Source organism: Bradyrhizobium denitrificans (genome assembly GCF_013179005.1).
Lineage (GTDB): Bacteria > Pseudomonadota > Alphaproteobacteria > Rhizobiales > Xanthobacteraceae > Bradyrhizobium > Bradyrhizobium denitrificans.
In genome coordinates, this window is sequence record NZ_JABFDP010000020.1 from 114,239 (window position 1) to 170,051 (window position 55,813).

Genomic DNA, 55,813 nt, shown 5'->3' on the forward strand with positions numbered 1-55,813 from the left:
GACATTGCCGCATCGCGAAGGCGGCAATCGCTGCATTCGACTGCGACAGTCCGCGCACGCCGGAGGCGGCGGAATGCCACCATTGCTCGGCGAGCAGGAAGGCCTGCGCCATCATGTTGAAGGGCGGCAACTCCCAATCGGATGCCGAGAAGCGGCGTTCGGCGGGCGCCGGCTCGACCAGCGACCAGGGCGCGAACTTCGCATTCGGAAGGATCATCGCTTCAGCGAAGCGATAGGCGCTGCGCGCGGCCTCGCCCGCGAGCGCCAGCTGCTTGCCGGGCGATGCGGCCAGATGCAGCTCCCAGTCGGCAAAGGCCAGCGCCAGCGCGGCCGGCGAAACGCCGCCGGTGAAACGCGCGAGGTTGGCGTGCACCGAGCGGTCGATCGCCTCCGCAATCGACGGCGACTCGAGCGGCGTACACGGACATGGCCCTTCTGGCACAACGGAAGCCTGCGCGGGAAATGGTACGATCTGATGGATGGCGGGCCTCGGGTTCATCGTCGTCACCCCTCAGTCGAGGCCAAAGCGGCGCCGTCCGAACGCGATGATCTCGCGGTCCGTCGGATGGTCGCTGGCCTCGCCGTGCAGCTGGGTCGCAGTCAGGTCTTTGCGATTCTCCTGTAGATACTGCAGCAATGCTCCCTTTTCCGTTCCGGGCCCAATGATCAGGATCTCGCGGCAGAACCGCAGGGACTCGGCAACGGTCGGCAAAAAGCTCTTGTCTTCCCGGACGCGGCCGGAGCCGATGACATTGGCCTTGTGATGCAGATGAGTCGAGGAAGGATGGGCATGCACGACCACCTCGCCCATTCCGGTCCGACCCATCGGAAAAATCTTCGCGGTGAGGTGATCGATCCAAACCACGGCATAGGCGTGTTCGACGTCGGTCAGTTTGGCGATGGCTTTGCTCATTGTTGTTTTCCGTCCTTGAATTGGCGTCGCAAGAAGCGACCGCATCCATGGAGCAAAATTTAGGCTTTTGGCATCGCTGGTGTTTGATTTGGCTCAATTCTCCGCATGCCGACAGAGCTAGAAGAAAACCGACGTGCAAACTTCCCGGATGGAGAGGCACATGTATAAAAATCTTCTGGTCAACATTCCCACGGAGTGTTCGCCTCGGCCCGTGAGCGATGGCGCAATCTCGCTGGCGGCACGCTGTAAGGCCCAGCTCGATGCCGTAGCGGTAGGACATGAAGTCCCCAATATGCCGTTTCTCGCGGAGGGAGGCGCCGCGGTCGCCACGATCTCAAAGGTCGAACACGAGATGGCGCTGGAACGCGCCCACGCCGCGCTCAGCATATTCGAGGCGGAAGCCAAGGGCGCCGGCGTCGTCTACAGCTGCCGCGCCATCACTGAGCTACAGGCCGAAGCAGCGGCGATCCTCGGCGCTACCGCGCGGCTCTATGATCTCTCGGTCGTTGCGCAGCCGGATTTTGGGCGCGACAGCTTTGACAGCACCCTCGCCCAAGAGATTCTATTTCAATCGGGCGGCCCAGTGCTGTTCATGCCCCACATCTTCAGAGGCTCATTTAGCGCAGGACGCATCGGTATCTGCTGGGACGGCAGCCGTCTTGCCGCCCGTGCGGTGCGCGACTCCATGCCCTTCCTGGCAGGAGCCGAGACGATCACGGTCATCACCATCAATGCAGAGAGTAGCGTTCCAGCGGACGCCTCCGCCCCGCACTTGGAGCGCTATCTTTCCCGGCTCGGCGTGCCTACGAAGATCGACGGCGTGAACACGGAAAAGGCCAACATCCAGTCCAGCATCCTGTCGCTGGCGGCGGACGAAAGCATAGACCTGCTTGTCATGGGTAGCTACGGCCATTCCCGCCTGAAGGAAACCGTGTTCGGCGGCGTCACCCGCGACATGCTGGAGTCGATGACTGTGCCGACGCTGATGTCGCACTGAGGGACTGCGAACTGGGTAAAAGGGGACACATTTCCTCGCAGCGCCGATCGCCGCGCTCTTCATTGCGCGAAGCGCTCAATTTTGTCCGCTTTCCCGCCAAAATAGACTACTGTGTCGTGGAAGTGTATACCTCGGGCCAGAAGCAGAAGTCTGAGGCATCCGCTTGTGAGTTTGACTTTCAGCGCTCGAAAATAATTTTGTCGCGTGAACGGAGGCCCCCCACTGGGGGGCAAGAATCTGATGCTCGGTTGCTACTTTTGCTGAATACGACTCAGATAATCGATAACAGCGAGGACGCGTGTTCGCACGACGACTTCCGGGCTTTGCTCCGGCCCGGCCTTCTTCCAATAAGACGGATCAACATGGTGAGGCAAGTTGACAATGGGGTTGAATCGTTCCCCCCAAATTGGCATTTCACGAGTGCCGTGAGCGGGAATTGTTTTCGATCCGTATATGGTTTCATAAACAGCGTTCGTGGGAAAGACCCCGTTGTTGTTCTTGGCCAACATCGTCAAATCGGAAGGCGGCGCCTTGAGTTGCTCGCTGACAGGTCCTTTGCCCTTTCCATCCGTACCATGACAGCTCGCGCACGACGACTGAAATTCTGACTTACCGATGTCGGAGTCTTCAGCCTGAGCCGCACCAGCACACCCAGCAGTAAGGCCGGCGATCGTCAACCACTTCAGGCAACTGGTGATCATATGCTGCCCCGCCCGCAGTATCTCGGATAAATCTTACTAGCAGTCTTGGCTTTGGTTCACTTTGACGTAGGTCAATACAACCTTCATGCCCCGGATCACGACGGCGCGTCCGAGAAGGGCTTTAAAAAAGTCAATCGGAGCAGCCGATGCCGCAGAGCAACGGAATGGGGCAGGAACAGTTTCGCTGCCCATTCGCAATCCCTATCGTTCGATAGACATGATCGTACGCTTGGATTTGCTTTAGCCGACTTATGACCAACGAATTTACAACTAAGAATCGTCCTATTTTTCTGTACAACCGACGCCTTCATTTGGAAGGTGCGGATATGATGGAGCGCCGAAGCTTGCCCGGGCAGTTCAAGGGAGCACGACCTCTCGGTGTGGACTTTGATCAACTTCGACACGCGATCACAGCGGCAGATTACGGTAGCTTCCGACAGGCTGCCGAAGTCCTATCCACTAAGCAATCAACCCTTAGCCGTTCAATTCAACTACTTGAATGTAGCCTCGGAACCAGCATTTTCGATCGATCAAGTGGTGGGGTGCGCGCAACGCCGGCCGGCCGCTACTTCTTGAGGATAGCGCGCTCGATAATCGAACAGCTATGCGACACATGAACGACGTTGGCAGCTAGCGCTGCCAAAAAACGATTGCTCGGCATCTTGACGACCGGCCGACTAATGGGTGTCACCGTAATCCTGCGCGCACCACCGTAATCCCCGTAATCCCTTCATGGCATCGATTCCCCTGCGCGCACGGACTTTTCGGCAAATTCCTTGAATCTTTGCATAAAGGTCATCGTCTTCTTCTTGAACATACCCGGCGAGAGCAAAGCCATCAGCTTCATAACTAGGCTTGAGAATTTGCAGTGCGAATTGAGAACCCACCGGGTGGTGCCGTGGGTGGTTTCCGTCAAGCGGTTGCTAACGAGGTTCCAGACGCCTTCCGCTTCGTAAGTGGCGGCAAATTCTTCGGGAGGCCTGTGGACCGTGATGGTCTCTATCATTTCGAACTCGCGCTTGCCCATTCGGTGGACCTGTTTCGACTTCGCCCCGACTTCGCGTGGCGCGCCGGAGGAAATTTGTTCGAAGCTGACGAGATCGGGCTGCCAGTGCTGCAAATTGTCGGGGTCGAGAAACAGTTCTACGACTCGTTCGCGCGGCGCGTTGATTTCAAGTTCAAGCTGATAATGCATGGCTTCCTCGTTACTTGTTTGTCGCGCGTATCCGAAGCAGCTTATCCAGCTCGCCGAACATCATTCCCCAGCCGCTTTCATACGGCTCCTTGAAATCGCGATAGCAGACATGTTCGAGTGTCATCCTGCTGCCATCGCCGTCGGATTCGATGGTGATGGTTACCTCATCCACCGCGTCTGACATTTCGGGCATTGCGAAGGTGAAAGCGAGCCGGCTTGGACGCTCGAATTCGATGAAGGTGCCAATCGCGCGGTATGTAATGCCGTCGCGACGATCGACAATCTCGTATTCGCCGCCGAGGCGTCCGTCGATCCGTGTTGTGTTCATCTCACTAGTCGGGCTGGTAAACCACCATTTGCCGGCAAAATCGGGATCGAGCCAGGCGTCGAATACGTCCTGTGGCGGCGCATCGAAGCGATAAACGACGGTGGCAACCGTTTTTGGTTCCAGTCTCCGCGTCAAAGCAGCACCCCGACGAATTGGTATTTCGAGATCGATTGCAGCACTACAATTCGCCCCGCTTTCTTTTGAGTAAGAGAGCGTTCAGCGTATCAAATCGCGCGAGCCACAACGATTTCGTTTCTTCGATCCAAGCCGAAGCTTCGTCGAGCCCACTCGGATTTAGCGACAGTATATGTTCGCGTCCGATCTTCTCTCGTTTCACGAGAGCTGCGCGCTCAAGGAGGCGAATGTGCTTCGAAACGGAGTTCAACGAGATCGGAAATGGTTCTGCAATCTCTGTTACCCGCGCTTTTCCCAGGTTGAGACGCGCTAGAATTGCCCGCCTGATGGGATCGGCGAGAGCGATGAATGTTTGGTCCAATGATCCTTCTTTGAGATTCATAGCTTCCGTTTGGAGGTAAGCGGTTGCGCTAGCTAGCTCGGTAGGACGGGGTGCGTCCGACAACCCTTGACCGTCCATAAATTCCCTAATACATAAGGGTGAATGTTGCAAGCTTATGCCGAACGCTAACGGCCCGTTTGAGAAGTCGGGCCGACAGCGGAGGATGGCCTCCTAATCAGCTTGAGATGGTGGCCGCTTGCCTTGAATGTCACGCCAGCGGAAGCCTGCTCTGACCATGTTTGCTGATCACGACGCCTACATAGCTGAGGCTCCCGAAAACCTCCGACCTCTGCTGGTGCGATTGCGCGCTCAACTTGCGCGCGCGCTGCCCGACGCCGAAGAAGTCATCGCTTATAAGATGCCTGGGTTCAGGATCGGAAAGTCCATCATCGCGGGCTATGCTGCGTTCAGCAAACAGTGCGGCCTCTATCTGTTTCCTTCCGCCATCACGTCGCATGCCGACGACATTGCGGCCGCCGGGCTCAAGTCCACCAAGACTGGCGTCACCTTCTCCCCGAGCCAGCCTATCCCTGACGCGCTCGTCAGGAAACTCGCCCTGGCGTCCAGAAAAGATCAAAATCTCTGAGAGTGTCGATTGCGGGGAACCTGTCACGTGCTTCCACGGGTCATACGCTGTTGCGGCGGATGATTTTGGAGCGTTCAGAAGGCTGCAGACGTGTTGGGGGTTCGTCAGTCGATGGCTAGCCGATCCATCAGACAACTTGAGCATTTGATCGGAGTTATAACCTCTAAGAGCAAAGTCGACTCGTGGCAGAATCGTCCTCACGATGCCAAGAACGATTCTAGCAGATCGGAGTCGCTTTCCTGAGCTGAGCCAGACTGTGACTGATGGCACGTCCTTGTTGGTGCCGTCGCGCGTGTTCGTTCCGTTGTTGACTGGGTAGATCTCGATCTTTTTGTAGATCTCAATCCGTTCAAGATCGTGGGACACGAAGCGAGAACCGGCGACCGCCGGCCCCGCCAGCACCCAATAAGCTCAACCGAACTCGCATGAAACCAAATGTGCGGCGGAAGACTTTCTTTACGCGTTAAACACGAACGTGCTCAGCAGAGGGGGAAACTTCGTCGGAGGGTCACTGCACCTGTACTCCTACGTTTGGTTTTGGATGCCGTCCCGGCCTCTGCGGCAAAACCAGGACAAACACGATTATTACGGCGAAAATCACTCCCGACGCCAAAGGACGGCTCAGCGCTAGCCCGCCATGGCTCATCGGCTTGTCCAGAAAATCTCCGACCGTCGCGCCGAGCGGTCGCGTCAATATGAAAGCCGCCCAAAACAGGAACACGGAAGATATTGTGGTCCAGCGGTACAAAGCTGCCAGCAAAAGTAGCCCCGCACAGAACAAAAGGGCGCCTCCGTCATATCCCAACCCGGTGCCGTCCGCTATCCAGTCTCCGAGCGCGGTACCCAAGGTCTGTGAGAAGGTGATCGTCACCCAGTAAAATATTTCCGCTTTCGGCGTTGCGACCGTCTGAACATTTATCGAGCCAAGATTGAAATACCAAGCCGCGAGCGAGCACAATACGCAAGCGAACAAAATCGACGACCCTCCCGCGTAGCCGATACCTAATGAGCGGTCGAAAAAATCGGCCATGGCCGTACCGACTGTTGTAGAAGCTACTATGGCCGCCCAGTAGGCCCAAGCGTTGAACCTTCTCGTCGAGATTTGGACGATCACGGCTGCAACGAATACGGCGAGAAATATGCCGGTGCCGATTAAATACCCCCCATTGTGAGCATTTTTGTCGGCGTGGAGCCACGTCATCGTCACCGTATCGCCGCCCGTCTCCCCAAGCGTGGTGGCAAGTATCTTGATCACCCAGAAGCCGAGCGTCACCTCGGGAACCTTGCTTAAGATCTCGTGATTGGTTCGCATTGTGCCTCTCGCAATAGTTTGTGCGACTTGAGTTTTACCAGTTCCAAGCGGCAACTTTTGGAACACAACGCATAAGAGCACGAGAAGGTCGCTTCTCAGATTATACATTTTCGTAACATCGCTATGGGTCAGTCGCGCCATGCCGTGCGCTGAGAGATTGTGTCGTTGCGTGATGCATGCAACTTTCAACCGAAGATGCTGAAGTGGTTTCCCGCGTCGTGCTCGCTCGAAAATTTTCGATCGCGTCCACAGAAATTTGGTGATTGCCTGCTCGCATTTGGTTGCATTGGGGTCGTGCGCGCAGAGGCTCATGCGCGCGATTAATGGCCTCATCGCCGATGTGCCAGTCTGCGACGCCGCGCGCGGTTCGCTATCATCTCATCCTGCCCTCGAGGTGCTGGATCCGGCGCTTGGCGCCCGCGACTCCCAGCCTGCACTTAGGCGCGGAACTAGCCTTATCACAGCTCTGCCTCGACAGCGGGCATTAACCAACGATCAACCATATCGTTTTAAGCTTCACTTAAAATTGCCGAAGGACAGCGGCTGCTCAGTCTTTGCAACTAGCGCGAGACTGCCGACAAGGCGATCTGAGCAAGGAAGTTCACGGACGGGAGCGGCCTTAGGCAACACTTGCCACCAACAACACAACTTCAACGGAGGATTTCGTGAGCACTTCTGCAATAGGCCCGAGGCCTTCTCCCGCCGCAAATCTTATAGAGGCTTTGAAAAAATTAAAGGCAAACGACGGGGATGCGGACGATACCAAAGCAGCACAACCGCCTACCAAGACCTTCCAAAATCAGGGTGTGGGGCAGATCGTCAATCGGTTAGTATAAGCGACTGAGTATCGACACCGTCTTGCTACGTCGATCACGTGCATGCATATTTCTTGAAGTGTGAACTCGGCGGCGGCATTTCTAACCTCCAGCGCGCAATTCGCGTACAGCCCATTCTTTTGACCATACGCCCTGTACGAAGACAGCACCAACCGTCGACACGATGGCGCCGGTCAGGACGAGCACGAGATAGCTCCAAGGAATGGAGAGAATTTCAGGCGGTGGATCGAAAATCCCGCTCAGAAGTCGGACCAGCATCCAGGCTACGACCGTCCCGATCAAAGCGCCAAGGGGTAGTCCTATGCCCAGCATCACGAGTCCTTCGCTCCAGGTGAACGAACGGATTTCGGTCTGAGACGCGCCGAGCGACATCAGGACTGCTTGGGTCCTGGCGCGCTCCGATTGTCCGAGCCACAACGTCAAGCCCGTCGCCATGGCGACGAAGAAGACGGCAAATGCGAGTTCGACGGCACCGAGGGCACGCAAATCGATGGCGGTCAAGCTCGATCCGATCAGATGCGCCGCCTGAGCAAGGTCGGTTGTTTTGAGACCTGTAATCGTTCCAAGCCCATCCCGAATCGATCGCGCCAGTGCCGCAGGATCATCCTTTGCACGGACCAGCACGATTTCAGCCGCGGGATCGCCGGTTTGCGCAGCGACATAGGCTGCGTTGGCCACCAGAAAACTATCGCGCGGGGCGGTCGGAAATTCCTTCACGATTCCAACAAAGTGAAACGGAACTGTCTTATATTGTCGGTCTGCTGCACTTTGAAGACGAAGGTTGACGAGGTCGCCAAGCGAAAGCTGGAAATCGTTCACGGTTTCCTGCGACACTAGCAAGCCATCCGGCGTTTTCGCTAAACGTTTAAGCGTGGCTCTGGCGTTATGATTGCCGAAATAGACGTTGGCGATTGTCGTCGCCATGGCGATGCGCCGCGGATCGATCCCGTAGATGTCCTGCAGATCCTTGCCGACATAGGCGAAGCGATGCTGCATGGGCTCAGCCGCAGCGACACCCCGCGTTGCGCGAATTTGGTCCAGCACTGCGCCGGCTGGGGTCGCAGTGGATCCGGTCACGGTGACGTCCGCGCCGTTGGTGAGTTGTGCATCAACCAAAAGCTGCGCATTGTAGGTGGCATTGAAAATCGCCGTCGCAGCCGCGAAGGCGAAAGCGAGAGCGACGAGCGCAGTGCCAGTCGCAATTCGACCCCGTTGCCGCGAAACGGCTGCCGCGGCAGGCACTGCGAGCCGACCTGCGAGAGGGGCGAGCATCCCTGCAAGGGTCGAACGGCCAACCCGAAGCGCATAGTTGCTCACGCGCACCACAATAAGCCCGCTGCCGATCCAGAGCAACAACGGCGCGAGAAAGGCCGTGTAGTCGATTGCCGTCGCCGCCACGCCTTCTGGCGCCAGCACCACCTGATATCCCGCGCTAGCCGAGTGCCAAAAGACTGCGCCTGAAATGATGATGAGACCGACATCGAGATACGCGCGTTGCCACACGGGCTCGACTGTGGACGCGAGCCAGGCGCGGCGCGACGCAACGCTGCGTTCCCTGATATCGGCGATCGCCGGCGCGACAATGGCGGCAACGGCCAGCAGGAACCCGACGGCGCCAGCCAGGGCGAAGGATTCACGCACGGAGGCTAATCGAAGATCGATGCCGAGTGCGGTACTGGAAACTGCGCCCGCGATCGCGACGCCGAGGAAAACTCCCATGCCAGCGGTGAGGCCGGCCTCAACAAACGCAAGGCTGGAGATGTGCGCTACGCCGGCGCCCCGCAGGCTAAGCAAGGCCTGCTCGCGCCGTCGCCGACCGGCATCGGCACGGGCAACAGCGATTGTGATGAGCAACGCGAGGGCGATCCCGGGCACGCCCAAAAAGAGCAAAAGTATCCGTGCGAACAGGGCATCCTGACGCACCGCATCGAGACGCGCGGAAAGGTTATCGCCGACGATGGCTGCACCGGCGGCGCGAACCTCGAAATTTCGAGATTTGCCAGCGCTATCGAGCGAGGCGGCATCGGGCGCCGACGGCAGGCCCGATCGGTCGAGGGCAACGTGAACCTGCCATCGCGCACCACCGCTTGGCAATTGCACTGATTTTGAGAAATGCTCGCGCCATTGGTCGATGGGCAGGATCACGACATTATCAGGCGGCGCGGTAGCCGTCGGCCCCTTTGCCGGACCAATTGCCTGAAAGAGCGCGTCAGCGTTCGGTAAATCGACGATGCCATCGACTTTGACGTCGAACGCGGATCCGGCCTCGGGCCGGACCGTAACGGTATCGCCAACCGTCGCGTGCAAATTCGCCGCGGTCTGCTGGGCCAAAAGAACGCCGTCAGTTCGGCCAAGTAGTGGCCGGATTTGCCCCGGGAATGTCACTGAGTAGTCAACAGGCAGGCCGAGCACCTGTCCCGCACCGGTCGTTTGCGTCGTGTCGCCGGTCACCGCAAGGAAAGACGCGGAATCTGCGTAACCCACGCTTCGCTCAGCTCGGATGGGTGCGGACGCCGGGAGTTTGTCGATTAGTGCGGAGATATCGGCGCCGGCTGCGACCGCGACCTGCCAATCCACCGGAATGGCAGCGACTGCCCGCTGTGTCATGCTTCGCGCGCTCGATACGCCAAAGGCGCCAATCGTCCCTGTCAGCGCTGTCGCCGCAACAATGCCGATCGCGGCCAAGCCAAGGTGGCGCCACCGCGCCTTCACGATTCCTTTGGTCCAGGTCGCTACAACGGTCAAGATCATGCGACCGCCTCTTGTGGACCCCCGGTCGTCAAATGCCCGGCATCGATATTCCACCGCTCGTCCATGCGCTCGGCTATCGCAGCGTCGTGAGTCGCAATGATGAGCGCGGTGTCGGTGCCCTCGATCGCAGCCAGAAGGGCGTTCAGCACTTCCTGGCCCGTGGCATGGTCGAGTTGCCCTGTCGGTTCATCGGCCAGAACCACTTTTGGCCGGGTCACCAGCGCCCTCGCCAGAGCAACACGTTGCATTTGACCGCCGGACAATTGATCAGGAAGTTTTTCGCGCAAGTCGGACAGCGATAGGCGTGCCAGCGCCTCTTCCGAATGCATCGCGTCCGGAAACCTGAGGCCGGTGATGTCGAGCGGGACGCGAACGTTTTCGATCACAGAGAGCGCGGGTATCAACGATGGCGTCTGAAAGATGAAGCCGATCTGGGGAGGACGCAATGATGGGCCGGGATCGAGATCCGGCCAATGCACGGTACCGGCAGTCGGCTCCTCAAGACCCGCCAGAAGATTAAGAAGGGTCGACTTGCCGCTGCCGGAGGGGCCAACCAGGGCGATGCGATCGCGCGGCAACAATCGGCATGACGCAGTGACGACCGCATTGACGGGCTGTGTGGAAGTCTTGAACACGCAGCTCACGCGTCGCAGCTCGATGAATGTCTTATGCGTCCTGACCGGGCGATCGGAAATCATAATCTTTTGATTGGGTGGTGGGACCCGACTGACAACTCTGGTGTCCTGTGACACATCTGCCGTCACAATGCGACCATCCGCGATCATGACTGTGCGCGAAGCCCGCAGGCGGACGGCATTGCTGTGTGTGGCGATCAGTGTCGCGCCGCCGCTTGTGCGGCGCCGTTCTAGCGCGTCCAGAATGTGGTTTTCCGTCTCGCGATCGACCTCGGCGGTGGGCTCGTCGGCGATCAGCAGGGGCGGGTCTGCGGCAAGAGCGACGGCAAGACCAGCGCGCGCGGCTTCGCCTCCGGAAAGCGTTTGCGGCATCGCGTTAGCGCGCCCCTCAAGGCCAACCGACCGCAGTAGCCCGGATATTGTTTGGAAGTTCCGACGAGTGCCGCGCAGCTCCATCTGCAAACCCACATTGTCGGCAACACTGAGATGCGCAAAGAGATTGTCCGACTGAGCGAGAAAACCGACTGATTTTGCCCGCAACGCCGCGCGCTCGGCTTCCGGCCGCCGCGTCATCCTTTGCCCGTCGATGGTGACCATTCCGCCGTCCGGTTCGTCGAGGCCGGCGATACAGGCAAGCAGCGTCGACTTTCCGCTCCCGGAAGGACCGACAAGCGCAACCGTTTCGCCGCGACTTACCGAGAGACTCGCGCCGCGCAGCGCCCGCACCTCCGTATCGCCCGGGTGATAGAACCGGAATAGATCATCGGCTTGAAGAAGCGGCATGTCACTTCCAGTGAAACGAATCGCCCATCAGTTTCCACTGATCGACATTGTCGGCGCCAGCTGGCGCCGAAAAGGTCAGGGTTGCGAGTTTGCCCGCACCGCTGATGAGATAGCGCTCGTTTTCGAGACGCGCTTGCTTGCCGGTGACAGAATTCGGCTCTGAATTCGACGTGTAGACGAGCTTCACTGCCGGACCGGCCAGCACCTTAACGTCCTTAATCGAACTAATCTTGACCGCGCGGCCGTTTTTTTCGAGGGCTGCAGCTTCGCTGGTCTTCACCGTCGCGGCCGTCGGCGGCGTTGCCGTCTCCGACACCGTGATCTCGATCCGACCGTATTTGTCAGCGAATGATACGCCGTTCGTATCGTCTTTGCGAGACCAACCCTCCGGCACCCTCATGGAGAAGCCTAACGGCGACGTGTAGGTAATGAAGACCTGATTGTCTGGGATGTCGCCGGGCGGATTCTTTTCCGTTATGACGGGCTTTTCCTGCGCCACGGCCGGGAGACTTGGATTCACGAAGAACATCGCAATGACCAGCGGTAGTGCCCTCACCAGCCGGAGCGAGTCTTTTCCTGCCATATTTTGCATTGCAATTGCCTTTGACCAAACAGGTATTGCCCCCGGGGTGCATTCGGTTGGAGACGATACGCTCGCCGACTTAGCGCGAAATTAGCGCCACACTTCCTCAATTCGGCACGACCTCATTCCCTCCTAAGTCTACGCTGTTATCCGTAGTTTGGCCTAGGTCAGATCGTCCTCCCACACGCCCAACACCGCCCGCATTCGGACTGTTCGCCCGGACATGCCTGCAGGTGCGGAACGCGCTCAAGGATTTAGGGTTTCGGTGCCGTTCGATTTTGCACTGTCCGCCATGGCTGCACGCTCCGATACCGCTCCAGCGCGGTGGCGAAAGCCTTTTCTGATCTGGCTTGACGGGGCAGACGCAGGTTGGACGATTCCGGTTATTTTGCTTGGCTTCGTCGGGATTTGGATGGTGTATTTGCAGGTTGCCTATCTCAGCGGCGACTTGCACCCCGACGTACTCGAAACCTGGTCATTGGGTCGTACTTTTGCCTGGGGCAGCTCGAAGCATCCGCCACTCATGGGGTGGGTAGCCCGCGCGTGGACATCCGTATTTCCCCTTAGCGACTGGTCCTTCCATCTGATGGCGATGACCAATTCAGCCGCGGCATTATGGGCGGTTGACCTTATTTCTTGCCGATTTGTGCGCGGCGACAAAAGAATAGTGGTGTTACTGCTCCTCATGCTATTGCCGACATATCAATTTCAGGCACAGCGGTTCAACGCCAACGCGGTTCTGTTGGCCGTCTGGCCGCTCGCAACATATTGCTTTTTGCGCTCGTTCGAAACGCGGCGATGGCCGTGGGCGGCAGCTGCAGGCGCGAGCGCCGCGCTTGCGATGCTCGGCAAGTACTACTCCGTCTTCCTGCTAGGCAGCTTCGCCTTCTCCGCACTTTGTCATCCGCAGCGTCGCTTGTATTTTACCTCGTTGGCGCCCTGGGTTTCGATCGCCGTCGGGCTGATAGTCCTTTTGCCTCACTTGCACTGGCTTGCAACGACAGGGGCGATGCCGTTCTCGTACGCCATCGCCGCACATGCAGGTCGGACCTTCGACAGCTCATTGAGTGAAGCACTTTTTTTCATACTCGGTCTTGCTGCAAATATGGCGATTCCGGCTGCGACGTGGGTTATGATCGCAGGCTATCGATTGAGAAGATTCTTGCACGACGCCCGCTCCATGAGCTCGGGCCTACGACTGCTTTTTCTAATTGCAATCGGAACAATCGTCTTTCCTGTTCTCACCGGCATTGTGCTGGGAACCGACGTTACGCCACTCTGGGCCGTGCAAGGCTTGTTTTTGTTTGTCATTCTGGTGGTTGGCGGCGCAAGGTATCCGATCGAGCGCTTCTATTCGGTCAATCTGACAGTCATGGTTATTGGCATCGCCGTGATCGCGACTGTGATCGCAGCACCAATTCATGCAGCCTATCGCAACAACTATCCATTTGAGGAAGGACGTAACTTCTATCGCGCGGCTTCCCTGGAACTAACAAGGTTGTGGCACGAACACTCCAGCGAACCGTTGCCAGCAATCGACGGTGATGAGAATTTGGTCCTGGCCGTGGCATTCTACAGTCCAGATCACCCGGTTCCCACGACTGCGAGCTTTCACAAATGTCTTGGCACGACATGCCAAGCGACACCTGAGAAGGGTTGGGCGGCGATGTGCTTTTACGGAGATGTTGCTTGTAATGAGGCAATGAGTAGAACTGCATCAGTTGTGACCGGAGCCATCCAAACGGAGTTTGTCGCCCAATCAATGCTGCTCGGCTGGCCCGGAGCCACAAGGCGCATCAACGCATTCGTCGTTCTACCGTGTCGGCCGGAGCAGCACTAGCGAATGTCTGCCCCATTATTGCGACAGCCTGCGTCATGCCATGCATCGGTATTAGGGCTATGTAAGTTGTGTGAACGAAGATGCAGCCAAAGTGGCACGCTGGCAACGATCAACAGCGATCACTCACAAGACGCGCTCGCCGTAACTCGTTAGTATCGAACTCATCTTGCGGGCAGAAGTGCGGGAGAAAAGAAAGGCCGACGCCAACGCGATGAGCGCCGCCCCTACGATGTCCATGGGATAGTGCGCTCCAAGAAAGACCCGCGACCAGCCAACCGCAACAGCCAAGCTCATGGGTATTATCCATGCCAATCGCATCGAAGGCGGAGGGACGAACAACAACGACCATCCCAGAGCAAAGAGCAGCGTTGAGTGATCGCTCGGAAACGAGCTATCGGCCGCGTGATGCAGATAGTTGCGGGAGACTCCATCCATGAAAGGACGCGAATGAAAATACAGGCCGGATACCGCGCTAGCGACGCTCAGAGCAAGCAACGCGCTCAAACATGCGCCAACTGCTGAACAGCGATCAGAGTTATCGCCGAGCATCCAAATGGAGACAAGCAGTGCGGGAGCGATAAACACGGCTCCTTGCGCAAGGAGCGAGGCGGCGAGCAATGCCCCGCCGGTCATCTCCGGCGGGGCCGACAGTAGTTCGAATAGTCTGTGGTTTAGAGTTTCGAACATTTCAGACTCGTCCAGTTATCCGCATCGGGGCTTCACTGCCTGAGCATTCTAGGCCAGGATGCCTGCGAGTTTCCTGAAAGTGTCGCAGTGATCGCTCGACTTCACACTGCCCATTGACTGCGCTGACGGACTGGCCCGCGCGGATTATTTCAACGTCAAGCCGGCCTTGGTCATTCCCTCCGCAATCGCCGTGTGGCAGGTTTTGTCGTCGTCCTTCTTCAGCGCTGGGACTGCCTTTGCTTTAGCTTCGTCCAGAGCGGCTTTCGCTTCCGGTTTCAGACTTGGCGTTTTGAAAGCTTGCTCAAGCTGCTTCAGGTCGCTCTCGCAGTCGGCGCGTGCGACGCTGGCGGTCGCCACCCCGAGGACGGAGGAAAGAACAATGATCTTCAAGAGAGGATTCGTCATGACTGCATCTTTCTTGCTTGCGATGGGGCCAGAAAACCAAACGCCAGCGGAGGCGACTGGGGCTGAAGCGGCTCCGGACAACAGCCCCGGTGTCGCGATCAGCCTTCAGGAACGGCCTCCAGCCGGTCGGATTTTGTGATCGTCAGATAAGCGACGAGTGCCAGAATGATGACCAGGAAAAAGAGGCTGGTCGTGACCGTCCCCCAACCTAGTCCGCCAGCGATAACCGGCTTGGCGAGATAGTCACCCGTCGAAGCGCCAAGCGGCCGCGTCAGAATGTAGGCGATCCAGAACGAGAAGATCGCATCGATCTTGAATACGTAATACAGAAGCGCAATGACGCCAATCATTGAGCCAAAGACGATTGCAGCAAGCCCATATCCGAGTTCCAGTTTTTCCGCCATCAAATCGCCGGCTGATGTGCCCAATGCGAACGTGAACAGGATCGCCGCCCAGTAAAACATCTCACGCCGCGTGGTGAAGATCGTGTGGATAGAAAGGGTCCCTTCGATTCTATACCAAAGCGCGAAGATGGCCGCGAGAAACACTCCGAACACGACGGAGGTCGTCACGAGGCTGATCCCCATCCCGTCGACCAAATTGTCTGATATGAGCGTTCCGACGATGCTGATCAGAACGACGGTTACCCAATATAGCGGGGCAACATAGCTTCTTGCCCTGATCTGAAAGATCAGTGCCGCGACGAAGACAGCCGTCATCACATAGGACGTGATGGTCAGGCCTAACCCTAGTCTGGTCGCCAGCAAGTCCGCGGCCGTCTCTCCAACTGTGGTCGCCATGACCTTGATGATCCAAAAATAGATCGTGACTTCCGGAACCTTGTTCAGCAGACCAGAGAAATTGCGATGGGCGGTTTGGGTCATTGGACTCTCCGACGGCGCGGCCGAGACATCTGGAGGACTTGGAGTCGGCATGCATGCCGAATTCGGCGTATTGTGAAAGGTTTATCGCGCGAAAATTAGCCGCGGATTAGGACCGCTGTAGCAACTGCGGTGCTTGGTGACGGGGCTCACCATGACGGGCTTCGTTGCACTCGCGCGAGGTGGGGCGCTCGGACGGATCGCGGCCGAGCTTGGACTGCAATTCCACGAGGTCGGTGAAAACATCGGCCTGGCGGCGCAATTCATCGGCGATCATCGGCGGCTGGCTGGCGATGGTCGAGACCACGGTGACGCGCACGCCGCGGCGCTGAACGGCCTCCACCAGCGAGCGGAAATCGCCGTTGCCGGAGAACAACACCATCTGGTCGATTCGCTCGCCGAGTTCCATGGCGTCGACGGCGAGCTCGATATCCATGTTGCCCTTGACCTTGCGGCGACCCGAGGCATCGATGAATTCCTTGGTCGGCTTGGTGACCACCGTATAGCCGTTGTAGTCGAGCCAGTCGATCAGCGGGCGGATCGAGGAATATTCCTGATCCTCGATGATGGCCGTGTAATAGAACGCCCGCAGCAGCGTCCCGCGGCCCTGGAATTCCTTGAGCAGGCGCTTGTAGTCGATATCAAAGCCGAGCGTCTTCGCCGTGGCGTAGAGGTTGGCGCCATCGATGAAGAGCGCGATCTTGCTGGAAACGGGTGTCGACATCAAAGCAAAGCCTTCTCGCGTAGCAGTTGGTATAGCGTTTTTGGGCAGCGGCAACGGGGTTGCGTGCCTTCACGCCATGCATCCTAATCCGCTGCAGCTTGTCGCCAACGTACGGTTGAAGTGGACGAGGCGAGCCTGCGAGTTCCACCCCAGCACTTTGGATCTCGATCTTTTCACTCGTCATCAAAACTTGTTATCTTGGTTTCGCAACCCCGCTGTTTGGGGTGAGCACGCAGTCGCTCAAACCGCCGAGCGCGCAAAAAAGCTTGAGCAATGACCGACCAAACGCCGCCTGCCGATAGAAGCGCGCTGCGCGGCCGCACCGAAACCTGGACGCGCGACGCCAGCTAGTCTTCAGATTCGCTATCATCGTCGTCATCCGCGGCGGCGACGATTTTCACGACCTGACCCGTCTGAGTATCGACCAGTACTTTCTTTCGCGCCTTGTCCTTCAGGATAGTCACCTCGAAGTGAACGATGCCATTTTGGTCTTCGATGCCTGTGCCGGCGGCTCTTCCACCAGTCGCCTGCTCTGCAGCCGTGACCGCCTGGCCCAATGAGACTTTCGCCGCCGACAAAATTCGCGATTCATCCGTCGGCTCATCCCGGCGCTCCCTGGCGTTTGCATTTGCACCGGTAAAAAGTGTTACTCCCAAGAGAGCGCCAAAGGCCATGATGCCGAGGCTTTTCGATGTCATGACGTGGCTCCTTTGTGAGGGTCTGCCGCCGTGGGACGGCCAAAGCCGGCCCCCGCAGTCATCGGCGCGGACCAATCCCACACGAGTGGGCGCTTGCTCGGGGCTTGCAGGCAGGCGCCATGGAATTGGTCCGCAAGTTGAGCAGTATCAGCACAGACTTAGGAGTGAATGAGGTCGGCTGAACTTCGAGCCCGTTGCGCGCTTTGCAAACCCAGCAACTCTCCATGATCGATCCGAAAGCTGCGGCCCCCTCATCGACGATCGACCGCGCGGAACCTATCTTCGCGCTCTCCACGGCCACGATAGGGTCGGACCATCGAAGTGGCCAGAGACTACAGCGCCCGCTTCATGGAAGCGGTCCGGGAAATGCACGTTCGGCCCTCTCCTGCAAACGGCTTTCCTGATGTCGAATCACCACGCCCAGAGCGAGCAATACCAGTGCAGCGCCTGCGATAGCGATCGGACCGAGCGTGCTGTGCACGTCGAACACGGCCTTACCAAGGTGATAGCCGCCAAACGCTAATATCGCGGCCCAAAGCACGCCACCCGCGGCATTGGCAGCCAAGAATAGCGGCCAATTCATACGGTTTACTCCGGCGAGGAACGCGGCCAATATCCGCAGCAGGGCGACAAATCGTCCCAGGAACACCACCCATGGACCGAATTGCGCGAAGAGATACTGGCCAAGTTTGACGCGTCGGTCAGATAGACCGAGACGATAGCCAAATCGCCGAAGCAGCGGATAGCCGAACCGGTTGCCGATCCAGTATCCGCAGTTATCGCCAATGATGGCGCCGACGGCGCCCACAGCACCGACCACCCAAATGTTCAAGCCTGGGTTCTTGGATGCATATGCCGCTGCAAGGATCAGCATCGTTTCTCCTGGCAGCGGAAGTCCCATGCTCTCGAGCCCGATGACTATTCCAATTGCGAGATACCCATAGTTGGCGATCAGCTGATCCAGTGCTTCAGTTGTAATCCACGTCATCTACTCGCCTTCTTGTTCGACCGCTGCCAGCATTGCGCAAAATTGTGTCCTTGCCTCACCAAGCGATCGCGTCTCGTTATTGTGTCGGGAGTACAACATAGTCGAAAGGACGCTGCTCAGGGGCACCCGTGACAGCTCCAAAAATTAAGGGAAGCGGCGGGCATTACGAGCTGCCTCACGCATGGTTTGGCGCTGTGAGTTAAGCTGAATCGCGCTTCGCGACATACCCGCCTGTGCTAAACGTTCAGGCAGCTCGATCGCGCAGAGGCGAAACGCACAGTCCCGATCATCGCCAACCTGAATGATAGCAGCGTAGACTTAGGAGCAAATGAGGTCAGCGTGATCCGCCTCCATTGTCGAGACGCGTACTCGCACGCCGCTGCTATCAGCACGGTTTTCAAGCGCGATCCGCAGATCGTGGCGTTTTGCCACGGCGCCGGCTATCGCCAAGCCGAGGCCGCTGCCCTCAATATTCGGAGGCGCCGCGCGGAAAAAACGATCGAACAATCTCGGAAAGTGCTCGGCGGCAATACCGCAGCCGGTGTCCGCGATCTCGACCACCGTCGATCGATCGACCCGCAGCACAGAAACATCGACAACGCCGCCCGCTGGAGTGTAACGGATCGCATTGTCGATCAAGTTGCCGAACAGCATCCTCAGCTGACTCGACGAGCCCGAAATTGACGCAGAATCGCGCCTCGACATGCCCAAATCGACACCCTTCGAAGATGCAAGATAGACAAAGTTGGCGACACACTGAGTGACCAGTTCGGTGAGATCGATCGCCTCGGTCGCCGCGTCATCTGTCGGCTCCTCGAGACGAGCCATCCGAAGTAACTGATCGAGCAGCATCGAGGCGCGCCGGATTCCAGCACGAATTTCCAGCATTGGCTCGGCTTGCTCAGCCTTCGCTGTAGCTTGCAAATTGTCAATCTGGACCTGAAGAGCAGCCAGCGGCGTTCGCAATTCATGCGCCGCGTCCGAGACGAAACGTTGCTGTTGCACGACTGCCTCTTGCAGACGGACTGCCAAGCTATTCATCGCCTCAACAAGCGGTAACACCTCCATTGGCACACCTGACACTGAGATTGGATCCCGGCAATCAGTCGCACGCGCAGCGATATTTTGTGCAAGTCCGCTCAGCCCTCCCAATACTCGATTGAGCGCCCAGCCTATAACCAACCAGGCCAACGGAATGGCCCCTAGAACTGGAACCCCGGCTTGGATCGCCGCAGACTCAGCCATTTCGTCGCGCACACTCATGCGCTGAGCAGCCTGCACCGTGCGACGCCCATCGCTTGCCAAGTAGACCCGCCACTCCTCTCCATCAGCGACGATCGATGAGAAACCCAAGTTCACCTGACGTGGCAGTTCGATGCCATTCGCCGGCTTGCGCACAGATTCACCTGCCGCGTTCCAGATATTGATGACAAATTCGTCTTCCGGATCGAGTTTGGCGGTTGGTACGGCGATCTCCGCGAGACCTTCGCCAGCGTTGAGCGCGACCTGGCGCAATTGTCCGTCCAGAAAATCCGCAGCTTCGCGGCGCGCCATTTCGTAGGCAATGGCAAAGGCAAGAGCGCCAACGACCGCAAGCAGAGCGGTCATCCAGAGAAGCGCAGACCGCCGCAGTGACGTCATGGTCTGTCCTTGAGCACCATCCAGCCTGCACCTCGCACGTTTCGAACGACCTCTTTGTCAAACCTCTTGCGGATTGAATGGATCAATACGTCGACGGCATTGCTTTCGACCTCTTCGCCCCATCCGTAAAGGCGCTCCTCAAGCTGTCCTCGTGATAAAATGGCCCCCGGCCTTTGCAGAAGTGCTTGCATTAGCGCGAATTCACGTGCCGGGAGCGTTGCTGCGACGCGTCGATACGTCATAATGTGGCTCGCCAGATCGAGCGAGATTTCGCCGACATCAATGAGCGCCTGCGCAATGCCCGCTTGACGGCGCTGGACTGCACGCATGCGAGCGATCAACTCACGTGTTTCGAACGGCTTCACAAGATAGTCGTCCGCTCCGATATCCAGGCCGGCGATGCGATCATCAACGCCATCTCGCGCGGTAATGACGAGCAAAGGAATCCGATTTCCCGCTTTTCGAGCGGCTTTCAATAGGTCAAGGCCGTCCACGTCGGGAAGTCCGAGATCAAGCAGAACCAGTGCGTGGCCGCCGGTCGCAACGGCTTCTGCTCCCTCCGTTCCATCCCGGACCCAATCGACCGCCATCCCCTCGCGGCCCAGAGCTTCAACAAGGCCACGCCCGATCATGGGGTCGTCTTCAATCAGAAGAACTCGCATATCGGAACTTCCGCTCGTGAGGAGAACCCGCCGCGAAATCGTGGGCGCAAGCAGGACATTGACCAGATTATCGCCATTCCTACCGATACGATACCCAAATATTTTCCAATCATTACACTACACTATTACAGCGCTCCTGCGTTTCCGTGCACCGTTACGTCCGGGCCGATTGGAAGCCATTTGGTCTCCATCGGAAAGGCTGTGGTTTTGCACGCCGGCGCTTTTTCACTGAGGCAAAATCTCTCAATGCTTTTCGAGACGGGCGTCCAACATGATTGCATGACCTGCAACTTCGAAACGGCTGTCAGCTCACGATGGCTGGCGTAACATGGCCAAGGTGAGTGGAATGAGCTTGGTCGGCACCCCACGGAGTAGTCTACGACTACGTGACCCATCATCTTCAGCGAGCATTGAAACCCAAACACTCACACGATATCCTGCTCATGAAGAACTGATTGTCCGAAATGCCTACCATCGCGGCAACCTTGATGTTGCCGGTGGGATGGTGAGCAGCCCGCGTCCAGCCGTCCGAAATTCCAATTGGCCGACGCTCCTCCGCGGTCCACAGCTAATAGATTGCGTTCAATGAAAAACGTGACACCCAAATGTCCGGGTTTTCTTTCGTTGAGCGTGGCGCGCCAATGGTCGATCTCGGACTCGTCGTCGCGCGGTTGTTGCATTACGCCGCAGTGACCCTCCTCGCCGGTGTGGCGGTATTTCCCCTGTACGCCTACGCCGTGGCCGAACCCAAGGAACTGTCCCACCGACGTCACGCGGTGCTTCTCGCCGCCGCCATCGGTACGGTACTCAGCGGCCTGCTTTGGTTCGTTTTCGCAGTCGCAAACATGAGCGGCACCTTAGCCGATGTTGCCGACAAAGAGGTTCTGTGGACGGTGTTGAGCGAAACGACTTTTGGCGGCGTGTGGATGGCCCGAATGTTACTTGCTGTGGTGATTGCCAGCGTGATGGCCAACCGTCCGCTCGGGGCGGGAACCGCGGGCCGGGACGTGGCCGCGGCATGTCTGGCGGCGGCGCTAATGGCGTCGTTGGCCGGAACGGGTCATGCCCAGATCGAGGAAGGCTGGTTGAGCGTCGCACACGTTGCGTTGGATGCCATGCACCTTCTTGCCGCCGGCGGATGGCTCGGAGGGCTGTTCCCGCTCGGCTTTATACTTCTCGACTATTCGACACGCGCGGATGCGCCGATTGTTGACGTAGATCGGATCCTGCTGCGGTTTTCAAGCATGGGATACGTCGCCGTGGTCACGCTCATCGTCTCGGGTCTCGTCAACAGCTGGTTCATGGTCGGCTCGGTGTCCAGTTTGCTGAACACTTCTTACGGGCAGATTCTTCTCGCGAAGCTGGCGCTTTTTGCAGCAATGCTCGCGCTCGCTGTCGCAAACAGGTTCTGGCTCGTTCCCCGGATGATCGAGGCTCGAAATTCCGCACAGCCCTCTTTCTGGCTCGGCAGATTGCGCTACCACGTGCTCGGCGAGCAGTTCTTGGGTCTGATGATTCTTCTGGCCGTGCCCGTTTTGGGCACGATGCGGCCGGCAGTGGGCCAATGATGCGATGCAATGCACCGGACGCGCCCCCGGCCGCTGACGCCGATCTTCCTTCCGGCGCAACGGTCGTGATTTGCAATCAGCGCGCTACCTCGAACGAGTACTCGCCTTTCACACGATGGGTATCTTCGGAAACGGCATGCCACGACACCTTATAGCGTCCCGCCGTCAGCGGTGCCGCCAGCGGAACGATGAGTAGCTTCCGATTCCTGGGATCATTCAACGGCGTGCCGGTCGCGATAGTATTTCCGGCTTCCTCCTTGAGTTCTAGGCCGGAAAGCTTCGCTATCACGCCCTCGCTGAAGTTCAGCTTGATCTCCCTGGGGGCGACCTTGCTGGAGACATCGGCTACGGGGCTGACTGACGTCAACTTCGGATGAGCGCCGGCCGAAGTAGCAAGCGCGCCCATCGTCAGGACCGCGAGAACAGCCATCGCTATCATATTTCGCGACATTTCATCTCCTTCCCTTGTCCCTGGGATCGCAACGTTGTTCGCGCTCTGCCGAGGCCTACCAACCCCGATAGCCATAGCTGTAACCGTAGTAGTGAGGCCGCGAATAATATTGGTATCTCGGGTACCCATGGGCGTCGTCATGAAAATCCCGAAGGGCACGATGATCAGATCGGTGCTCGCCGCGACTGTAAAAGCCTTCCTCATGCGCACGATGGTGCGAGTCGGACAGTCGGTCGTGGAAGCGATCGTGAGAGTTATAGCCGTAGTTTTCGTCATCATGAGCCAGAGCCGGCATAACGGGCAGGCTGAATATCACGGCGGCCGCCAAAAGTGCTTTTCCTAGGATCATGTTTTCCTCCGTCGCTGTGTAAGTCCACCAACCTTGGTGCGGCTTACCAAGTTTCCTCGTCGGAGATCATAAGCAGTTAATGTGAACGGCAGCCGAACGGTCGGTTACTGAACACTTATTTCCAGCCTGCTGGAGCGGCGCTTTTGTAAGGTCGCCACATTTCAACCACGATGACGAATTGGCGCTCAAGCTATCGAAGCTCTGGACCCGGGCTTCAAAACTTGTTGCGAGGATGCGACACACGCTCAAACGTTTGCTGCTAACGCGCAGAACCACTGATCTCTAATCACTACACTCGCGTCCGTGAAGCCCGCCGCGGTGAGTAGTTCCGTCAGTCCGTTGTTGGGCTGGCCCGAATAAATCGTAAAGCCGAGCGCGAGCTTGGCAGACGGTTTCATGACCCGCCGTATTTCTCGCAATCCACGCGCCACATCCGGCCACACTTGCATGGAATTAATCGCCAGCACCTTGTCAAAGCTATTGTTATCGAATGGCAGGCGGTCCACGGACGCGCGTCGCAGGTCGACGGAGCCATCCTTAATAACGGCAGCATTCCGGGCGCGAGCTTGCTCCACCATTTCCCGCGACGGGTCAATGCCCGCAACATGTCCCTCCGATACGAGCCTCGACAAACGTTGGACAATCACTCCGGGGCCGAAGCCGACTTCAAGCACGGTATCATTCGGTTCAACTTCAAGAAGTTCAGTGACCCATGCGCCGCAGCCCTCGTTCGTGCGCGCCATTATCATCCCACCCGCTCGTCCCAAGAGTCCCTTGGGCCGACCAAACATGCGCATGAAGGTGTTTCGAACGGCGCTCATCAGATGCCAAAATTATGTTCCGCCCTAATCTGACAGCGTTGCGCTAAAGGTTCCAGCGAAGCAGGTTCGGACCCTTCACTCGCTTATCGGTCTTTGAGTGCTGGGCTTGAATATCGCGGGGTTGCGAACCGCGATATTCATTCTCGTCACGATATGGTAGAGATTGTTTCAATGGAATGCTCGGTGCCCCGGGTTGACGAAGGACCACTGCGGAGAACCGCGCGATCAGTTGCAGACGTGGACTCTACGGTACACCCAGCCATATCCATCCCAATAGCGCTCTCGAACAACCCGGCAGACCGGCTCTTCGACATAGACCGGCTCCGGCGCATAGTACACCGGCGGCGGAGCAGGCCGCGACGCCAGTGCGCCGCCGAGCAAAGCTCCCCCAATGAGTCCGCCTACGACACCCGCGGCGATTTGTCCGTTTTCAGCTCTTGCAGACACCGGCAACAGAAGCGGACCCGCGGCCAATGCAACAGCCGCGATCGTTGATACGATTTTGCCCATATCGCTTTCTCCAAATTTCGCCCGCAAATCGCTGGCAAACCCCGATCATCATACATCTCGCGGTTAATGCCTTCTTAAGCCTGCACTAAGGCTGAAAATTGTTTTTCGCAGGAACCACAGAGGCCAAGTAATTTCGAGCCAGATCGATCTCGAACAGGGCGTCGATCCGGCGGACTGTTTCCAGCGCCAGCGGCGAGATCACGGCCGGCTTCTTGCCCTGGGCTCTGCGACGCGCGTTCTCGGCCAGATCCGCCATCACGAAGAACGGCCGTCAGGCGTGGACCAACAGGCCGCTTCCAGGATCGGTCCAGGCGCGCGGCCGAGTTCGTGGAGCTTGCCATAGCCGCCGTAGGCGTCAGTCTGGAGGGATCATCGGCTCGGAACCGAACGCGCGCCGCCATGTCATCAGCAACGAACGTGATATGCCATGGCGCCTTGCTGTCGACGATATTGCGCGTGGCGCTTGAAAGCTCTCGGTCACATCCGCAATTTCTCGTCAACCGACCAGCGCCGCCGGCGACCAGTCTCGACCACCTCAAGCCGTTCAAGCTGAGTACTGCGCTTATGGCTGTCCATAAGGACTATTGCGCACCAATAGGACTAATCCAACAAGGCGGCCCTCCCGGAGGGGAGACTTTGCTCTTGGCCAAAAGTAACTTGCTCGTAGAGCCGAGACGAGCTGCCATACGACCGGATAGACGTCGACGAAGGGCTCAGCATGCAGCAGATGTCGACGTTGATTTCGCGCGTGGCGTATCGTATCCGCCCATCTAACGCTTGAAGGCAGGCGACTCGTACGCGGCGCGCAATGATAAATATGCGGCGCGGGATGCGCCTTGAGCCGCTCGGTCACAAAGTTCATAAAGCGCTCGAAGGCCGCTCGCTCCTTTTTGCGCGTTGATGCCTAGTCACCGAAGTAGCAGAGGGCATCATCGTCTCCGCGTCAAGGTATCCGAGCAGAAACTCAAGCCGCCCTCGCCAACGAGGGGATCTCCCTCGAAATCGAAGATATCGCCTGCCGAATACTCCGATAGTCGCGAAAATGCAAACCCCGCATTTCGGGTAGGCAGAGCTTCGTAGATGACCGCGGTTTGTGCCCGACGATCGACTTGGCCTCGTATCTTTTTCGTAGCGTTGTAGCTCGCCGCGGTCCGGCCGCTGCGGCCGATTACAAGTGTACGGCGACCAGCCCGGCCGTCGTGAGAAACGCGCCTTTGGCTCGCCGGCTTGTGATCGCAACCAATGCTTCCGAAGAAGAGGCCTCACAAAAATAAGAGCGTATTCGGACTCTAAGTGACGGATAAAACAATCTTCGGGGAAAATTTATCGGCTAGCCTGTTTACCACAATTGCTGCATTTGGGCGTCTGCTCTCAGAAACCTCGCGGTGTTCAGGTCTCACTGAACAATTTCTTGCGATTTGCTCGGCATCCATATACCGCGTTTTCCAGAGCGAACACAGGACGCCGATCGCCAGCAGACCGATAAAATACAACCAAAAATTGTCGCAATCTCCTGTACAAGAACTTGAGGCTGATTTCTAAAATGGGTACACGGTCATGGACAATGTGCATTTTGCGCTCAATTCTGCGCTTACCCGCGCCCGGAACGTACCGCCAAATCAGCTTCAGCATGCGATAGCAGCCGCAGACTACGGCAGCTTCCGACGGGCAGCCGAAGTCCTGTCAATCAAGCAATCGACACTTAGCCGTTCAATTCAACTGCTTGAACATCGGTTTGGAGCGGCCATTTTTGAGCGGTCAAGAGGTGGCGTGCGAGCAACGTCGATCGGGCGGCAGTTTTTGCGGATAGCACGCTCAATACTTGACCAGCTAGATGCGCTTGCAACCATTACACATGCTGCCGGCCAAGGCGAAGCGGGCCGGCTCACTCTCGGGTTCTGTACATCGCTTACAGCCGGCAATCTTAGAGCTTCGCTGCTGGATTTTCGTCGACAATTTCCTGAGGTTGAACTCTCAGCGGTCGAACGACGACGCACGCATTTGGCAACCACGTTTCGCAATGGTTTGATCGATGTTCTTATCTTGACGGGAAGTATGCCGGCGCCAAACAGCAATACAAGACCTCTTTGGAATGAACGTGTCTTGGTTGTTTTGCCCGCTGACCATGCTCTAGCAACACGAGAGATCGTTTATTGGACTGACTTGCGTGGCCAGACTGTCATTTTGAGCGAATATGACCCCGGACGCGAGATAGAAGATTTGCTCGTCTCGAAGCTTGTTTCACCCGAAGATCGACCGAAGATCGAACGTCATGATATCAGTCGCGGTGTTGTAAAAAGCTTCGTTACAATGAATTTTGGTATCAGCCTTGTGCTCGAGTCAGACATTGGCGCGAATTTCTCCGGTTTGGTATTCCGGGAATTGCGAGATGGCACCGGGCCAAGCGTCCTGGCCTACTCGGCGTATTGGCAGTCGGACAATGAAAACCCGGCTCTTAAGGCTTTTCTGAAGATTCTGTCTGAGCGTTACGCGTCGCCTCGCTTGGAAACCTGACGCGTGCGGCGCGCCTTGGTAAAACTTCGATCTGTAGCCATGAACCGTGTCAACATCGGTGCAATCAGTCTGGTTGGATCCTTGATCTCTTGGCCGCTTTCTCGTTCGAGAATCTCGGCATAAGCAACGAGATCGCGATGTACGCTCGCGGGCAGCTCGAGACTAACCTTTACAGGTTTGTCATCCAGAAAAGTTTGAAGCTTGAGCCTTGCCACTCTCCTCATCCTCTATAAGGTTCCAGAATTATGTCGCGGTTGACAATCACTCTTACCGGGAATCCCGGACGGATCGTCAACGTGGGCTGGATATTGAGGTTGCGCCGAACAAGCTGTTGTCCGGTTTGGTTGAGCGAATCCCCTGCTCCCCGACGTAGCGCCTGAACAATGGCGCCGTTGGTGTTGTTGACGTCGGCCCCCGAGTTCACTTCGGTGCCAACGGCAAGCAGTGTCGCTAGCGCAGCCGCCCCGAGCAACTCTTTCCAGTGGTGGTCGACCTCATCCTCGAGGCCCGCATAGCCAGCCACATCTGCGCCGGGCTGCCGCTCCAGCACGATCGAGCGCCCATTCGGCATGATCAGGCGGGTCCAGACCAGGAGCACGCGCGACTGCCCGAAAGCGATCTGACTGTCGTAAGTGCCGATTAACCGTGCGCCCTGCGGCACAAGTTTTACTCTGCCTGTAGGAGAATCGAACACCGATTCGGTCACTTGCGCGACGATCTGGCCGGGAAGATCGGAGCGAATGCCTGAGATGAGAGCTGCCGGAATGATCGTTCCGGCCTGCACGACAAATGGTGACGCTGGGCGGGCAACCCTGTCAGGAGCTGTCGTCCGCCGGTCGACGGGTGCGTTGACGAACAGTAGTTTGCGATCCTGCCCGTTCTGAACGAGGAATTCGTCAGAAGACGACGCGGCGTTAGCGGTCGTGTCCTGGGATGGGGTTCGCGGCGGCGTGACAGGCGCTGTGGTCGGTACAAACACTTTGCTGGTCCGAGCCGCCTCGGTCTCCTGGTTGGCACGCTGTTGTTCGGCATCGAGACCTGTCGGACCTGATGGGGCTTCCGCTGTAAGCATTGGCCGCCCCAAGTCTCCTGGCAATGGCGGCCCGAGCCGCGGAACATCGCGGGGTATCCCGGCATAGTCCTGCGGCAATGCCCTCAGGCCATCCGCAACGTTGTGGTGATCCGTGCTGTAGAGTTCGCCGGGAGCTGGATTGTGCGGACGGTTGTTTTTAAGCGCCCAGAGCACAGCGGCAGAGATGAGCAGCAAAGCTAGCCCAGTCCCGCCGGCAAGTGCTTTTCGGGAAAGCCGTGTGATTTTTGGACGCTCCGCACCCAGACGCAAGGCCTGCGTGCTATTATCAGATGATGGTCCTGGTCCAGATACAGGGCCAATACTCTCGCCTCGGCTATGGTCCGTCACGAACGGCTCCCGTCGCTTCTGATGATTCGGACTTTTTGCTGCTTTTCTCCACCAAGTCGCAGCTCGGCGGCGGCGAACAGGCGGTCGGCAATCAGGACATTTTTGTAGACACGATAATTGACGAGTTCCGGCTTGCCGTCCTGGCCGATGACGAAAAGCGGCGGCATCTCGCCCTGTACGATGCCCGGCGAGAATTCGATATAGACTTTGCGGCCGTCATCGTACGCGTTCAGCGGTCGCCACGGCGGGTTGTCGCCCTCGATCCCGTAGCGATATCGACGCTGATCAACTTCCGGAATGAAGGGCGTCAACGGCAAGGGTTTTGAATGTCCGCTCCGATTTTCTGGATAGAACCAGGCGACCGATGGCATGTACGGCTTTTCGCGGGAGCGGAGTTCAATCAGGTAGGTGCGCCGATCGGTGTTGACGACAAGGTTCGTCTCGATTGCGGGACGCGTCGGTTTGACCATGATGTGGACGCGCCTGGTCTCGCCATTGCCGCTCTCGGTGTCCCCGACGATCCAGCGCACGGTATCGCCGGCAGCAAGAGGCCCCGAACCGGTTAGCTGCTCGCCCGGTTCGAGCGCTATATCCGTGATTTGCCCTGGCGAGGCGTAGATTTGATAGAGCGCGCCGGGGCTATAGGGAAAGATCTGGGCAGCGTTGAAATACCCTGCGCGCCGGGGCTGGACCCGCGCTACATCGTTGGCAATTTCGATCCGATCCGCAGGGTTCTTTGCCTCTGCTTCACTCTTGTTGCCGCCGCGTGCCGGAGTCCAGGCTGGAGGGACATGCAACGGCCGCGGATGATCGTCTGCCGGCGCCGGTAGGTCGGGGGGCGGTGGTACGTCGCCATCGTAACTGATCTGCGGCGGCTTGAACGTCGTGCAGCCGGAGAGAGCGAGGACGAGAAGCAACGCAAGACATGCGGGAGCTTGATTGCGAGCTGATATCGATCGAGCCAATCTCATTAGCCGAGCTCCTTCGACCAATTGATAGCGTTGACGTAAACGCCTAACGGGTTCTTGCGCAGGCGGTCGGCGTCGCGTGGGGTTTCGATGACGACGGAAAGGATCGCGGTCCAGCGCTCGGTCGCGGCGAGCTGGCCGCTGTCGTAGCGGCGTTCAGTCCATGCGACCCGAAAGCTTTGCGGTGAGGCGCGGATGACACTGGAGATCTCGACTGCGACCTGGGTATTTCCCAGCTTGGTGAAGGGATCGTTGGTCCTCGCGTAGTCGTTCAGCGCCGCAGCTCCGCGATCTGTCGTGAAGTCGTAGGCCCGAAGCCAGTTTTGCCTGAGTATGATGGCGTCGGCCGGCAGGCCTCGCACATCTTCGATGAAACGCGCGAGGTGAAACGCGATTTGCGGATCGCTCGGCTGATAGAAGGGACTTGCTGGTGCTGCTGCCTTGGTCTGACCGAGACGGTCAACCTCTACCACCCACGGCGTGACGGTGCCTTGCAGGGATTGCCAGACGAGCGCTGCCGCAAGCCCTGCGGAGAGGAACAGGCAGCCGAACGCCATCAATCGCCAGTTCTTGGCCTGGACCCGCGCCGAGCCGATCCGCTCATCCCAGACCTGGGCTGCTCTCTGATAGGGGGTGACTGGCACCGGTTTTCGACCGTAATGCACGGAGGTTCGCCTAAACATCAGCGCCCTCCCTCGGACAGATCGACCGAGGACCCGCCACCTGCACTATCGCCGCTTCGGACGGCGTGGGTTGCAGCAGACACGCCCTGGTTCACGGTCTGCGCGCGCTTCATGCGGCGCGCCCAGGCCGGAGGCGCGTCCGCCGCTGGCGAACTCCCTGTCAATCCGGCGGCCATCCTGCGGAGCGGACTTGTTATCGCCGAACCGCCTGCACTGGCGACACCACTTAAGCCGCCGGCCCGATAAGCACTTGCCGTTCCCGTGGCCACCGTGGCTGCGCTGCGGGCGCCGCCCAGAAGCGCGCCACCTGCCAGTCCCGCACCGCCGGCGGCAAGACCCGCGCCTGCCACGATGGCGCCTCCCGCTGCGAGGCCCGTCCCAACGGCCGCGCCGGCACCGAGTTGTGGTCCGCCGGACACGATGCCATTGGCGATGCCGGGCCCAAAAATGCCGAGGCCAAGAAGAGAAAGTGCGCCCAGCACCAGCGCCATGGCGTTGTCGATGGTCGGCTGATTGCCGCCAAAGCCTGCGGTAAACTGCGCAAACAGCGTCGACCCGACGCCGACGATGACGGCCAGCACCAGAACCTTCACGCCCGACGAAATCACGTTGCCGAGCACGCGCTCGGCGGCAAACGCGGTTTTGCCAAACAGGCCGAACGGGATCAGCACGAAGCCCGCAAGCGTCGTCAACTTGAACTCGATGAGGGTGATGAAGAGCTGGATGGCCAGAATGAAGAAGGCCAGCAGCACGGCAATCCAGGCAAACAGCAGAACCGCAATCTGGATGAAATTCTCGAAGAAGCTGACATACCCCATCAGGCCGGAGATCGACGCCAGAATAGGCTTGCCGGCATCAAGGCCCACTTGCGCGATCTTTCCGGGCCTCAGGAAATCGGCCGCGGAAAGCCCGGTGCCGGAGGCTTTCAGACCCAAGCCCGCGAAGCTTTCGAAGATGACGCGGGCGAGGCTGTTCCAATTGCCGATCAAAAAGGCGAAGACACCAACAAAAAGGGTTTTCTTGACGAGCCGGGCCAGGATGTCCTCGTCCGCGCCCCATGCCCAGAACAGGCCGGCCAGCGTGATGTCGATGGCGGCCAACGTGGTGGCGAGATATCCGACTTCGCTGCCGAGCAGTCCGAATCCGGAATCGATGTAGCGGGTAAAGGTCTCCAGGAACTGATCGATAATGCCAGTGCCGCGCATGTATCACTCCTGTTCGGATTGCGGAATGGAGGGAGAAGCGGGCGACAGGCGGCTCCTGTCCTTAGGCAAGACAAAGATTGAGGATCCTTTTTCAGAGGTCTTCTTGTCGGACGATGCACGTGGCGGATTCTGCCCCAAGAACTGACGGCGTTGTTCGGTCCAAGCTTTTCGGCACTCGGACAGAGCGTCCTTTTGCTCTGATGTCACCGAGCGGCACTCCCCGAGCTTTGCTGCGAGAGGGTCCACCGCTTGATCGAGAGACGACCTCGCGGACATGTTTTGGTTTTCGTCATCACGCAGCCGAATTGCGCAGGCGGCGACGATCAGGACGATGAGAACCATGGCGGCCATCGTCGGCAGCCGATCAAGCATTGTCTTTTTCATCAGTGAAACATCTGTACTGTTGTGGGTTGATAAACTTGGCTTGGAGCCAGGAAGCGACGCAGTTGCTCCCTGCCCTGGTCCTGCGCGGCGGCATGCTGAGCAGACTGCAAGTTTTGCGCGCGCCCGTGAGCGGCAACGACCGCGGTGAGATCGGCTAGCTGCTGGGCCTGCAAGGCCAGGAGCTGATTGCCGGCCTGGCTCGCCTGCAGAGCGCCGGCCGCGCCTTGGCTCGCGGTGACGAGCGCAGATAGTTGGATACGGTTCGTATTGAGATTGCCGACAACGGTTGCCTGCGTCCGCATGGCGTCTTGAAAACTGGCAAGCGCGTTCTGCCAACGGGCTTGCGCGTTTGCGATCAACGCCTGGTCCGAAGCACCGGATGTTGCCGGCGCGTAGGTGGTCGAGAAAGCACTGTCTATCTGTCCCATGTCATAGGCGATGCGCTGGGCCTGGCTAAGAAGCTGCTGGGTCCGCTGGATTGACTGTTCCAGTTGCAACAGCGACGAAAACGGCAAACTTGCCAGGTTCTTGGCCTGATTGATCAGCATCTGCGCCTGATTCTGCAGGGACACGACCTGATTGTTGATCTGCTGCAGGGACCGCGCAGCCGTCAGCACGTTCTGCGCATAGTTATTGGGATCGAAGACGACCAACTGCGCTGATACCGGTTTCAAGCTGACGGCAACCGCGATCGCAATGATGCTGGCTGTAGCGATACGATGAAGGCGGTTCATTTGGATGCCTCCAATTCGGGAAGATGTGGGATCAGGTTGGTCGCCCAGGAGATGTCGCGTGCGCTGAGCCAGCCGCGCACAAAATCGTCACGGCCATGCTCGGCAATGACCTCCGCGATGAGGATCTGGTCGGCTTTGGAGGAAGCGGCCGTGAAGGCGAGCGCAACTTCGCCGAGACCAAGCTCGAACAGGCGGTTTCCCCGGCGGGACTGGCAGTAGTAATCGCGCTTCGGCGTCGCCCGAGCCAGGATCTCGATCTGGCGGTCATTCAGCCCAAAACGCCGGTAGATTTCCATGATCTGCGGTTCGATGGCGCGGTCGTTCGGAAGCAGGATCCGCGTTGGACAGCTCTCGATGATAACAGGCGCAATCGCTGAGCCGTCGATATCGGACAACGATTGGGTCGCGAACACGACCGATGCATTTTTCTTTCGAAGCGTCTTCAACCACTCCCGCAATTGTCCGGCAAAATCGGCATCATCAAGCGCGAGCCAGCCCTCATCGATGATGAGAAGGGTTGGCCGGCCATCAAAACGATCTTCAATCCGGTGAAAGAGATAGGAAAGTACAGCCGGCGCAATCGCCGTGCTCATCAACCCATCGGTTTCAAAGGCCTGCACGGAAGCTTCGCCAAGGGCTTCGTACTCCGCATCGAGGATGCGACCATAGGGTCCGCCAAGACAGTAGGGCTCGAGAGCGCGTTTCAACACGTTTGACTGAAGGAGAACGGAAAGCCCTGTCAGCGTCCTTTCCTGAACCGGCGCCGAAGCCAGCGAGGTCAGCGCCGACCACAGCAGAGCTTTTGTGTCCGGCGTGACCTCTACCCGTTCCCGGCCAAGGATTGCGGCAATCCATGCCGCTGCCCAGGCCCGCTCCGAGGGATCGTCAATTCGCGCAAGTGGCTGAAGCGCAACGAACTCGGAGGACTCGCCGGAGAGGACACCACCGATGTCATGCCAATCACCGCCCATGGCAAGCGCAGCCGCTCGGATGGAGCAACCAAAATCGAAGGCAAAAATCTGCGCTTGCGGATAACGTCGGAACTGCAGGGCCAAGAAAGCCAACAAGACGGACTTGCCGGCGCCTGTCGGCCCCACCACCATCGTATGTCCGACATCGCCGACATGGAGTGAAAACCGGAACGGGGTCGAACCCTCTGTCTTGGCCAGGAACAGAGGCGGAGCCTTCAGATGATGGTCCCTCGCCTCCCCGGCCCACACGGCGGATAGTGGAATCATGTGTGCCAGATTCAGCGTCGAGATCGGCGGCTGACGAACGTTGGCGTAGACGTGTCCCGGCAGGCTGCCGAGCCAGGCCTCGACGGCATTGACCGTCTCGATCATGCAGGTGAAGTCACGGCCCTGGATTACCTTTTCGACGAGGCGAAGCTTCTCGTCGGCAGTAGCGGGATCGGCATCCCAGACTGAGATCGTTGCGGTTACGAGAGCTTCTCCGATCTGATCGGAACCCAATTCCTGCAGCGCCTCGTCGGCGTCCACGGCTTTGTTTTGGGCATCGCTGTCGAGCAACGCCGACGTCTCGTTGGTCATGACTTCCTTCAGGATCGCAGCAACTGACTTCCGTTTGGCGAACCACTGCCGCCTGATCCTCGTCAGAAGTTTTATGGCATCCGCCTTGTCGAGCATGATCGCACGGGTCGACCAGCGATAGGCGAACGCGAGACGATTTAGCTCGTCCAGAATCCCCGGCGTCGTCGCCGTCGGAAACCCGACGATGGTCAGGACGCGCAGATGCGCACACCCTAGCATCGGCTCAAGCCCACCGGTGAGGGGCCGATCGGCAAGCAGCGCATCGAGATACATGGGAATTTCGGGGACCCTGACCCGATGCCGTTTGGTCGAAATCGTCGAGTGCAGGTAAGTGAGGGTCTCTTCGTCATCGAGCCAGGCGCTTTCAGGCATAAAACCTTCGACGAGCTGCAATACGCGGTTGGTACGGTCGACAAACCCGCGCAGGATCTCGCGCGCATCGGCATCGACGGTGCGGTTGCTGCCCTCGAAGAGCAAGCGTTCTGCTTTCGCCGTCCCTTCCGCAGGCGGCAGATAGAGAAAGGTCAGGAAATAGCTCGACTCATAATGGGCGCCGGCTTCCTCGAATTGCGCGCTTCGCTCGGCATCGACCAGGGCAGATGCCACGTCCGGAAACGTGTTGGGCGGATAGACCCCTGCCGAGTGACGCTGCGCCTCGACAAAGATCGCCCATCCGGATTCAAGCCGGCGCAGCGCGTTGTTGATGCGCCCGGCAACAGCAACTAGTTCAGCCGGCACGGCGCTGTCGAGATCCGGTCCTCGAAATTTGGCCGTGCGCTGGAACGACCCATCCTTGTTCAGGATGATCCCCTGGTCGACCAGAGCCGCCCACGGTAAAAAGTCGGCTAGCCAGGTGTTGGTGCGGCGGTATTCGGCAAGATTCATCATGGGGGCACTCACGTGTTGAGATGACCGGGGATGCGAAGGTGCCGGCGGACGACTTCGACAAAGTCAGCGTCGCGCTTGGCTGCCCAGACGGCAGCCAAGTGGCCGACGAACCAAAGCAGGAGGCCCGCGATCCAGAGGCGCAGACCGATTCCGATCGCGGCCGCGAGCGTCCCGTTGAGGATGGCGATCGCTCGTGGGGCACCGCCCATGAGGATAGGTTCGGTAAGCGCACGATGGACCGGGGCGATGTAGCCTGGAATTTGCGCATCCATCAGATCACCACGCCGCCGCCGAATGAGAAGAACGACAGGAAGAAGCTCGAAGCTGCGAAAGCGATCGATAGGCCGAACACGATCTGGATCAGTCTGCGGAATCCCCCCGATGTATCGCCGAATGCGAGCGATAGACCGGTAACGATGATGATGATGACAGCGATGATCTTGGCGACGGGGCCTTCGACCGATTGCAGGATCTGGTTGAGCGGCTGCTCCCAGGGCATGTTAGACCCGGCAGCCAAAGCCGAACTAGCGGCTAGGCAAATGGTCAGCAGCACGCTTGTCCAACAGGCCCTTCGTGAATTTCTCATGACTTGTCCTCTATCGCTGTGATCCTGTAGTCACCGGAAGGACCGAGCCCGGTGACGCTGGCGAGTTCGGCCAGGCGGCGATCGGCACCGCGGCCGGAGAGGAAGGCGATCACGTTGATGGTTTCCGCAATCAGGGCCCGCGGGACCGTGACGACGGCTTCCTGGATGAGTTGCTCAAGCCGGCGTAGTGCTCCGATCGCGGAGCCCGCATGGATCGTGCCGATTCCACCGGGATGGCCTGTGCCCCACGCCTTCAGCAAATCAAGCGCCTCTGCCCCGCGCACCTCTCCGATCGGGATGCGGTCGGGCCGAAGGCGGAGCGATGACCGGACCAGGTCCGACAACGAGGTCACCCCGTCTTTCGTCCGCAACGCCACCAGATTAGGCGCCTTGCACTGAAGCTCTCTGGTGTCTTCGATGAGGACAACCCGATCCGAGGTCTTGGCGACTTCGGCGAGCAGTGCATTGCTCAATGTCGTCTTGCCGCTGGAGGTGCCGCCAGCGACAAGAATGTTCTTGCGTGTTTCGACTGCGCGTTTCAAAGCTGTGGCCTGCCCGGAAGTCATGACGCCCGTGGCGACGTAATCGTCGAGCGTGAACACGGCGACTGCAGGCTTGCGGATGGCGAAGGCCGGAGCCGCGACGACCGGCGGCAGTAGTCCCTCGAAGCGCTCCCCCGTCTCTGGTAACTCAGCCGAAATACGCGGGTTGGCTGCATGGACTTCGGCACCGACGTGGTGGGCAACCAATCGAATGATGCGCTCCCCGTCCGAGGCGGGCATCGTCTCTCCGGTATCTGCCAAACCACTCGACAGCCGGTCGATCCACAATCGCCCATCGGGATTGAGCATGACTTCAACGATGGCGGGATCTTCGAGGAAGCGTGCGATCGCAGGACCGAATGCCGTGCGTAGCATGCGCGCACCGCGCGAGATTGCTTCCGTTCGTATGGAATGAATTGCCACTATCTTCCCCAAAGACCGAGGCCGTCCGAGCGGCCTCAGATGGGGATGATTAGAAAAGGCAGGAGATGATCAAACGCAACAAGTCAGATGTTCGGTTCGTGGCCTGGCGTACGAAAAGAAAGGCCGGAATGTTCGGATTCGAATGCCGAGATGAAAGCCACATCACATGCAACGGCAGAGACTCAGCGAGCCCAAGTGGACGCCATCTGACGGGGAAGGAACATTCCGTTTTGTCCACATCCGCCATGAAGTGTGATATCCATGAATATGGCAAGAGTTTCGCTCAATGTCGCCTCGGTTCGAGCGGGAAAACCTAAATTGCTCGTGTGGCTTGTTGTGGTCGTCGGAGTAGTTGCCGCTGCGGGGATCGCCGCGGGCCCAATCATGAGTCGTGTCGAGCAACCAAAATACGAGCTCGTCGAGCGCGCAGGTTCGATTGAGATCCGCAACTATTCGGAGATGATTTTGGCCGAAGCCAAGGTTTCAGGTGAGCGCGAACCGGCCATTCAGGAAGGCTTTCGACTTATTGCCGCCTATATTTTTGGAGCCAACAAGCCGAATAAGACCATTGCGATGACGGCTCCGGTTCAGCAGGAAGGAAAGCAGAAGATCGCGATGACCGCACCTGTTAGCCAGCAGGCCGACGAAAACGATCTGTGGATCATCCGCTTCGTCATGCCCGCAAACCGGACCCTCGATACATTACCTCAGCCGAATGATCCACGCGTCACGCTCCATCCTCAACCGGCAAGGCGTATGCTCGTCGTGCGTTTTTCAGGCCTGGCTACCGGCGCCATCATTGAGACAAAGACCGCCGAACTTCGCAATTATGCTAGCGGTCACAACCTCAAAACGACGGGCGAAGCGCTGGCAGCCTTCTACAATCCTCCCTGGACTTTGCCGATTTTCCGTCGCAACGAGATTATGCTGCAAATAAACTAATTTCTCGTGCCGGCGATTCGGTTCTGCTTCTGCCCGCGTCTTCGAGCACGCGACCAGGATCAATGCTTCTTCAATAGGATATAATCCATGTCGTCGTGTCGCGACGGCCAACAGCGAACTACTTGCATTCGTCGAACTTAAATCATCGAGCTATGGCTGGGTACTGATGAATTCGAGCGCTTAGTTTGGCGCAACTGAGCTTCGACATCGCTTTTGCAAGAACAGCCACGAGCCGGCGGCCTTTTTACTCTTCAGATCATCGGCCACCAGCGCGATCTTATGTCGTGAGCTAGAACCTTCCTTTCCTTAAGCGCTGGCAATTTCAAGGCTACGGCTTCAGTCGCAAATGAAACGTAGCAACCTCACCAATCCTCTCGAGACGCCTCTAAGACAACTCCTTCGGCCACCGGCACGAGCGCCATCGGCCTATCCAAACCGACGAGTGGCGACGCAATTGAAGCAGAGAGATATCTGACAAAGTTCCTCAACCAGGGTACTGCAAACCAGATCAACGCTGCAGCCTGGAGCGCAATGCCGCAACTGAATGCAATTTGATAGGCAACCTCTGGATACTGCCCATTCTGGGGCGCCCATTGGTTGACGATCACGCCGATCCCGTATTGGATCGCGAATGCCCCACCGAAATGCAGCAGATTCAAAGCGCCATTCGCACGCGCCGCGATCTCGACGGGAAAGTAATCGGCTATCATCGCAAAGCTCAGCACAGTGGCGGCGCCTACAACTGATACAACGGACCATAGCATGACGGATGGCAGCGGGGCGCGCAGAACCAGGGCGATTTCGGCCAACATGAACAGCGCGCCGACGACTGCCAAAAGAACTTCGGTCGGTACGCCACGTTTGCGCAGACGATCCGCGATTATCCCCAGCAGTAACGCGCCCAGGCTGATTCCAATGGCCATCGTGAAGAGCTGATTCACCACGGCTTGATGGTCAAACCCTTCAACATCAGCGAGCCAGGATGCAGCCCACAGCGAGTGCATTGCCCAAGACGACCCGATGCAGGTTGCCGAGAGAGGGGCAATCCGTAGGAAGCGTGCATCCGAAAAGACGGAGCGCAATGTAAGCGGCTTCCCAAAAGACGAAGCGTGTTTTGAGCTTCCCTCCGGCTCAGGCACGGCAAAATAGATGAGCCCGGCGGTAGCCAGCGTCGCGACCGTCAAGACTTCGAACAGGCTCCGCCAGCCAATCCAGTTCAGGAGAACATCGATCGGCACAGTAGCCGTAACGGCCCCCAGCGAGCCAAGCATGATCATTCCGCCATTGACGAATGCTACTCGGTCTTTCGGAAACCAGGTGACAATTGCCTTGAGGCCGGCCATCAACGAGGCGGCAACGCCGAGTCCTATGAGGGCGCGGCCAATGAGAAGCTCAGCAAAGCTGTCGGCGTTGCCAAACAAGGTCACACCCCCGACCGCAATCACCAGCAACACGCTCTGGACCCGCCGCGGACCGTATCGATCAAGGAGCACGCCGAGCGGGATCTGAGCCCCGGCAAAGACCAGGAAATAAACCGATGCGAGCAACCCCGTCTCGGCCGCGCCGAGCCCAAAATCGGCCGCCAGTGCCGGCGAAATCGACGCATTAATCGTGCGAAAAAGGAAAGAGAGATAATAGCCGGCAACAAAGGGAAGGAACACGGATAGGATGAGCCGCCACTTTGGCAGCGGCTTCTCGCACGAAGTCTCCAGCTTTCCCGTTGATGATTCTGGACCGAAATTCCGTGCGGCTCGAAGGTTGGGCTCTCCATCCGAGACAGTTTTGGCCCGGTCGGCACCAGGTTGTTCGGAAAAGCTTGGTTTGCCGTGCACCGCTTCGGCTGGGGCCGGCGGTGTCTGTTCGAGGTCAACGCGCTCCGAGGTGGTATTCGGATGCTTTTGGGCAAGCTCCAGTTCGTCCATCGGTCCGCCGCCTCTTGCCGGTTCGGAATCTCCGTACTCAGCCGAACTCAGACGGTCGATTGTCTCCTGCATGAGAGGTCGCCCCTGGCGAACACGTCGGTCGACCTGCTCCGCCAAGACCTTGAAGCGCTCGTCGCCGCGAACAATCGCCTCGCGTTGTTGCGACTGCGGAATAGGCGGAATAACGGCGAGATGGTATCGAGCGTGCAGGGCGACGGTCTCGGCAATCAACCGCATATCGCGCTCGAGATGGTCAAATTTGGCGTGCATATTGTCGAGACGCTGAAGCAGCAGCGTCTCGAGCGATGCGGCGGGGTTCAGGAAATGCTCGAGAGCAGCTTCAACGAGCATACTCTTGCCGACGCCAGGTAGGTCGGTTGCTACGTCGAGCCGACCACAGACACGTTCACTAAGCCGGACCGTCACCTTGCGGCGCTCCGAGGTTTTGCGCCTGCGCACGGGTCGCACGTCAACGCGATCCGCTTGCGGATCCTGTTCGGCCAGTTGTTGCATATCCTGATAGTCCCCAACGGCCCATGATCAGGATCGCGGCTTCGCGACACGATTGATGGGTGAATCCAACTGATGGGTACAGAAAGGATAGGCCGAGCTTGGCTTCAACAGAGCAGAACTCTCGGCCATGCTGTGGCGTAGAAAAAGAAAGGAGTTACGGAATTCCACTGAACGGTAACGACCATAAGCGAGGGGAGGATCGATCTGTTTGGCGGATTGCCAATTAGACGATCGTCAGATTCAGAGAAAAGCCGTTTCTCGAACCAGGTGTGCAATCGCCTTCACAAGTGAGCCTTTGACGTCCGGCCCTTTTTCAAACTGAAATGGCATCATCCTGACGGAGAGCCGCCCTGGCCTTTAGACTGCGCGGGTTTTTCGACCTCAGGCAGTTCTATGCTGACTTCCTTCAGCACCGTCGAACCACTGGAGAGGCGCCGGCCTAGCGCTTCGACAAAGCGATCGTAGCGTTCGGCGCCCTTCGCGCGCGCCGCCGCGCCCGAATGCTCCGGAAGCGCCGGTGTCGACGTCAGCCAGAAACGGATGAACAGAGCTATTGTTTCTAGCGTAACGCCGTCATTGCGTTCGAGCCGCTCAAGCACCCGCACGATTCGGTCCAGCCGTTTCGCGATCGCAGCTTCCCGCCGATCGGAATCGTCAGGGGAAAGAAACGACGCTATGGCGGCCTCGGCAACCAGGGACTTTGGCTTGTCTTGACGCTTGGCGTAGGCCTCCAGGCTCGCGAAGACCTCTTGATCGAGGTAGATGCTGAGTTGGGCCTTTTTCATCTCACTTGCTTACAGGTCCATCTTGTCATCGGGATCGAGGCTGACGGCGCGTGCCAGTCCCTGCATCGATCGGTTCAGGGCGGTCGCTTGCACGGCATTGGAATCATCCTCGTCCGGCGAAGTATCGAATTCGTTTTCGGCGAGCGGCGCCTTCATGACGATCTCCTCATGTTGCGGCAGTTCCGGTTCGCGGCGAAGGCCACCATTCTGGTCGCGTACTTTGTTTTTGAGAGCGGTGAGCAATTTGGCCGACGGAAGAATTGGTGCATGTGCCGACCACTCATCGGGTTGCGCGAGCTTGTCGATCGGCACGGCGCGGGGTGGCTTCAAAATCCGGCTCTGGAACTGCGGGTCCTCATAGTACCGGACCTTACGAGCGCGAAGCGGATGAACGCCAGAGACCATCACAATCGCCTCGTTGGGCGAGAGTTGCATGACTTCGCCTGGTGTCAGCAGCGGACGCGAGGTTTCCTGGCGGCTCACCATCAGATGGCCAAGCCACGGCGAGAGGCGATGCCCGGCATAGTTCTTCATCGCGCGCATCTCGGTTGCGGTCCCAAGCGCATCCGATACGCGCTTGGCGGTGCGCTCATCGTTGGTGGAGAACGCGATACGGATGTGGCAATTGTCGAGGATGGCGTGGTTTGGTCCATAGGCGCGTTCGAGTTGATTCAAGCTCTGTGTGATCAAGAAGCCGCGGATACCGTAACCTGCCATGAATGCAAGCTGGCTCTCGAAGAAGTCAAGCCGGCCGAGCGCTGCGAACTCATCGAGCATCAGAAGTAGCTTCTGCCGTCGCCGGCCGGTATCCAGGCTCTCGGTGAGCCGTCGTCCGATCTGATTGAGTACGAGGCGCATCAGGGGTTTTGTCCGGGCGATGTCCGAGGGCGGCACCACCAGATAGAGGGATATAGGTCGACCCCCATCGACCAGGTCACGGATGCGCCAGTCGCTTCGACCCGTCACCTTGGCAACCACGGGATCGCGGTAAAGCCCCAGAAAACTCATCGTCGTCGACAACACCCCTGAGCGCTCGTTCTCGCTCTTGTTGAGCAATTCGCGCGCCGCCGAGGCCACCACCGGATGGACGCGCTCGCCGAGGTGCGGCGTCGCCAGCATCGCGTTAAGCGTAGCCTCTATCGGGCGCGATGGGTCCGACAAGAAGTTGGCGACCCCCGCAAGGGTCTTGTCGGCTTCGGCGTAGAGAACATGCAGAATGGCACCGACGAGCAACGAATGGCTGGTCTTCTCCCAATGATTTCGGCGCTCGAGTGCACCTTCGGGATCGACCAGAATATCGGCGATATTCTGGGCGTCGCGGACCTCATAGTCGCCTTTACGAATCTCAAGCAACGGATTGTAGGCGGCGCTCGCAGGATTGGTCGGATCAAATAGAAGTACCGACCCGAACTGGGCGCGCCAGCCGGAGGTCAACTGGAAATTCTCGCCCTTGATGTCGTGAACAACAGTGGAATACGGCCATGTCAGGAGGGTCGGGATGACGAGACCAACACCCTTTCCCGACCGAGTCGGCGCAAAGCACAGCACGTGCTCCGGACCATTGTGGCGGAGATAGCAGCCACCCAGTCGGCCAAGAACGACACCGTCGGGTCCGAGCAGCCCTGCGCGGCGCACCTCCTTGGTAACGGCCCAGCGTGCCGAGCCATACGTCGTGACCTGTTGGGCTTCCTTTGCGCGCCAGACCGACAGGATGATGGCAACGCCCATGGCCGCGATCCCGCCACTTGCGGCGATGCCTCCCCCCTCGAGGAAAATTCGCGGCGCGTAGGCGTCGAAATGAAACCACCAGATGAAGAGGGCGAGCGGCTGATAGACCGGCCAGCGCCCGATCATGAACCAGGCGGGTCCGAGTTGCGGCTGGAAGCCGAGGCGCCAGGCCGTCCATTCGGTCGCCGCCCAGAGGAAGGCGAGCACGATCATTGATACGAAGAAGAGTTGCCCCCAGAGGATTTTGGTTGCGGACATATTCAGAGGGGATGCTTATCTCCCGCTGACACTCAACAGCAATGCGCTCGCCGTCGTGATCGCGCGCACCATGGCGTAGAGATCGGCGGGTCAGAGCGAGAGGTCGCGCTTGCGGCCAAAGCTCCATTCGACCCCGCCCGGACCTGCAACGCCATTCACCTGCCGGTTAAGTTCACGTTCGAGGGAAGGTATCCAGGGCACGAGCTGGAAGCCCAAGCCATTGTCGATCATGGCGAAGCGGCCGGATGCGAGTGACAGCCGTCGGCGGTAAACCCCTGTGACGTGCTCCCCTGGCTCAGCGGGCAAATGCGCCAACCCTGTTTCCGAGGCGAGACGTCGTCCGACTGCATCGAGCTCGCGGCTGCGCAGCGTACTTACCAGGTTACGCCCGAGTGTGACCTTATCTCGGTCGCGGCGGGCAAGCCCCTGCCCGGCCAGGGTATCGATGCGCCGATCAAGCGCGGCGCGAACCTCGGCGCCGAAACCGGCGCGTGAAAGCTCGACGGGCTCCTTGGCGACCAGTCGCCGGTCCAGCCAAGTCGCCCCTTCCGCTGCCACTTGCTGATCAAGATTGAGATCCGAGCGGACCGCGAGCGCAATCCGCTGCCTGCTCCTTGCATCCTCAAAGCGGCGCAATTCCACGATGCCACCGATCGGACCGTCGCCGGCCATCTCGATGTCGGTAAGCCTGAGGTGATGAACGCGCCCATCGATCCCGTCAACGACGGCAAATGCGGTTCCGCGCAGCTCATCGTCGAGGCCACGCGCCATAAGGCGGCCGACGATCGGCTCACCGTGGGTTTCGCCCTCCAGCACCCAGGAAGATGGTGCGCGAGCTGCACCGTCTCTTGTAAGCGTCCTATGCAGCCGTTTGATGATATCGCCGCGCTCTCCGAGCGCGCGCAAGCGCTGCTCGGCATCCGGGGCCAGAACCCAGCGTGCGGACCCGGCGGGCTCGGCCAAGCCCAGCCGCTCAAGCGTCCGCATCCGACCCATCCGCAACTCCCGCAGCGGGTCACCCGCGGCGTCACGGTCAGGCCGGAGATCAACCACCCCTTCCGCCCTACTCGCTTCCCGGGCAAGCGCGCGATCGAGCTTTGTCCAGCGTTCTGCTGTCACCTCCGCTTCAAGACCACGACGGACCTCCAACTCCGATCGCGGACCAAGCTCGCGGGTGACGAGGTCGCCGGCACGGGCGCGCAACCCGGTTGCGATATAGTCGCGGCTGATGACGAGATCAGAGCCGTCGTCAGCGCGGCCCCGCACCAAGATATGGATATGAGGATGTTCGGTATTCCAGTGGTCGACGGCGACCCAGTCGAGTTGCGTGCCGAGGTCGCGCGAGGCTTGGTCCATCAGCTCTCGGGTAAAGCTGCGCAAGCTCGATAGCTCGCCGGCGTCGTCCGGCGAGACAATGAACCGGAAATGATGGCGGTCACCCTCGCATCGCTCGGCAAAGTCTCGGCCGTCCGCCTCATCTCCGGCGGCATCGAACAGTTTCCCGCGCGAGCCGTCGCGGGTGACACCATCGCGCTTGAGATATCCGATATGGGATCGTAGCGCTCCCGGCGAGCGCATCTGGCGGACGACGCGTGCCTTGACCATGGCGCCACGGCCACCGGCTTGCAGCATGCGCGACGCGGCCAGGCTCGCAGCGCGGCCGCGCCCGAACCGGCTGCCACGGCTGCCGGAGACTCGTGAGAGACCACCCGCCTTCTGCGCGGCCTGAAGCGCCTGCGCCAGGAACGGCTTTGTGCGCGGTCCACGTGTCGAGCGAATCTTGCCCGGGCGTACGTGGAATTCGTCGTTACCGCTCATCGATTTTTCCATAAGGTGTCGAAAACTGAAGGAAAGCAGCGTGCTATCAAGAATGGCAAGTTGCGCTGAATGTTCGCAATGTTCGGGGCATGGCTGAAATTGCTGCCATCTTCCAACCGACCGACCGGCCGCACCTTGCGGCTTTTATCCTGCCCTCCTCGGTCGCTGGTTCCGAGGGCCCAACTTCCAAGCCAACAGACTCTCAGTACCCGCGAAGCCGCCCACTGATTGCGAGCGAAGCGAGCGCTCGCGATAGCGATCGTTACCCGGAGGGCCGAGACACCCGTAGGGTGGCTCGGTGAGGAGCGAAGCGACGAGTAGAGCGCGGGCCGAAGGCATCGCCCATATGCCGTCAAAACGTAATATCGTAAACCTCCGCGAACTATTGCCGCCTTAGCAAAGGGTCCTTCAGCAGCAAACCCGAGAGCCTTAGCATCATCGTGTTGCAGCGTTTCGAATGCAAACCGGATGTCCGTCACGGCGCGCCCGCTCGCTCAACAAACAGGGGAGCTTCCTGCCACAGAAAAGAACGTTTGGTGCGAATTTGGGTCGCTTCGACTTGCTGGTGATTCAACAATAACGCGACGGCCGCGACGTAGGCCGTCGTTTCCGGAGGAAGCGGTCGGCCTGTCGCCAGATGTTGTTCGTACCGCGCCGGACCGGCGTGATAGGCCGCAAGGAAACCCGCCGATCCAAAACGATCATGCAGCTCCCTAAGGTAGGCGCCTCCCGCCAGGATGTTGTCCCGAGGCTCGAAGGGATCGAGCCCGAGCCCGTGGCGAACGCTGAGTTCGACCCAGGTCGTTGGCATGAGTTGTATGAGGCCGATTGCGCCACGAGACGAGATCGCACGCTCGTCTCCGCCGCTCTCAATCTGCATCACAGCGCTAATCCATCGCGCCGGCACGGTAAACCGGGCTGCGGCATCCGCAACCAATTCGGCGAACCTGTTGACCGGCTGTGCACGCGGGGCAAGCTGCGCATCCGCACGCGCTTTGGACTCCGTGAAGACGGCAGCCTGGCATAATAACGTCGCGATTGTTAAGATGATGCGGACGAAGGCATTGAGCGAACGGCGTCTGACAAGCGATCTTTCTGATGCACCTTTCGAGCATTTCCATTGCAGGCGGAGCGGATGTTTTCCGACATTCGGCCTTCGCCGATAAGGAAAGATCAGAGCGTTTTTGACCGGTGCGCGATCAGCCGGAGAAGTGAGAGCCCCCTTCATGATCACTCCTTGTCAGTCCACACAGGCACGGCTTTGCCGATGACGGCGGATGAAGGCAAGGGTCCAAAATATCGACCGTCGAGCGAATCGCCGGACTGCCAGTTCATGACAAAGACGTCGCCCTCGGCGATGACGCGACATCCCTCCCAAATTGGAAGTGGGCGGCCCCGGCCGTCACGCTCGCGTGCCTCGCCCACACCAATGCCGTCGACGGCGATGACCAAGCCCGTCCTGCAAACGGTCTGCCCAGGAAGCGCCAACACCCGCTTGAGCATGGGGATGCCGATCGGCAGATAACCATTGAGATCCAGGAATACAGCGAGCAGGTACGGAGGCTCCACGGCGACCAGTTCGGTGACGGACAAACGGGTAACGGGTTGAATGCGGTAAAGGCCGGCGGGAACGCTGGTGGATGCGTTCCAGATGTAGCGCGGCGTTGTCCCACCGACCGTGGACATGAGCAGGCTTGTTGCAACAAAGGTCGTGAACAGTGCAGTACACCGACCGCTCATGACGTTACTCTCCGTCGATGGAGCCAGGCTTGATGGCGGGATTTGGTGTAGGGCCGAGGTGTTTCGTTCACCGACAACCGGTTATGAACGTGATGCCAATACTCAGGAGCTACGTCGGCCGGATCGATGCCGAGCGCTTCGACCGCATCGATTAATTGCAGCACCCGTTCGACCTTCGGCCAACCGGACAGCCGCAACAAGCTCTCGCCACCCGGCGCAATCCAGGGCACCGTCGAGTAGCGCTGGCCCGGCATCGCCGCGCGCAGGATGTCGATGCGTGAAAGCACGGTGCCAAAGTCGTTAGACGTCCAGCGGACAAAGGCAAAGATGCTGCCGGGAGAGAATGATAACACGCGCCGGTTGCGGTCGAGAGATTTCTCGGCAACATGCCGGCCAAATCGAATGCGGTTCTCGATGCGCCTCTCGAGCCACAAGATCTCAACGGTCGTGAGATCGCGTTCGCTGACATCCTTGGCCAGAGGGCGGTCGGGGGAGTGGGGAATTGTCTTCATGGATCAGCGCCGCTCCTTTCCCGCGTAGGGAATGGGATGCCGCTTGGCCGGCAGCACCGTGCCGACGCCGGGATCGCTGGTCGAAGTTTTGGTACCGCGATCCGCCCATGCGTTGAGATCCGCAATCGCGTAAACGACGCGGGCCCCGATTTTCCGATACGTCGGACCAGTGCCGTAGATCCGGTGCTTTTCCAGCGTGCGAGGTGAAAGGCCTAGGAATCGGGCGGCCTCGGAAGTGCGCAAGTATCGTGGCGGCAGGCCGGCGTTGGGATCAGGCATCAGAGGGGCTCCACGTTGGTCAAGTGCGCCGGCGACAGCATCGGCGCGGCGACGGACACCATGGCGGAAGAGAGCCGCTAAGGGGGATGCCGAAGATCGGGGGGTCTATTTTCGATACCCCAAGGAGACTGTTCTACTTCTTGCGGGAGAGAGGCCTCAGAAAAGTTCGGTAACCTCCCTTGATCAAAGCAAAGCCGGTCTTGACGAGGCGGATGATCTGATTGCGTACCTCATGCGTGGGCCAAGCTCGCGCGGAAATTCGATGGGCGGGGAGCAAGACTTTTGCGATCTCGCGATAGGTGGCGCCATCCGTCCGTGCATCGGATGCGCGCAAGGCGAGCGCCACTCGACGCCGGCGATGCCCGGAGAGCGCGTGCAGAGGCGCGCCCTGTGGCCGGCCTTTGAGTCCGCGCCACAAGCGTCTGCTCGCGTCCGCCCTGAAATCGAAGTCGCGGTCGAGCGGCAACTCGACCACATACGCGCCAGCGGCAAGCGGGGCTTCTTTGAACCAGATACGATGCTCCACGCCGCGCAGATGCAACACGGCGTGCCATCCGTCCGGAGCGTGCTGCAGCCCACTCTCCGTCAGTTCGCTGAGATCCAGTCTAACGTACGCGTGCGAGCCGACGAGCAACGTCGGCCGCACCGGCACGATCGTCGGCAACGCCTCAGGAGCCCAGTAGACCGTCTGTTCGAAGAAAGATCGATCGGGATCAGCTGCGAAAAACCAACCCCCAATGCTGCCGAAAACCGGCGCCTACGCTGGAGGCGGAGGAGTGCGCCGCTTGATGATCCCGCCGGTACGAGGCGTTCCGACGGAGACATTCCCACGCAATTCCGGTCATTTCCGCTTGTTCGATTTGGTCGTAGTAGGAATCGTCTAACGATCTCCAGTTGAACTTTCGCATAGACTCGTCCCCGGTGAGTTGCCGCGCTGGCGGCGGCATCATTGTGAGGACCTATGGTTGCAGCTAGTCCCTAAATACGCATCGCGTGATGCAATTAGACGATACGCTTATTCGAAAGAAAGTTGTTTCACGACGCACTCAAAGATTTGGATTCGATGCTCCGCCACGAAGCAAATGGCGATATCCATGCTCCGTCATCCATTTGGCGCGGGTCAGGTGGGTATCAAAAGCACGTTTCGCGCGATCAGGCTCAAGCTCGGGATTGATGTGCAGCACTACCTGGGCCACCTCGCGCCAGTCCGCACCCTCGGCGTCTGCATCAAGCATACGCAGATAAGTGATCACATGCTCCTCATCGTAGACCGTCAGCACGGAATCCGTTGGTGCGATATCGTCAACGTCTGGATCTCGTGGTGGCTTTTTCATGAGCGTATCATAAAGCGAACGATTCAAGGTTCTAACTGACCCACCGGACTTATTTTAGTCCCAATTTTATCTGCGTCACCAGCAAGATTCTTCTTAATACACATTATAGAGGATAAACCTCATAGTATGTAAAGACGCAGTTTGCGCGCATGGATATGCGCAAATTGGTAGGTCGCAATTTTGGAAGACTTAGAAAAGCGAAGGGCTTCACGCAGGAAGGTTTCGCGGAAGCTTCTGGCTTCACTCAGCAATATATTAGCGGGCTCGAAACGGGCCGGCGCAATCCGACTGTTGTGACACTATTCGAACTTGCCGGCACGCTCGGTGTCAGCCACGTCGACCTCGTTGTCCCGGATGACGAGGCCCGCAGCGAGCGAACGAGGAGCGGGAAACGTAAATAACGCTTCGTCGACTAACGCCTAAAAGCAGGATGTTGAAAGCCCCGCCCGATTTGGTCGGGCGGGGCGTGGTCGAAGCGATTATTAGTCGCCATTCTTCCGCGGGCGCGACCACAGCAGCGTGTAGCCTTCGCCACCTTCATCGTCGAACAGGTTGGCGTAGATGGGCGCGGTGAAGGAGGGGTCGTCAAGCTTGAGTGAGAGGTAGTCGCGACCTTCCTCAGAGCGCTTCGACCAGGCGGCTCCGATCTCGGCGCGGCCGACGAAGACACGGTGGCTGGGAGCCTTGTCGTTGGAGGAACTGACCTCGGCGACGATGCGAACGCCTTTGGCCTTCAGGCTAAGGGTGACGATCTCACCCTGGAAATCGTTGCCGACCTTCTTGAAAGAACCGATGGTAGCCATGTCACTGCTCCTGTTGTGTTTCGAGCCCGCGACCACCGCGGCCTCGATGGCGATCTACAGGCCGAGGACGATCGGCGACGCACCCGCTCGGGCCGCAGCGCAGCGGAGGACGCTGTCGTAGAGACTTTCTTGCCTCGCGAGGAATGGGCTTTAGCCCAGGGGAAGAAAGTCTTAAGCGACGGCGTTGCGGCTCAGACGATCGAGGCGTAGCCGGTCTTCGGCCAGATCAAGCCATCACAGAGGCCACGTGCGTCGCGTGCTGAGCCACAAGTCCGGGAGAAGATGGCGGGTCTCGGTTCGGTCAGGCAAGAGGTCGAAACGTTCGGCGTAGGAAATGCAACGAAGGAAGGCAAAAGGCGATATCGTCAGCACAAAGCCAACCGCGAACGAACGGCTCCAGCGCCGCATCCGCGTGGACTGGTCGCAATCAACGCCCTCTCATCGAAGTGCTCCGGAGAAAGGTCGCGACCATCACTCGTTCAAGGCGTCAAACCGCGTTCGGTGTGCCGCTTTAGCCTGCACGTTGGACCGACAGATGGCGCAGGATCCTTACTTGTGCGCTGCGGTTGTGAGAATCGGTTTGGGATCGCTCCCGACTGCCCTGCCCGAATCCAGCGGGCGGGTTTCAGTGAGGACGGTCAACCGCGCCCACGCCGTGCCGCCAATAAAGATCGCGCCGACGCAAGCGAAGATCTCTCGCCATAGCAATGACGGAACGCCGAACTGGGACATCGCAAATACCACGTGATAGCCAGCAAGTGTCGCCGGTACCGCAAACAGGGCGGCAATAATGGCACGGATGACCAGGGAGCGTGTCAATACGAATGCCATTTGACCTATCGCAAGAGTCATGCCGCCGGCGGCAATGCCGACAAGCGGCGCTCCGAGGGTGCCGGCGCCGCCGTGCAATGCCAGCATGAAGACGGTGAGGCCGACAAAGAATGGCAACGCGTATACTGCCAACGTGAAGATCAGCCAGCAGAACAAGCCAATGCCAGCGAAGTTCAGGAGAAGTCCAAGGGCGAGCATGGTGGTGGCTCCATATGCAAAGAGATATGGTTGCGCCTTCCACCACCACCACGGCGCAAGTTCAAACATGCAATCGAAACGGGGCGGAGTTGCGGCGATGCAACTCCACCTCGGTGGTGTGAAAGATGGCAGGTCGGCGCTCACGATGCGCCGAATTTCCAAACGGCGATGCAGAGGCGCTTCGCCTTGTCGGCAAGGTTGTCCTGGATTCCGGTGCCCGGGAAATGCATGACGCCGATCGGCAGCAGTTCGAGCATGGCGTCGTTGCGCCTGAACGGTGCCGCCTTGGCGTGCTTCGTCCAGTCCGGCTTGAACGCAATCTGGGGTACCTTGCGGCTAACAGCCCATTTGGAGGCGATCAACTCGGCGCCTTTTGGCGAACCGCCATGGATGAGGACCATGTCGGGATGCTTGGCATGAACTTTGTCGAGGCGATCCCAGATCAAATGGTGGTCATTGAAGTCGAGACCGCCGGTCAGAGCGACCTTTGGTCCCGCCGGCAACATGACCTCGGTCTCGGCGCGGCGCTTGGCTGCGATGAACTCCCGGGAGTCGATCATGGCCGCAGTGAGCGTGCGATGGTTGACGAGCGATCCCGACCGGGGACGCCAGTATGACCCGGTGTGGACCTCGAAGCGTTCGATAGCCTGATCTCGGAAGAGTTCGAGACAGTTACGCCGTTCGATCAGCGTGATGCCTTCTGCCGTCAGGCGCTCGAGTTCGACCGATTGCACTTCCGAGCCGTTCTGCTCGCGCTGGCTCCTGCGCTGGGCCTGTTCGTTGTCGTCGAGCTGGCGTCCGATGCGATCGGTGGCACGATGGAAGAGGTTGACGGTCGACCAGAGCAGGTCCTCGAGGTCCGGCTCAAGCCGTGTATCGCTCAAGGTGGCGACGAAGGCGTCGAAGATGTCAGCGACGGCGCCCGCGATGAGCTTGCCATCAGGGAGCGGCCTGGGATCAGGTTGGTCGTCAAATGGACGGTAGCCAAAGAGCTGCAGTTCACTGAGGATGTGCTCGGTCGGAGATTCGCCGTGTGCTGGCTCGATGTCATCATGGTCGGTCATGGGTTAAGTCCTTTGCCGGTTCGGCCGCGACCATCGCGGCCTTCGTGGCGATCACCCAGACGGCAGGCGGAACGGGGCAGAACCCGGAGCGGCAGCGGAGGGCCGCAGCGCCAGCGGAGGATGGCAGGGGGCGGCTATTTTGCTTCGCGATGCAAAGCGCGCCATCACCCCATATATAATGTGAGTGTCCCGTCGGCGGCGCGCGGCGGAAAATAGCCGCCCCTCTGCCATTGCCGGCCCGGGCCGCTTGCCGTCCGATCGCCCTCTAGAAGGCCGTGGTCGCGGCCTTTGCCGGCATTGGATGCGCCGTGACCGAACCAAAAACATTGATGGAAGGCAGACGTAACTATCCGAGTGTTGTCGACGGCAAGAGGAAGCGGTCGACGTCCTCAGGTACGAGCTGTATCCGCAAGGTTGCACGGAGGGCGTCGAGACCGAAGACGTGCAGATCTTCGTTGAAGTCGCCTGACCGGGGCGACAGCGGGATGGCCTCGATGCCGGAGGATTCCGCGCGCTGCGAGAGAAGCGCTTGCACCGTGTCTCCGGCGGCGTCAGCATCGCGAGCGATATAGAGACGACGCAAGCTCGACGAAAGCGACATGGCGGCGAGGTGATTGGCCGAAAGGGCTGATGCCATCGACAAGGTCGGAACGACACAGCGTAGCGACAGCATTGTCTCGATGCCTTCGCCGGCAACGAGTACGTCGTCGTCCGCAGGGCCAAAACGAACGGCGTTACCGAGCAGGTCGCCCATGGCACGTCGCGGCGTGTCGATCGGTGCCTTGCCGAGCCGAATCCGGTCGAATCCATCGGGATCGAGCCATGTCCGATGCACACCAGTGATCTGGCCATCTAGGTTGGTAACGCAGGCAATCATTGCCGGCCAGGTCTCGGTCGGAAGGTGCTCGTCAGGTCGATAGTAGCAACGCGGTTGGAAGCGCAGGTTGCTACCATGGTACACATGGGCTATGCCTCGATGGCGCAGGTAAGTCTCAACGATGGTCCCCTCAATCGGACCAGAGATCGCGAAGAGGCGTCTTGCGGCTTCCTGTGATCCGATCGCTACTCTGGGACGAACCGGCTTTGAGACCGGTTGCGGTTCAGTACGAGGCAGGTTCAGAAATCGCCTAGCTTCCTCCGCGACCTCGCGGAAGTCACGAAGACCAAGGCTTTGTCTGATGATGTCGAGCAAATCGCCGTGCTCGGATGTTGCCGCATCTGTCCACTTGCCGGCAGGTCCCTTCGGCGAGTCCTGGAGCCGCACGAACAGCGAGCGGCCCGGCGTGTTGTGGACATCACCGACCAGCCAGTACCGCCCTTCGCGCTTCCCATTCGAGAGATAATGACGGCACACCGCCTCGGCCTCGCGCGCGAGGCGGCGCGCCAGTTCGGAAGCATCGTGCGGCATCACGCGGCCTCCCGTTCACCAATGCGCTCGACCGGATAGCGTTCAAGCACCTTGGCCAGCACGCCGACGCCGGTGGCGTCAGTCGGTACGAACATGCGCAGCTTCCAGGAGATTATCTCCCCGAAGAGCCCATAGGCGCGCAAACGATCGCGCATGGTGTCGGTGAAGCCGGAGAGCTCAATGCGCTGTGCGCCCATCACGCGGGCGCGCCGGAGTTTCAGGCCCTCTGCGAGGTCCAGAACCGTGTGACCTCCAAGCAGCGCAGCAAAGGCGGCGTCCGGCGTCAGCGCCGGTACGTCGCCAGCTAGCGCGGTCGCCACCCAGGCGGGCGAGACCTTGCGGCCGATGATGCGCTCGCCGGCATCGGTTTGAAGCCGGTAGACGCGGGTCGACTCGTCTGGCAGCCGCTTCCAGATCGGCAGGAGCAGACCTGCCACCACATGGATGGTGCTCTCGGTGAACTCGGAAACCTCGCCGAGTTCGGCCTGCCAGCCCGCGGCGAAGCATTCGCGGTCAGCCACCGTCCAATGGCTTTCGGCCATCATCTTCAGCGGAAGGCTGTGATGCTCCATCGGCCGGATCAGCCGCACGCGCCGCTCGATCTCCCCGTCATCGAGCATGAGGCTCGGTGCCGGCATTTGAACGGCGGCCCGGCCCGATCGGTCGTTGATCAGCAGGGTGGCGCCCGGGTCGCAGAGCCGATCGAGAGCCTCCTCCAGCGTCACGGGACGATTGCGCCGGCGTTCGGTGATCGTGAGCAGTCTTGTCTCCGCGCCGGTCCCGGGATGGGTGTAGATGACGCGCCGGTCGGCGACGACAAAGCTCTCGGCCCGAAGCGTCTCCAGGCCGGCATCATAGGCGCCGGATGCGACGGCGCCTTCGATCCGAGCGGTGAGCAGTTGTTCGAACGCAGTGAACAGAACGTTCTGCAGGTCGATGGTGAGCGCCAGCAGCCGGTTCAAGAAGGTGGTGATTGGCGGCAGTTCGTCCTTGATGCCGTTGGCATCCATAAGCTTCAGGCCGGTCGCCTCCTCGAACACCTCGAGCGAGCAACCTTCCACCTTGCCACGAGCCAGCAAATGGTAGAGCTGACGCAGCGCGTCGCGGCCGTAGTGGCTTTCGAGGTTGTCCTCGGGCCTGAACAAGCCCTGGCCGCCGGTCTGGCGCTGGCCGCGGGTAATCGCGCCCAGCGTGTCGAGACGACGGGCAATGGTAGAGAGGAAGCGCTTCTCCGCCTTTACGTCCGTCGCAATGGGGCGGAACAGCGGCGGCTGCGCCTGGTTGGTGCGGTTGGTGCGGCCCAGGCCCTGGATCGCGGCATCCGCCTTCCAGCCGGGCTCGAGCAGATAGTGCACACGCAACCTACGATTCCGCGCCGAGAGCTCGGCGTGGTAGCTCCTCCCCGTGCCGCCGGCCTCGCTGAAGACGAGGATACGCTTGGCGTCATCCATGAAGGCGGCCGTCTCGGCGAGATTGGCCGAGGCGGCACGGTTCTCGACCATCAGCCGATCGCGCTTGCGAACGACGCGACGCGAGCGGCCCGTAACCTCGGCGACCATGTCCGTGCCGAACCGCTGGACGATCTGGTCGAGCGCGCCTGGCACGGGCGACAGCGAGGCGAGCTTCTCGATCAGGCGGTCACGGCGCGCGACGGCTTCGCGGCTCTCTACCGGCTGGCCGTCGCGATGGACGGGCCGGGAGGAGAGATTGCCCTCGCTGTCGGTAAACGGTTCATGGAGCTGGACCGGGAATGAATGGGCGAGATAGTCGAGCACGTATTCGCGCGGAGTGATGTCGACCTGGACGTCGGCCCAGTCTTCGGTCGGGATTTCGGCCAGGCGGCGCTCCATGAGGGCCTCGCCGGTCGAGACGATCTGGACGACGGCGGCATGGCCGATATCGAGATCGCGCTCGATCGAGCGGACCAGCGAGGGCGTCTTCATCGAGGTCAAGAGATGCCCGAAGAAGCGCTGCTTGGCGCTCTCGAAGGCGGAACGCGCGGCGGACTTCGCCTGCGCGTTCAGGGTGCCACTTGCGCCGGTGATGTTCGCCGCCCGCATCGCCGCGTCGAGGTTGTTGTGGATGATCGAGAACGCGCCGGCATAGGCGTCGTAGATGCGGATTTGCTCCGGCGTGAGCTGGTGTTCGACCAGCTCGTATTCGACGCCTTCGTAGGACAGCGAGCGGGCCGCGTAGAGGCCAAGCGCCTTGAGATCACGCGCCAGCACTTCCATCGCGGCAACGCCACCGTCCTCGATCGCCTCGACAAATTCGGCACGCGTGGCAAACGGGAAGTCGTCGCCGCCCCACAGTCCCAGCCGCTGGGCATAGGCGAGATTATGGACTGTAGTAGCGTCGGTCGCCGAGACATAGACCACGCGAGCGTTCGGCAAGGCGTGCTGGAGCCTGAGCCCCGCGCGCCCCTGCTGCGAGGCGACTTGATCACCCCGCTTCCCCTTGCCGCCAACCGCGTTTTGCATGGCGTGGCTTTCGTCGAAGACGATCACTCCGTCGAAGTCGGCGCCCAACCATTCAACGATCTGCCGGACGCGCGAAAGCTTTTCGCCGCGCTCATCGGTGCGCAGCGTAGCGTAGGTCGCAAAAAGGATACCTTCCGCGAGCCGGATCGGCGTGCCCTGCCGGAAGCGCGACAGCGGCGTGACCAGCAGTCGCTCCAAGCCGAGCGCCGACCAATCGCGCTGCGCATCCTCGATCAGCTTGTCGGACTTGCTGATCCAGACCGCGCGCCGGCGACCCTTGAGCCAGTTGTCGAGCAGGATGCCGGCGACCTGCCGCCCCTTGCCTGCGCCGGTGCCGTCGCCCAAAAACCAGCCCCGGCGAAAACGGAGGGCATTCGACGCATCGTCGAGCGCCGCCGCCACGACGTCAAACGTCGCATCGACCGTCCAGGAGCCAGCGAGAAATGCCGAATGCGACTCGCCGGCATAGATGATGCTCTCAAGCTGGGCGTCCGAGAGGATGCCGTCCGTCACGACATTGGCTGGCAGATGCAGCCGGTACGACGGCTTTGGCGGCGCGACGGACGCCATGGCCGCCGACTGCACGAGCCTGGTCGGATGCGTCTGCGCGCCGGGGATACGGATCGACTGTAGTGTGTAAGCCTCATAAAGGGCATCGGTGATCTTGCCGGCATCCGTGGGAATCCAGTCGGCTGGCTCGTAGGCGACTTCCGTCGCCATGAGATCTGTGGCCGGCGCGACCGCCGCCGGCGAACGCTGGCTGACGTAAGCGCGGACCGTGCGAGGCTTTGAAATGCCAGCAATTGCTGGCACCGCCGCCGTCGGAGTGCCCGCGATCGGGCTACGCGGCGGCACAAGTTGCACCACCCAATCGAGCAAAGTCGCCAGATCGGGAGCAATACCGGGGGAAACCGGGAATGAAGCGACGTCGTTGGCTGC

At 59.4% G+C, this 55,813-nt stretch carries 58 protein-coding genes and 1 pseudogene (2 of these 59 cut by a window edge); 9 read left to right on the forward strand and 50 right to left on the reverse strand.

The features are described from left to right. Both HL671_RS22820 and HL671_RS22825 read right to left on the reverse strand, forming a co-directional pair. Positions 1-499, reverse strand: the 5' end (the start) of a protein-coding gene (locus tag HL671_RS22820; protein ID WP_172238859.1) for a PHA/PHB synthase family protein. The gene continues 1,313 nt to the left of window position 1, outside the view; 499 of the gene's 1,812 nt are visible here — the first part of the coding sequence; it begins with the start codon at positions 497-499; the stop codon falls past the left edge of the window. 12 nt (positions 500-511) lie between these two features. After that, on the reverse strand, positions 512-913 hold the full coding sequence (locus HL671_RS22825; RefSeq protein WP_210264037.1) for a hypothetical protein: 402 nt from the start codon (positions 911-913) through the stop codon (positions 512-514). A 160-nt stretch (positions 914-1,073) separates the two neighbouring features. Here HL671_RS22825 and HL671_RS22830 point away from each other — a divergent pair, with 160 nt between their 5' ends. After that, complete coding sequence (locus HL671_RS22830) at positions 1,074-1,910, forward strand: universal stress protein (RefSeq protein WP_172238863.1); 837 nt, start codon at positions 1,074-1,076, stop codon at positions 1,908-1,910. 251 nt (positions 1,911-2,161) lie between these two features. Here HL671_RS22830 and HL671_RS22835 read toward each other — a convergent pair whose 3' ends face one another. Continuing rightward, positions 2,162-2,611: a c-type cytochrome gene (locus HL671_RS22835; RefSeq protein ID WP_172238866.1), complete on the reverse strand. Its 450-nt coding sequence runs from the start codon at positions 2,609-2,611 to the stop codon at positions 2,162-2,164. 329 nt (positions 2,612-2,940) lie between these two features. Between HL671_RS22835 and HL671_RS22840 the strand changes: the two genes are divergently transcribed. Continuing rightward, positions 2,941-3,228: a LysR family transcriptional regulator gene (locus HL671_RS22840; RefSeq protein ID WP_246579432.1), complete on the forward strand. Its 288-nt coding sequence runs from the start codon at positions 2,941-2,943 to the stop codon at positions 3,226-3,228. 113 nt (positions 3,229-3,341) lie between these two features. On the opposite strand, the gene HL671_RS22845 is transcribed toward HL671_RS22840, so the two are convergent. From HL671_RS22845 to HL671_RS22855, 3 genes are read right to left on the reverse strand one after another with little or no spacing between them, the layout of a single operon-like run. Beyond that, entirely contained in the window at positions 3,342-3,806 is a 465-nt protein-coding gene (locus tag HL671_RS22845) for an SRPBCC family protein (protein WP_172238869.1), read from the reverse strand. A gap of 10 nt (positions 3,807-3,816) precedes the next feature. After that, on the reverse strand, positions 3,817-4,269 hold the full coding sequence (locus HL671_RS22850; RefSeq protein WP_172238872.1) for an SRPBCC family protein: 453 nt from the start codon (positions 4,267-4,269) through the stop codon (positions 3,817-3,819). A 43-nt stretch (positions 4,270-4,312) separates the two neighbouring features. Next, positions 4,313-4,729, reverse strand: coding sequence for an ArsR/SmtB family transcription factor (locus tag HL671_RS22855; RefSeq protein ID WP_311991705.1), 417 nt, complete (start codon positions 4,727-4,729; stop codon positions 4,313-4,315). 157 nt (positions 4,730-4,886) lie between these two features. On the opposite strand from HL671_RS22855, the gene HL671_RS22860 reads away from it, so the two are divergent. Both HL671_RS22860 and HL671_RS39175 read left to right on the forward strand, forming a co-directional pair. Beyond that, a complete protein-coding gene (locus tag HL671_RS22860; protein WP_246579425.1) occupies positions 4,887-5,237 on the forward strand; it encodes an iron chaperone in 351 nt (116 codons plus the stop codon). Positions 5,238-5,327: 90 nt separating this feature from the next. Next, a complete protein-coding gene (locus HL671_RS39175; protein WP_172238878.1) occupies positions 5,328-5,480 on the forward strand; it encodes a helix-turn-helix domain-containing protein in 153 nt (50 codons plus the stop codon). A 265-nt stretch (positions 5,481-5,745) separates the two neighbouring features. On the opposite strand, the gene HL671_RS22870 is transcribed toward HL671_RS39175, so the two are convergent. The 4 genes from HL671_RS22870 to HL671_RS22890 form a co-directional block, all read right to left on the reverse strand. Further along, complete coding sequence (locus HL671_RS22870) at positions 5,746-6,549, reverse strand: COG4705 family protein (RefSeq protein ID WP_172238881.1); 804 nt, start codon at positions 6,547-6,549, stop codon at positions 5,746-5,748. A gap of 917 nt (positions 6,550-7,466) precedes the next feature. Further along, on the reverse strand, positions 7,467-10,136 hold the full coding sequence (locus HL671_RS22875) for an ABC transporter permease (RefSeq protein ID WP_172238884.1): 2,670 nt from the start codon (positions 10,134-10,136) through the stop codon (positions 7,467-7,469). Next, complete coding sequence (locus HL671_RS38030; protein WP_210264039.1) at positions 10,133-11,554, reverse strand: ABC transporter ATP-binding protein; 1,422 nt, start codon at positions 11,552-11,554, stop codon at positions 10,133-10,135. Before HL671_RS38030 ends, HL671_RS22875 begins: the two co-directional genes overlap by 4 nt. Before the next feature lies 1 nt (position 11,555). After that, a complete protein-coding gene (locus HL671_RS22890; protein ID WP_246579812.1) occupies positions 11,556-12,146 on the reverse strand; it encodes a hypothetical protein in 591 nt (196 codons plus the stop codon). 256 nt (positions 12,147-12,402) lie between these two features. On the opposite strand from HL671_RS22890, the gene HL671_RS22895 reads away from it, so the two are divergent. After that, the gene (locus tag HL671_RS22895; protein ID WP_307769024.1) at positions 12,403-13,977 is read left to right on the forward strand and encodes a glycosyltransferase family 39 protein; all 1,575 of its coding nucleotides are present in this window, start codon (positions 12,403-12,405) and stop codon (positions 13,975-13,977) included. A gap of 123 nt (positions 13,978-14,100) precedes the next feature. Here the strand turns inward: HL671_RS22895 and HL671_RS22900 are convergent, their stop codons facing one another. From HL671_RS22900 to HL671_RS22935, 8 genes are all read right to left on the reverse strand, one after another. Further along, positions 14,101-14,664 (reverse strand): undecaprenyl-diphosphatase, encoded by a 564-nt coding sequence (locus tag HL671_RS22900; protein ID WP_172238890.1) that lies wholly within the window; start codon positions 14,662-14,664, stop codon positions 14,101-14,103. Between the two features lie 144 nt (positions 14,665-14,808). After that, positions 14,809-15,069 (reverse strand): hypothetical protein, encoded by a 261-nt coding sequence (locus tag HL671_RS22905; RefSeq protein ID WP_172238893.1) that lies wholly within the window; start codon positions 15,067-15,069, stop codon positions 14,809-14,811. Positions 15,070-15,167: 98 nt separating this feature from the next. Continuing rightward, positions 15,168-15,953, reverse strand: a complete 786-nt coding sequence (locus HL671_RS22910; RefSeq protein WP_210264040.1) for a COG4705 family protein — start codon at positions 15,951-15,953, stop codon at positions 15,168-15,170. Between the two features lie 106 nt (positions 15,954-16,059). Continuing rightward, complete coding sequence (locus HL671_RS22915; protein ID WP_172238899.1) at positions 16,060-16,674, reverse strand: LabA-like NYN domain-containing protein; 615 nt, start codon at positions 16,672-16,674, stop codon at positions 16,060-16,062. A 347-nt stretch (positions 16,675-17,021) separates the two neighbouring features. Beyond that, on the reverse strand, positions 17,022-17,372 hold the full coding sequence (locus HL671_RS22920; protein WP_172238902.1) for a PepSY domain-containing protein: 351 nt from the start codon (positions 17,370-17,372) through the stop codon (positions 17,022-17,024). A gap of 346 nt (positions 17,373-17,718) precedes the next feature. Then, positions 17,719-18,360 (reverse strand): DedA family protein, encoded by a 642-nt coding sequence (locus HL671_RS22925; protein ID WP_172238905.1) that lies wholly within the window; start codon positions 18,358-18,360, stop codon positions 17,719-17,721. Positions 18,361-18,678: 318 nt separating this feature from the next. Then, positions 18,679-20,001 (reverse strand): ATP-binding protein, encoded by a 1,323-nt coding sequence (locus tag HL671_RS22930; protein WP_172238908.1) that lies wholly within the window; start codon positions 19,999-20,001, stop codon positions 18,679-18,681. Beyond that, positions 19,998-20,663, reverse strand: coding sequence for a response regulator (locus HL671_RS22935; RefSeq protein ID WP_172238911.1), 666 nt, complete (start codon positions 20,661-20,663; stop codon positions 19,998-20,000). Before HL671_RS22935 ends, HL671_RS22930 begins: the two co-directional genes overlap by 4 nt. A 605-nt stretch (positions 20,664-21,268) precedes the next feature. Here HL671_RS22935 and copD point away from each other — a divergent pair. Then, positions 21,269-22,231, forward strand: a complete 963-nt coding sequence (gene copD, locus HL671_RS22940) for a copper homeostasis membrane protein CopD (RefSeq protein ID WP_246579768.1) — start codon at positions 21,269-21,271, stop codon at positions 22,229-22,231. A gap of 76 nt (positions 22,232-22,307) precedes the next feature. On the opposite strand, the gene copC is transcribed toward copD, so the two are convergent. The 5 genes and pseudogenes from copC to HL671_RS38960 all read right to left on the reverse strand — a co-directional run bounded on the left by copC (position 22,308) and on the right by HL671_RS38960 (position 24,843). After that, positions 22,308-22,961 (reverse strand): copper homeostasis periplasmic binding protein CopC, encoded by a 654-nt coding sequence (copC, locus tag HL671_RS38455; RefSeq protein WP_246579769.1) that lies wholly within the window; start codon positions 22,959-22,961, stop codon positions 22,308-22,310. 315 nt (positions 22,962-23,276) lie between these two features. After that, a complete protein-coding gene (locus tag HL671_RS22950; protein WP_210264041.1) occupies positions 23,277-23,774 on the reverse strand; it encodes a class I SAM-dependent methyltransferase in 498 nt (165 codons plus the stop codon). Positions 23,775-24,077: 303 nt separating this feature from the next. Next, positions 24,078-24,362 carry a hypothetical protein gene (locus tag HL671_RS38035; protein WP_210264042.1) on the reverse strand — a complete coding sequence of 95 codons (285 nt, stop codon included), beginning with the start codon at positions 24,360-24,362 and terminating at the stop codon, positions 24,078-24,080. Positions 24,363-24,504: 142 nt separating this feature from the next. Then, positions 24,505-24,728 (reverse strand): annotated as a pseudogene (locus tag HL671_RS22955) (IS66 family transposase); the annotation flags it as partial. Further along, on the reverse strand, positions 24,718-24,843 hold the full coding sequence (locus tag HL671_RS38960; RefSeq protein WP_307769021.1) for a transposase: 126 nt from the start codon (positions 24,841-24,843) through the stop codon (positions 24,718-24,720). The gene HL671_RS38960 and the pseudogene HL671_RS22955, both read right to left, overlap by 11 nt. Positions 24,844-25,919: 1,076 nt before the next feature. Here HL671_RS38960 and HL671_RS22965 point away from each other — a divergent pair. Continuing rightward, positions 25,920-26,876 (forward strand): LysR family transcriptional regulator, encoded by a 957-nt coding sequence (locus HL671_RS22965; protein WP_172238917.1) that lies wholly within the window; start codon positions 25,920-25,922, stop codon positions 26,874-26,876. Here the strand turns inward: HL671_RS22965 and HL671_RS22970 are convergent. The 11 genes from HL671_RS22970 to trbB are packed head-to-tail and all read right to left on the reverse strand — an operon-like array spanning position 26,849 to position 36,211. After that, positions 26,849-27,091: a DUF2274 domain-containing protein gene (locus tag HL671_RS22970; protein WP_172238920.1), complete on the reverse strand. Its 243-nt coding sequence runs from the start codon at positions 27,089-27,091 to the stop codon at positions 26,849-26,851. The genes HL671_RS22965 and HL671_RS22970 overlap by 28 nt on opposite strands. A 5-nt stretch (positions 27,092-27,096) precedes the next feature. Next, positions 27,097-28,269 (reverse strand): TraB/TrbI/VirB10 family type IV secretion system protein, encoded by a 1,173-nt coding sequence (locus HL671_RS22975; protein ID WP_307769028.1) that lies wholly within the window; start codon positions 28,267-28,269, stop codon positions 27,097-27,099. A gap of 23 nt (positions 28,270-28,292) precedes the next feature. Then, positions 28,293-29,267, reverse strand: a complete 975-nt coding sequence (trbG, locus tag HL671_RS22980) for a P-type conjugative transfer protein TrbG (protein WP_172238926.1) — start codon at positions 29,265-29,267, stop codon at positions 28,293-28,295. Continuing rightward, positions 29,267-29,947, reverse strand: coding sequence for a conjugal transfer protein TrbF (trbF, locus tag HL671_RS22985; RefSeq protein ID WP_172238929.1), 681 nt, complete (start codon positions 29,945-29,947; stop codon positions 29,267-29,269). Before trbF ends, trbG begins: the two co-directional genes overlap by 1 nt. After that, positions 29,947-31,152 carry a P-type conjugative transfer protein TrbL gene (gene trbL, locus HL671_RS22990; protein ID WP_172238932.1) on the reverse strand — a complete coding sequence of 402 codons (1,206 nt, stop codon included), beginning with the start codon at positions 31,150-31,152 and terminating at the stop codon, positions 29,947-29,949. Before trbL ends, trbF begins: the two co-directional genes overlap by 1 nt. 3 nt (positions 31,153-31,155) lie before the next feature. Continuing rightward, positions 31,156-31,536, reverse strand: coding sequence for a putative entry exclusion protein TrbK-alt (gene trbK-alt / locus HL671_RS22995; RefSeq protein ID WP_172238935.1), 381 nt, complete (start codon positions 31,534-31,536; stop codon positions 31,156-31,158). Continuing rightward, positions 31,536-32,270 carry a P-type conjugative transfer protein TrbJ gene (gene trbJ, locus HL671_RS23000; RefSeq protein ID WP_172238938.1) on the reverse strand — a complete coding sequence of 245 codons (735 nt, stop codon included), beginning with the start codon at positions 32,268-32,270 and terminating at the stop codon, positions 31,536-31,538. Before trbJ ends, trbK-alt begins: the two co-directional genes overlap by 1 nt. After that, on the reverse strand, positions 32,267-34,708 hold the full coding sequence (gene trbE, locus HL671_RS23005; RefSeq protein ID WP_172238941.1) for a conjugal transfer protein TrbE: 2,442 nt from the start codon (positions 34,706-34,708) through the stop codon (positions 32,267-32,269). Before trbE ends, trbJ begins: the two co-directional genes overlap by 4 nt. 8 nt (positions 34,709-34,716) lie before the next feature. After that, the gene (locus HL671_RS23010; protein WP_172238944.1) at positions 34,717-34,980 is read right to left on the reverse strand and encodes a VirB3 family type IV secretion system protein; all 264 of its coding nucleotides are present in this window, start codon (positions 34,978-34,980) and stop codon (positions 34,717-34,719) included. Then, the gene (locus HL671_RS23015) at positions 34,980-35,294 is read right to left on the reverse strand and encodes a TrbC/VirB2 family type IV secretion system protein (RefSeq protein ID WP_172238947.1); all 315 of its coding nucleotides are present in this window, start codon (positions 35,292-35,294) and stop codon (positions 34,980-34,982) included. Before HL671_RS23015 ends, HL671_RS23010 begins: the two co-directional genes overlap by 1 nt. Next, positions 35,291-36,211, reverse strand: a complete 921-nt coding sequence (gene trbB, locus HL671_RS23020; RefSeq protein ID WP_172238950.1) for a P-type conjugative transfer ATPase TrbB — start codon at positions 36,209-36,211, stop codon at positions 35,291-35,293. The genes HL671_RS23015 and trbB overlap by 4 nt, the downstream gene beginning before the upstream one ends. A gap of 309 nt (positions 36,212-36,520) precedes the next feature. Between trbB and HL671_RS23025 the strand changes: the two genes are divergently transcribed. Continuing rightward, positions 36,521-37,201 carry an SOUL family heme-binding protein gene (locus HL671_RS23025; RefSeq protein WP_246579770.1) on the forward strand — a complete coding sequence of 227 codons (681 nt, stop codon included), beginning with the start codon at positions 36,521-36,523 and terminating at the stop codon, positions 37,199-37,201. A 362-nt stretch (positions 37,202-37,563) separates the two neighbouring features. On the opposite strand, the gene HL671_RS23030 is transcribed toward HL671_RS23025, so the two are convergent. The 11 genes from HL671_RS23030 to HL671_RS23075 form a co-directional block, all read right to left on the reverse strand. Then, entirely contained in the window at positions 37,564-39,636 is a 2,073-nt protein-coding gene (locus tag HL671_RS23030; protein ID WP_246579771.1) for an MFS transporter, read from the reverse strand. Positions 39,637-39,965: 329 nt separating this feature from the next. Next, complete coding sequence (locus tag HL671_RS23035) at positions 39,966-40,421, reverse strand: CopG family transcriptional regulator (RefSeq protein ID WP_172238953.1); 456 nt, start codon at positions 40,419-40,421, stop codon at positions 39,966-39,968. A gap of 9 nt (positions 40,422-40,430) precedes the next feature. Further along, entirely contained in the window at positions 40,431-42,407 is a 1,977-nt protein-coding gene (locus HL671_RS23040) for a conjugal transfer protein TraG (RefSeq protein WP_172238956.1), read from the reverse strand. 90 nt (positions 42,408-42,497) lie between these two features. Beyond that, complete coding sequence (locus HL671_RS23045; protein ID WP_172238959.1) at positions 42,498-44,225, reverse strand: relaxase/mobilization nuclease domain-containing protein; 1,728 nt, start codon at positions 44,223-44,225, stop codon at positions 42,498-42,500. A gap of 475 nt (positions 44,226-44,700) precedes the next feature. Then, entirely contained in the window at positions 44,701-45,453 is a 753-nt protein-coding gene (locus tag HL671_RS23050) for a lytic transglycosylase domain-containing protein (RefSeq protein ID WP_172238962.1), read from the reverse strand. A 2-nt stretch (positions 45,454-45,455) separates the two neighbouring features. Beyond that, a complete protein-coding gene (locus tag HL671_RS23055; protein WP_172238965.1) occupies positions 45,456-45,965 on the reverse strand; it encodes a S26 family signal peptidase in 510 nt (169 codons plus the stop codon). Beyond that, positions 45,962-46,477, reverse strand: a complete 516-nt coding sequence (locus tag HL671_RS23060) for a DUF2840 domain-containing protein (protein WP_172238968.1) — start codon at positions 46,475-46,477, stop codon at positions 45,962-45,964. The genes HL671_RS23055 and HL671_RS23060 overlap by 4 nt, the downstream gene beginning before the upstream one ends. Positions 46,478-46,480: 3 nt before the next feature. Then, positions 46,481-46,756 (reverse strand): helix-turn-helix transcriptional regulator, encoded by a 276-nt coding sequence (locus HL671_RS23065; protein WP_172238971.1) that lies wholly within the window; start codon positions 46,754-46,756, stop codon positions 46,481-46,483. A gap of 133 nt (positions 46,757-46,889) precedes the next feature. Beyond that, positions 46,890-47,420 carry a DUF2285 domain-containing protein gene (locus HL671_RS23070; protein WP_210264045.1) on the reverse strand — a complete coding sequence of 177 codons (531 nt, stop codon included), beginning with the start codon at positions 47,418-47,420 and terminating at the stop codon, positions 46,890-46,892. 49 nt (positions 47,421-47,469) lie between these two features. Then, complete coding sequence (locus HL671_RS38965) at positions 47,470-47,706, reverse strand: transcriptional regulator domain-containing protein (RefSeq protein WP_307769097.1); 237 nt, start codon at positions 47,704-47,706, stop codon at positions 47,470-47,472. A 96-nt stretch (positions 47,707-47,802) separates the two neighbouring features. Continuing rightward, positions 47,803-48,090, reverse strand: coding sequence for a DNA -binding domain-containing protein (locus HL671_RS23075; protein ID WP_172238974.1), 288 nt, complete (start codon positions 48,088-48,090; stop codon positions 47,803-47,805). Positions 48,091-48,239: 149 nt separating this feature from the next. Between HL671_RS23075 and HL671_RS23080 the strand changes: the two genes are divergently transcribed. Continuing rightward, a complete protein-coding gene (locus HL671_RS23080) occupies positions 48,240-48,491 on the forward strand; it encodes a helix-turn-helix domain-containing protein (RefSeq protein ID WP_172238977.1) in 252 nt (83 codons plus the stop codon). Positions 48,492-48,572: 81 nt separating this feature from the next. On the opposite strand, the gene HL671_RS23085 is transcribed toward HL671_RS23080, so the two are convergent. The 5 genes from HL671_RS23085 to HL671_RS23105 form a co-directional block, all read right to left on the reverse strand. After that, complete coding sequence (locus HL671_RS23085; RefSeq protein ID WP_172238980.1) at positions 48,573-48,893, reverse strand: DUF736 domain-containing protein; 321 nt, start codon at positions 48,891-48,893, stop codon at positions 48,573-48,575. Between the two features lie 549 nt (positions 48,894-49,442). Beyond that, on the reverse strand, positions 49,443-49,922 hold the full coding sequence (locus HL671_RS23090; RefSeq protein WP_172238983.1) for a hypothetical protein: 480 nt from the start codon (positions 49,920-49,922) through the stop codon (positions 49,443-49,445). A 140-nt stretch (positions 49,923-50,062) separates the two neighbouring features. Next, positions 50,063-50,986 carry a DUF2493 domain-containing protein gene (locus HL671_RS23095; RefSeq protein ID WP_172238986.1) on the reverse strand — a complete coding sequence of 308 codons (924 nt, stop codon included), beginning with the start codon at positions 50,984-50,986 and terminating at the stop codon, positions 50,063-50,065. Positions 50,987-51,332: 346 nt separating this feature from the next. Further along, positions 51,333-52,394, reverse strand: coding sequence for a DUF7146 domain-containing protein (locus tag HL671_RS23100; protein WP_172238989.1), 1,062 nt, complete (start codon positions 52,392-52,394; stop codon positions 51,333-51,335). Continuing rightward, on the reverse strand, positions 52,394-55,813 hold the 3' portion of the coding sequence (locus HL671_RS23105) for a strawberry notch-like NTP hydrolase domain-containing protein (protein ID WP_172238992.1). The gene runs 912 nt beyond the window's last position; 3,420 of the gene's 4,332 nt are visible here — the last part of the coding sequence; its start codon lies beyond the right edge, outside the window — the gene reads right to left on this strand; it ends in the stop codon at positions 52,394-52,396. The genes HL671_RS23100 and HL671_RS23105 overlap by 1 nt, the downstream gene beginning before the upstream one ends.

What these genes read in the sequence shown, in the direction of transcription:
- HL671_RS22825 (WP_210264037.1), bottom strand. Translation starts at nt 913, where the DNA reads ATGAGCAAAGCCATCGCCAAACTGACCGACGTCGAACACGCCTATGCC.
- HL671_RS22830 (WP_172238863.1), top strand. Translation starts at nt 1,074, where the DNA reads ATGTATAAAAATCTTCTGGTCAACATTCCCACGGAGTGTTCGCCTCGG.
- HL671_RS22835 (WP_172238866.1), bottom strand. Translation starts at nt 2,611, where the DNA reads ATGATCACCAGTTGCCTGAAGTGGTTGACGATCGCCGGCCTTACTGCT.
- HL671_RS22840 (WP_246579432.1), top strand. Translation starts at nt 2,941, where the DNA reads ATGGAGCGCCGAAGCTTGCCCGGGCAGTTCAAGGGAGCACGACCTCTC.
- HL671_RS22845 (WP_172238869.1), bottom strand. Translation starts at nt 3,806, where the DNA reads ATGCATTATCAGCTTGAACTTGAAATCAACGCGCCGCGCGAACGAGTC.
- HL671_RS22855 (WP_311991705.1), bottom strand. Translation starts at nt 4,729, where the DNA reads ATGGACGGTCAAGGGTTGTCGGACGCACCCCGTCCTACCGAGCTAGCT.
- HL671_RS22860 (WP_246579425.1), top strand. Translation starts at nt 4,887, where the DNA reads ATGTTTGCTGATCACGACGCCTACATAGCTGAGGCTCCCGAAAACCTC.
- HL671_RS22870 (WP_172238881.1), bottom strand. Translation starts at nt 6,549, where the DNA reads ATGCGAACCAATCACGAGATCTTAAGCAAGGTTCCCGAGGTGACGCTC.
- HL671_RS22875 (WP_172238884.1), bottom strand. Translation starts at nt 10,136, where the DNA reads ATGATCTTGACCGTTGTAGCGACCTGGACCAAAGGAATCGTGAAGGCG.
- HL671_RS38030 (WP_210264039.1), bottom strand. Translation starts at nt 11,554, where the DNA reads ATGCCGCTTCTTCAAGCCGATGATCTATTCCGGTTCTATCACCCGGGC.
- HL671_RS22890 (WP_246579812.1), bottom strand. Translation starts at nt 12,146, where the DNA reads ATGCAAAATATGGCAGGAAAAGACTCGCTCCGGCTGGTGAGGGCACTA.
- HL671_RS22900 (WP_172238890.1), bottom strand. Translation starts at nt 14,664, where the DNA reads ATGTTCGAAACTCTAAACCACAGACTATTCGAACTACTGTCGGCCCCG.
- HL671_RS22905 (WP_172238893.1), bottom strand. Translation starts at nt 15,069, where the DNA reads ATGACGAATCCTCTCTTGAAGATCATTGTTCTTTCCTCCGTCCTCGGG.
- HL671_RS22910 (WP_210264040.1), bottom strand. Translation starts at nt 15,953, where the DNA reads ATGACCCAAACCGCCCATCGCAATTTCTCTGGTCTGCTGAACAAGGTT.
- HL671_RS22915 (WP_172238899.1), bottom strand. Translation starts at nt 16,674, where the DNA reads ATGTCGACACCCGTTTCCAGCAAGATCGCGCTCTTCATCGATGGCGCC.
- HL671_RS22920 (WP_172238902.1), bottom strand. Translation starts at nt 17,372, where the DNA reads ATGACATCGAAAAGCCTCGGCATCATGGCCTTTGGCGCTCTCTTGGGA.
- HL671_RS22925 (WP_172238905.1), bottom strand. Translation starts at nt 18,360, where the DNA reads ATGACGTGGATTACAACTGAAGCACTGGATCAGCTGATCGCCAACTAT.
- HL671_RS22930 (WP_172238908.1), bottom strand. Translation starts at nt 20,001, where the DNA reads ATGACGTCACTGCGGCGGTCTGCGCTTCTCTGGATGACCGCTCTGCTT.
- HL671_RS22935 (WP_172238911.1), bottom strand. Translation starts at nt 20,663, where the DNA reads ATGCGAGTTCTTCTGATTGAAGACGACCCCATGATCGGGCGTGGCCTT.
- copD (WP_246579768.1), top strand. Translation starts at nt 21,269, where the DNA reads ATGTCCGGGTTTTCTTTCGTTGAGCGTGGCGCGCCAATGGTCGATCTC.
- copC (WP_246579769.1), bottom strand. Translation starts at nt 22,961, where the DNA reads ATGATGACGAAAACTACGGCTATAACTCTCACGATCGCTTCCACGACC.
- HL671_RS22950 (WP_210264041.1), bottom strand. Translation starts at nt 23,774, where the DNA reads ATGGCGCGCACGAACGAGGGCTGCGGCGCATGGGTCACTGAACTTCTT.
- HL671_RS38035 (WP_210264042.1), bottom strand. Translation starts at nt 24,362, where the DNA reads ATGGGCAAAATCGTATCAACGATCGCGGCTGTTGCATTGGCCGCGGGT.
- HL671_RS22965 (WP_172238917.1), top strand. Translation starts at nt 25,920, where the DNA reads ATGGACAATGTGCATTTTGCGCTCAATTCTGCGCTTACCCGCGCCCGG.
- trbG (WP_172238926.1), bottom strand. Translation starts at nt 29,267, where the DNA reads ATGAGATTGGCTCGATCGATATCAGCTCGCAATCAAGCTCCCGCATGT.
- trbF (WP_172238929.1), bottom strand. Translation starts at nt 29,947, where the DNA reads ATGTTTAGGCGAACCTCCGTGCATTACGGTCGAAAACCGGTGCCAGTC.
- trbL (WP_172238932.1), bottom strand. Translation starts at nt 31,152, where the DNA reads ATGCGCGGCACTGGCATTATCGATCAGTTCCTGGAGACCTTTACCCGC.
- trbK-alt (WP_172238935.1), bottom strand. Translation starts at nt 31,536, where the DNA reads ATGAAAAAGACAATGCTTGATCGGCTGCCGACGATGGCCGCCATGGTT.
- trbJ (WP_172238938.1), bottom strand. Translation starts at nt 32,270, where the DNA reads ATGAACCGCCTTCATCGTATCGCTACAGCCAGCATCATTGCGATCGCG.
- trbE (WP_172238941.1), bottom strand. Translation starts at nt 34,708, where the DNA reads ATGATGAATCTTGCCGAATACCGCCGCACCAACACCTGGCTAGCCGAC.
- HL671_RS23010 (WP_172238944.1), bottom strand. Translation starts at nt 34,980, where the DNA reads ATGGATGCGCAAATTCCAGGCTACATCGCCCCGGTCCATCGTGCGCTT.
- HL671_RS23015 (WP_172238947.1), bottom strand. Translation starts at nt 35,294, where the DNA reads ATGAGAAATTCACGAAGGGCCTGTTGGACAAGCGTGCTGCTGACCATT.
- trbB (WP_172238950.1), bottom strand. Translation starts at nt 36,211, where the DNA reads ATGCTACGCACGGCATTCGGTCCTGCGATCGCACGCTTCCTCGAAGAT.
- HL671_RS23025 (WP_246579770.1), top strand. Translation starts at nt 36,521, where the DNA reads ATGAATATGGCAAGAGTTTCGCTCAATGTCGCCTCGGTTCGAGCGGGA.
- HL671_RS23030 (WP_246579771.1), bottom strand. Translation starts at nt 39,636, where the DNA reads ATGCAACAACTGGCCGAACAGGATCCGCAAGCGGATCGCGTTGACGTG.
- HL671_RS23035 (WP_172238953.1), bottom strand. Translation starts at nt 40,421, where the DNA reads ATGAAAAAGGCCCAACTCAGCATCTACCTCGATCAAGAGGTCTTCGCG.
- HL671_RS23040 (WP_172238956.1), bottom strand. Translation starts at nt 42,407, where the DNA reads ATGTCCGCAACCAAAATCCTCTGGGGGCAACTCTTCTTCGTATCAATG.
- HL671_RS23045 (WP_172238959.1), bottom strand. Translation starts at nt 44,225, where the DNA reads ATGAGCGGTAACGACGAATTCCACGTACGCCCGGGCAAGATTCGCTCG.
- HL671_RS23050 (WP_172238962.1), bottom strand. Translation starts at nt 45,453, where the DNA reads ATGAAGGGGGCTCTCACTTCTCCGGCTGATCGCGCACCGGTCAAAAAC.
- HL671_RS23055 (WP_172238965.1), bottom strand. Translation starts at nt 45,965, where the DNA reads ATGAGCGGTCGGTGTACTGCACTGTTCACGACCTTTGTTGCAACAAGC.
- HL671_RS23060 (WP_172238968.1), bottom strand. Translation starts at nt 46,477, where the DNA reads ATGAAGACAATTCCCCACTCCCCCGACCGCCCTCTGGCCAAGGATGTC.
- HL671_RS23065 (WP_172238971.1), bottom strand. Translation starts at nt 46,756, where the DNA reads ATGCCTGATCCCAACGCCGGCCTGCCGCCACGATACTTGCGCACTTCC.
- HL671_RS38965 (WP_307769097.1), bottom strand. Translation starts at nt 47,706, where the DNA reads ATGATGCCGCCGCCAGCGCGGCAACTCACCGGGGACGAGTCTATGCGA.
- HL671_RS23075 (WP_172238974.1), bottom strand. Translation starts at nt 48,090, where the DNA reads ATGAAAAAGCCACCACGAGATCCAGACGTTGACGATATCGCACCAACG.
- HL671_RS23080 (WP_172238977.1), top strand. Translation starts at nt 48,240, where the DNA reads ATGGATATGCGCAAATTGGTAGGTCGCAATTTTGGAAGACTTAGAAAA.
- HL671_RS23085 (WP_172238980.1), bottom strand. Translation starts at nt 48,893, where the DNA reads ATGGCTACCATCGGTTCTTTCAAGAAGGTCGGCAACGATTTCCAGGGT.
- HL671_RS23090 (WP_172238983.1), bottom strand. Translation starts at nt 49,922, where the DNA reads ATGCTCGCCCTTGGACTTCTCCTGAACTTCGCTGGCATTGGCTTGTTC.
- HL671_RS23095 (WP_172238986.1), bottom strand. Translation starts at nt 50,986, where the DNA reads ATGACCGACCATGATGACATCGAGCCAGCACACGGCGAATCTCCGACC.
- HL671_RS23100 (WP_172238989.1), bottom strand. Translation starts at nt 52,394, where the DNA reads ATGCCGCACGATGCTTCCGAACTGGCGCGCCGCCTCGCGCGCGAGGCC.